The organism is Streptomyces sp. A3M-1-3, assembly GCF_024213665.1.
GTDB lineage: Bacteria > Actinomycetota > Actinomycetes > Streptomycetales > Streptomycetaceae > Streptomyces.
Genome location: NZ_JANAVP010000012.1, coordinates 54,246 through 111,194, shown reverse-complemented (window position 1 = coordinate 111,194; position 56,949 = coordinate 54,246). Strand labels below are relative to the sequence as shown.

The 56,949-nt window shown below is 71.0% G+C and carries 48 protein-coding genes, 3 tRNA genes and 3 pseudogenes (1 of these 54 cut by a window edge); 25 read left to right on the top strand and 29 right to left on the bottom strand.

The window, feature by feature from the left end; translation table 11 throughout:
* Positions 1–207, bottom strand: the beginning of a protein-coding gene (locus tag NLX86_RS16015) for a multicopper oxidase family protein (protein ID WP_254372372.1). 1,353 nt of this gene lie to the left of the window's left edge; 207 of the gene's 1,560 nt are visible here — the first part of the coding sequence; its start codon is at positions 205–207; its stop codon lies beyond the left edge, outside the window.
* Between the two features lie 1,030 nt (positions 208–1,237).
* On the opposite strand from NLX86_RS16015, the gene NLX86_RS16010 reads away from it, so the two are divergent.
* The gene (locus NLX86_RS16010; protein ID WP_254372371.1) at positions 1,238–1,702 is read left to right on the top strand and encodes an RICIN domain-containing protein; all 465 of its coding nucleotides are present in this window, start codon (positions 1,238–1,240) and stop codon (positions 1,700–1,702) included.
* Positions 1,703–2,073: 371 nt separating this feature from the next.
* A complete protein-coding gene (gene murJ / locus NLX86_RS16005; protein WP_302061403.1) occupies positions 2,074–3,972 on the top strand; it encodes a murein biosynthesis integral membrane protein MurJ in 1,899 nt (632 codons plus the stop codon).
* Between the two features lie 141 nt (positions 3,973–4,113).
* Here murJ and NLX86_RS16000 read toward each other — a convergent pair whose 3' ends face one another.
* From NLX86_RS16000 to NLX86_RS15990, 3 genes are all read right to left on the bottom strand, one after another.
* The gene (locus NLX86_RS16000; protein ID WP_254372369.1) at positions 4,114–5,601 is read right to left on the bottom strand and encodes a cellulose binding domain-containing protein; all 1,488 of its coding nucleotides are present in this window, start codon (positions 5,599–5,601) and stop codon (positions 4,114–4,116) included.
* A 166-nt stretch (positions 5,602–5,767) separates the two neighbouring features.
* A complete protein-coding gene (locus NLX86_RS15995; RefSeq protein ID WP_254372368.1) occupies positions 5,768–7,168 on the bottom strand; it encodes a HAMP domain-containing sensor histidine kinase in 1,401 nt (466 codons plus the stop codon).
* Positions 7,165–7,866, bottom strand: a complete 702-nt coding sequence (locus NLX86_RS15990) for a response regulator transcription factor (protein WP_254372367.1) — start codon at positions 7,864–7,866, stop codon at positions 7,165–7,167. The genes NLX86_RS15995 and NLX86_RS15990 overlap by 4 nt, the downstream gene beginning before the upstream one ends.
* Before the next feature lie 140 nt (positions 7,867–8,006).
* On the opposite strand from NLX86_RS15990, the gene NLX86_RS15985 reads away from it, so the two are divergent.
* Positions 8,007–8,585 carry a hypothetical protein gene (locus NLX86_RS15985; RefSeq protein ID WP_254372366.1) on the top strand — a complete coding sequence of 193 codons (579 nt, stop codon included), beginning with the start codon at positions 8,007–8,009 and terminating at the stop codon, positions 8,583–8,585.
* Between the two features lie 14 nt (positions 8,586–8,599).
* On the opposite strand, the gene NLX86_RS15980 is transcribed toward NLX86_RS15985, so the two are convergent.
* Positions 8,600–9,469 carry a fused MFS/spermidine synthase gene (locus NLX86_RS15980; RefSeq protein WP_254372365.1) on the bottom strand — a complete coding sequence of 290 codons (870 nt, stop codon included), beginning with the start codon at positions 9,467–9,469 and terminating at the stop codon, positions 8,600–8,602.
* Positions 9,470–9,527: 58 nt separating this feature from the next.
* On the bottom strand, positions 9,528–10,013 hold the full coding sequence (locus NLX86_RS15975; protein WP_254372364.1) for a hypothetical protein: 486 nt from the start codon (positions 10,011–10,013) through the stop codon (positions 9,528–9,530).
* Positions 10,014–10,282: 269 nt separating this feature from the next.
* Here NLX86_RS15975 and NLX86_RS15970 point away from each other — a divergent pair, with 269 nt between their 5' ends.
* On the top strand, positions 10,283–11,632 hold the full coding sequence (locus tag NLX86_RS15970) for a tetratricopeptide repeat protein (RefSeq protein ID WP_254372363.1): 1,350 nt from the start codon (positions 10,283–10,285) through the stop codon (positions 11,630–11,632).
* Between the two features lie 71 nt (positions 11,633–11,703).
* Here the strand turns inward: NLX86_RS15970 and NLX86_RS15965 are convergent, their stop codons facing one another.
* Positions 11,704–12,303 (bottom strand): histidine phosphatase family protein, encoded by a 600-nt coding sequence (locus tag NLX86_RS15965; RefSeq protein WP_254372362.1) that lies wholly within the window; start codon positions 12,301–12,303, stop codon positions 11,704–11,706.
* A 152-nt stretch (positions 12,304–12,455) separates the two neighbouring features.
* On the opposite strand from NLX86_RS15965, the gene NLX86_RS15960 reads away from it, so the two are divergent.
* The 7 genes from NLX86_RS15960 (at position 12,456) to NLX86_RS15930 (ending at position 18,650) form a co-directional block, all read left to right on the top strand.
* Complete coding sequence (locus NLX86_RS15960; protein ID WP_254372447.1) at positions 12,456–13,325, top strand: phosphatase PAP2 family protein; 870 nt, start codon at positions 12,456–12,458, stop codon at positions 13,323–13,325.
* Positions 13,249–14,433: a hypothetical protein gene (locus NLX86_RS15955; protein WP_254372361.1), complete on the top strand. Its 1,185-nt coding sequence runs from the start codon at positions 13,249–13,251 to the stop codon at positions 14,431–14,433. Before NLX86_RS15960 ends, NLX86_RS15955 begins: the two co-directional genes overlap by 77 nt.
* On the top strand, positions 14,424–16,037 hold the full coding sequence (locus NLX86_RS15950; RefSeq protein WP_254372360.1) for a hypothetical protein: 1,614 nt from the start codon (positions 14,424–14,426) through the stop codon (positions 16,035–16,037). The genes NLX86_RS15955 and NLX86_RS15950 overlap by 10 nt, the downstream gene beginning before the upstream one ends.
* A complete protein-coding gene (locus NLX86_RS15945) occupies positions 16,034–17,389 on the top strand; it encodes an AAA domain-containing protein (protein WP_254372359.1) in 1,356 nt (451 codons plus the stop codon). Before NLX86_RS15950 ends, NLX86_RS15945 begins: the two co-directional genes overlap by 4 nt.
* Before the next feature lie 72 nt (positions 17,390–17,461).
* Entirely contained in the window at positions 17,462–17,800 is a 339-nt protein-coding gene (locus NLX86_RS15940) for a hypothetical protein (RefSeq protein WP_254372358.1), read from the top strand.
* Positions 17,801–17,932: 132 nt separating this feature from the next.
* Complete coding sequence (locus NLX86_RS15935) at positions 17,933–18,586, top strand: bifunctional DNA primase/polymerase (RefSeq protein ID WP_254372357.1); 654 nt, start codon at positions 17,933–17,935, stop codon at positions 18,584–18,586.
* Positions 18,577–18,650 (top strand) — tRNA-Lys (locus NLX86_RS15930). Before NLX86_RS15935 ends, NLX86_RS15930 begins: the two co-directional genes overlap by 10 nt.
* Positions 18,651–18,745: 95 nt before the next feature.
* Here NLX86_RS15930 and NLX86_RS15925 read toward each other — a convergent pair.
* A complete protein-coding gene (locus NLX86_RS15925; RefSeq protein WP_254372356.1) occupies positions 18,746–19,984 on the bottom strand; it encodes a M6 family metalloprotease domain-containing protein in 1,239 nt (412 codons plus the stop codon).
* Between the two features lie 358 nt (positions 19,985–20,342).
* Here NLX86_RS15925 and NLX86_RS15920 point away from each other — a divergent pair, with 358 nt between their 5' ends.
* Positions 20,343–22,160 carry an EAL domain-containing protein gene (locus NLX86_RS15920; protein WP_254372355.1) on the top strand — a complete coding sequence of 606 codons (1,818 nt, stop codon included), beginning with the start codon at positions 20,343–20,345 and terminating at the stop codon, positions 22,158–22,160.
* A 74-nt stretch (positions 22,161–22,234) separates the two neighbouring features.
* Here the strand turns inward: NLX86_RS15920 and NLX86_RS15915 are convergent.
* A pseudogene (locus NLX86_RS15915) lies at positions 22,235–22,487 on the bottom strand (carbohydrate-binding protein); the annotation flags it as partial.
* Between the two features lie 418 nt (positions 22,488–22,905).
* Here NLX86_RS15915 and NLX86_RS15910 point away from each other — a divergent pair.
* Positions 22,906–24,186, top strand: a complete 1,281-nt coding sequence (locus NLX86_RS15910; RefSeq protein ID WP_254372354.1) for an ATP-binding protein — start codon at positions 22,906–22,908, stop codon at positions 24,184–24,186.
* 37 nt (positions 24,187–24,223) lie between these two features.
* Here the strand turns inward: NLX86_RS15910 and NLX86_RS15905 are convergent.
* The 3 genes and pseudogenes from NLX86_RS15905 to NLX86_RS15895 all read right to left on the bottom strand — a co-directional run.
* Positions 24,224–24,861: pseudogene (locus NLX86_RS15905) on the bottom strand (MsnO8 family LLM class oxidoreductase); the annotation flags it as partial.
* A gap of 430 nt (positions 24,862–25,291) precedes the next feature.
* Positions 25,292–26,014 (bottom strand): decarboxylase, encoded by a 723-nt coding sequence (locus NLX86_RS15900; protein ID WP_254372353.1) that lies wholly within the window; start codon positions 26,012–26,014, stop codon positions 25,292–25,294.
* The gene (locus NLX86_RS15895) at positions 26,011–26,811 is read right to left on the bottom strand and encodes an aspartate/glutamate racemase family protein (protein ID WP_254372352.1); all 801 of its coding nucleotides are present in this window, start codon (positions 26,809–26,811) and stop codon (positions 26,011–26,013) included. Before NLX86_RS15895 ends, NLX86_RS15900 begins: the two co-directional genes overlap by 4 nt.
* Before the next feature lie 189 nt (positions 26,812–27,000).
* On the opposite strand from NLX86_RS15895, the gene NLX86_RS15890 reads away from it, so the two are divergent.
* Together NLX86_RS15890 and NLX86_RS15885 are read left to right on the top strand one after the other, a co-directional pair.
* Entirely contained in the window at positions 27,001–27,951 is a 951-nt protein-coding gene (locus tag NLX86_RS15890; protein WP_254372351.1) for a D-2-hydroxyacid dehydrogenase, read from the top strand.
* Complete coding sequence (locus tag NLX86_RS15885) at positions 27,944–29,344, top strand: amidase (RefSeq protein WP_254372350.1); 1,401 nt, start codon at positions 27,944–27,946, stop codon at positions 29,342–29,344. Before NLX86_RS15890 ends, NLX86_RS15885 begins: the two co-directional genes overlap by 8 nt.
* Here the strand turns inward: NLX86_RS15885 and NLX86_RS15880 are convergent.
* The gene (locus NLX86_RS15880; RefSeq protein ID WP_254372349.1) at positions 29,325–29,825 is read right to left on the bottom strand and encodes a DUF3830 family protein; all 501 of its coding nucleotides are present in this window, start codon (positions 29,823–29,825) and stop codon (positions 29,325–29,327) included. The genes NLX86_RS15885 and NLX86_RS15880 overlap by 20 nt on opposite strands.
* Positions 29,826–29,867: 42 nt before the next feature.
* Here NLX86_RS15880 and ehuB point away from each other — a divergent pair, with 42 nt between their 5' ends.
* The 6 genes from ehuB to NLX86_RS15850 all read left to right on the top strand — a co-directional run bounded on the left by ehuB (position 29,868) and on the right by NLX86_RS15850 (position 33,921).
* Positions 29,868–30,752 (top strand): ectoine/hydroxyectoine ABC transporter substrate-binding protein EhuB, encoded by an 885-nt coding sequence (ehuB, locus tag NLX86_RS15875; protein WP_254372348.1) that lies wholly within the window; start codon positions 29,868–29,870, stop codon positions 30,750–30,752.
* The gene (gene ehuC / locus NLX86_RS15870) at positions 30,749–31,417 is read left to right on the top strand and encodes an ectoine/hydroxyectoine ABC transporter permease subunit EhuC (protein ID WP_254372347.1); all 669 of its coding nucleotides are present in this window, start codon (positions 30,749–30,751) and stop codon (positions 31,415–31,417) included. The genes ehuB and ehuC overlap by 4 nt, the downstream gene beginning before the upstream one ends.
* Positions 31,414–32,064 (top strand): ectoine/hydroxyectoine ABC transporter permease subunit EhuD, encoded by a 651-nt coding sequence (ehuD, locus tag NLX86_RS15865; RefSeq protein ID WP_254372346.1) that lies wholly within the window; start codon positions 31,414–31,416, stop codon positions 32,062–32,064. Before ehuC ends, ehuD begins: the two co-directional genes overlap by 4 nt.
* Positions 32,054–32,794 carry an ectoine/hydroxyectoine ABC transporter ATP-binding protein EhuA gene (gene ehuA / locus NLX86_RS15860; RefSeq protein WP_254372345.1) on the top strand — a complete coding sequence of 247 codons (741 nt, stop codon included), beginning with the start codon at positions 32,054–32,056 and terminating at the stop codon, positions 32,792–32,794. The genes ehuD and ehuA overlap by 11 nt, the downstream gene beginning before the upstream one ends.
* Before the next feature lie 227 nt (positions 32,795–33,021).
* Positions 33,022–33,780 carry an IclR family transcriptional regulator C-terminal domain-containing protein gene (locus tag NLX86_RS15855; protein WP_254372344.1) on the top strand — a complete coding sequence of 253 codons (759 nt, stop codon included), beginning with the start codon at positions 33,022–33,024 and terminating at the stop codon, positions 33,778–33,780.
* 67 nt (positions 33,781–33,847) lie between these two features.
* Positions 33,848–33,921 (top strand) — tRNA-Lys (locus NLX86_RS15850).
* Positions 33,922–34,139: 218 nt separating this feature from the next.
* Here the strand turns inward: NLX86_RS15850 and NLX86_RS15845 are convergent.
* From NLX86_RS15845 to NLX86_RS15835, 3 genes and pseudogenes are all read right to left on the bottom strand, one after another.
* On the bottom strand, positions 34,140–34,730 hold the full coding sequence (locus NLX86_RS15845) for a lytic polysaccharide monooxygenase (protein ID WP_254372343.1): 591 nt from the start codon (positions 34,728–34,730) through the stop codon (positions 34,140–34,142).
* A 69-nt stretch (positions 34,731–34,799) separates the two neighbouring features.
* Positions 34,800–35,462 carry a nucleoside/nucleotide kinase family protein gene (locus NLX86_RS15840; protein ID WP_254372342.1) on the bottom strand — a complete coding sequence of 221 codons (663 nt, stop codon included), beginning with the start codon at positions 35,460–35,462 and terminating at the stop codon, positions 34,800–34,802.
* Between the two features lie 256 nt (positions 35,463–35,718).
* Positions 35,719–36,723 (bottom strand): annotated as a pseudogene (locus NLX86_RS15835) (SPFH domain-containing protein); the annotation flags it as partial.
* Between NLX86_RS15835 and NLX86_RS15830 the strand changes: the two are divergent.
* Complete coding sequence (locus tag NLX86_RS15830) at positions 36,685–37,395, top strand: hypothetical protein (protein ID WP_254372453.1); 711 nt, start codon at positions 36,685–36,687, stop codon at positions 37,393–37,395. The pseudogene NLX86_RS15835 and the gene NLX86_RS15830 sit on opposite strands and share 39 nt — an antisense overlap.
* A 1,136-nt stretch (positions 37,396–38,531) precedes the next feature.
* Here the strand turns inward: NLX86_RS15830 and NLX86_RS15825 are convergent.
* On the bottom strand, positions 38,532–39,929 hold the full coding sequence (locus tag NLX86_RS15825) for a peptidoglycan-binding protein (protein WP_254372446.1): 1,398 nt from the start codon (positions 39,927–39,929) through the stop codon (positions 38,532–38,534).
* A 148-nt stretch (positions 39,930–40,077) separates the two neighbouring features.
* Here NLX86_RS15825 and NLX86_RS15820 point away from each other — a divergent pair.
* The 3 genes from NLX86_RS15820 to NLX86_RS15810 all read left to right on the top strand — a co-directional run bounded on the left by NLX86_RS15820 (position 40,078) and on the right by NLX86_RS15810 (position 44,371).
* Positions 40,078–40,151: transfer RNA gene (locus NLX86_RS15820), tRNA-Lys, on the top strand.
* A 381-nt stretch (positions 40,152–40,532) separates the two neighbouring features.
* The gene (locus NLX86_RS15815; protein ID WP_254372341.1) at positions 40,533–42,437 is read left to right on the top strand and encodes a glycosyltransferase family 2 protein; all 1,905 of its coding nucleotides are present in this window, start codon (positions 40,533–40,535) and stop codon (positions 42,435–42,437) included.
* Positions 42,434–44,371 carry a kelch motif-containing protein gene (locus NLX86_RS15810; protein ID WP_254372340.1) on the top strand — a complete coding sequence of 646 codons (1,938 nt, stop codon included), beginning with the start codon at positions 42,434–42,436 and terminating at the stop codon, positions 44,369–44,371. Before NLX86_RS15815 ends, NLX86_RS15810 begins: the two co-directional genes overlap by 4 nt.
* A 70-nt stretch (positions 44,372–44,441) precedes the next feature.
* Here NLX86_RS15810 and NLX86_RS15805 read toward each other — a convergent pair whose 3' ends face one another.
* From NLX86_RS15805 to NLX86_RS15750, 12 genes are all read right to left on the bottom strand, one after another.
* Positions 44,442–45,446 (bottom strand): glycoside hydrolase family 6 protein, encoded by a 1,005-nt coding sequence (locus NLX86_RS15805; protein WP_254372339.1) that lies wholly within the window; start codon positions 45,444–45,446, stop codon positions 44,442–44,444.
* A 132-nt stretch (positions 45,447–45,578) separates the two neighbouring features.
* Positions 45,579–46,253: a class F sortase gene (locus NLX86_RS15800; protein WP_254372338.1), complete on the bottom strand. Its 675-nt coding sequence runs from the start codon at positions 46,251–46,253 to the stop codon at positions 45,579–45,581.
* Between the two features lies 1 nt (position 46,254).
* The gene (locus tag NLX86_RS15795) at positions 46,255–46,935 is read right to left on the bottom strand and encodes a hypothetical protein (RefSeq protein ID WP_254372337.1); all 681 of its coding nucleotides are present in this window, start codon (positions 46,933–46,935) and stop codon (positions 46,255–46,257) included.
* Between the two features lie 97 nt (positions 46,936–47,032).
* The gene (locus NLX86_RS15790) at positions 47,033–47,812 is read right to left on the bottom strand and encodes an HAD-IIA family hydrolase (RefSeq protein ID WP_254372336.1); all 780 of its coding nucleotides are present in this window, start codon (positions 47,810–47,812) and stop codon (positions 47,033–47,035) included.
* A 165-nt stretch (positions 47,813–47,977) separates the two neighbouring features.
* A complete protein-coding gene (locus NLX86_RS15785) occupies positions 47,978–49,516 on the bottom strand; it encodes an alkaline phosphatase family protein (protein ID WP_254372335.1) in 1,539 nt (512 codons plus the stop codon).
* Positions 49,517–49,686: 170 nt separating this feature from the next.
* Positions 49,687–50,757, bottom strand: coding sequence for a 2-aminoethylphosphonate ABC transporter substrate-binding protein (locus tag NLX86_RS15780; RefSeq protein ID WP_254372334.1), 1,071 nt, complete (start codon positions 50,755–50,757; stop codon positions 49,687–49,689).
* Positions 50,758–50,771: 14 nt separating this feature from the next.
* Entirely contained in the window at positions 50,772–51,569 is a 798-nt protein-coding gene (locus NLX86_RS15775) for an ABC transporter permease subunit (RefSeq protein ID WP_254372333.1), read from the bottom strand.
* The gene (locus NLX86_RS15770) at positions 51,556–52,389 is read right to left on the bottom strand and encodes a 2-aminoethylphosphonate ABC transporter permease subunit (RefSeq protein ID WP_254372445.1); all 834 of its coding nucleotides are present in this window, start codon (positions 52,387–52,389) and stop codon (positions 51,556–51,558) included. The genes NLX86_RS15775 and NLX86_RS15770 overlap by 14 nt, the downstream gene beginning before the upstream one ends.
* A 430-nt stretch (positions 52,390–52,819) precedes the next feature.
* Complete coding sequence (locus tag NLX86_RS15765) at positions 52,820–53,881, bottom strand: ABC transporter ATP-binding protein (RefSeq protein ID WP_254372332.1); 1,062 nt, start codon at positions 53,879–53,881, stop codon at positions 52,820–52,822.
* The gene (locus NLX86_RS15760) at positions 53,878–54,606 is read right to left on the bottom strand and encodes a phosphonatase-like hydrolase (RefSeq protein ID WP_254372444.1); all 729 of its coding nucleotides are present in this window, start codon (positions 54,604–54,606) and stop codon (positions 53,878–53,880) included. Before NLX86_RS15760 ends, NLX86_RS15765 begins: the two co-directional genes overlap by 4 nt.
* Before the next feature lie 41 nt (positions 54,607–54,647).
* The gene (locus NLX86_RS15755; protein WP_254372331.1) at positions 54,648–55,784 is read right to left on the bottom strand and encodes a TIGR03364 family FAD-dependent oxidoreductase; all 1,137 of its coding nucleotides are present in this window, start codon (positions 55,782–55,784) and stop codon (positions 54,648–54,650) included.
* 364 nt (positions 55,785–56,148) lie between these two features.
* Entirely contained in the window at positions 56,149–56,913 is a 765-nt protein-coding gene (locus NLX86_RS15750) for a GntR family transcriptional regulator (RefSeq protein WP_254372330.1), read from the bottom strand.
* Positions 56,914–56,949: the final 36 nt, after the last annotated feature.

The following is a 56,949-nucleotide window of genomic DNA, read 5'->3' as shown; positions in this document are numbered from 1 at the left end:
CAGCTCGACAGAGCCGGGGGTGGCGGTGAATTTCACGGCGCGGACCGGGCCGTCGACGGGCTTCGCCTCGACGCCGAGCACGGCGGGTCCGGCGCCGTGAGCGCCGTGCTCCGTGGCGCGCGAGCAGGCGGACAGGAGCGCCGAACCAGCCGCGGCGATTCCGGCGCCGAGGACGGCCCGACGCGTGGTGTGGCTGTGCGTGTGCATGACTGAGTGCACCTCGTAGGGATCTCGGTGTTACGTGCGGGATGGGCGCGTCCGCTGCATGGGATGCACGAGGAATGGGCACAACCCGAACGGCGCGTCAGCCATCCGCCTGTGGCCACGAGCAGGGCAACCCCCACGCCCCGAGAACGGCAAGGCATATGACCCCGGGATGCTGCGCGCCGCGCGGGGTCCGGTACGTGGCCATGCCCGGCACCTTACCCCCCGCTCCGTATCCACCGATATACGGACACACCTGGCCCCGGCGATCTCCACTCGCGCTGTCCGGGTCGCTGGTCAGCCAGTCGGTTGCGCGCCACCCACCGGCCTGGCGGCCAACAGGGAGCACCGGCTTCGAGCCGGAGGATGCGTGCACAACAACGCACCCCGGCGGGGCAGGCCCGTCCGACGATCCACCCGGCCGGGTCGGTCACCTGCACCTCGCCGCCCTGGTCCCTGAGCCGGCAGGCAAGCCATCGGTCTCGAACCCGTGGCCCGCCCTCGTCCGAGTTCCTGCCCTGACGCGGTGACGACAGCGCCAATGAAACCGCCGATAGGACACTCTCCCGGATGCCTCATGGATCTTTTTCAGCCGAGGAGCGTGCCGCATCACTAGTGAATTTCAGTCAGCAGTTTCGCCTTAAATCAAGACGCGTGAGCGGAATGCCAAGTTCAAGCAAAGCGGACCGAGGTGCTCCCGTGATTGGAATTCCAGCCTCCGCAAATCGAACCTTCACCCCAGCCCCCAAACCCATCATTTGGTGATCTTGCACACTCCGACGCGACGACGCAGTGGACATATCAGAGTTTTTCATAGCATTTGAGAGATCCAAATAAATATGCTCGAATATTCTAAAAAGTATGATTAAACCTCCCGGCCGATTTTAGGCAGAACCAGCCAGAATGGGACTCCTTAAGAACTGTCCGTAATGCGGTGTTGCACTTCCCTCGTGCGGTTGACTCGCAATTCGTGCAGCTTTCCGATTCACGGAAAAGCCGCGCCTGTCACAGAACCGCAAGAAAAGGTGAACCAGTGTTCAAGGGTGTTTCAATAGCACGCTCCAGCATCGTGCTTGCCGCGTCTTCGGCCCTCCTCCTTGGGGCCTTTTCCAGCAATGCATCAGCTGCTGGTAATCAACGCAAGAATGCGAAGACCGGGGCCTGCCTGGCCGCTAGCCTCCACATGGGCTCGTGGGAGACAAACGCTCGTAAGTGTGGACAGGCCAACGGCACCACGACATGGAAGATAACCGGTTCACAGGGCGGCACGAGGACCTTCCAGAAGGAGGGTTACTGCCTCGACTCGAACGCCGGCGGCAAGGTCTACATGAAAAAGTGCAACGGCGGTAACTATCAGAAGTGGCAGGAGCAATATGTGGCCGCTGGGTGGAAGTACAAGAACGTCGCCACGGGACGCTACTTGGACGCCAACAGCGGCGGAAACGTTTACACGGAGCCCGGGAATGGTGGCCTGTATCAGGTGTGGAAGGTCTCCTAGCCCACGCTCGTGATCCTCATGAAGCCCGTGCCCTCGTGATCAGCTGAGCCTGACGATTCCAGCCGGAATCTGCACAGCGGACACGAGCGTCTCACGCGTGTGGGGCCGCAAGCTCTGGAGCTCGCGGCCCCACACGCGCAGGGGTGGAGACGGCCACTCCCTCCACCCCATCGGTTTGACACCTAGGATCACGGCTATCGTGACCACCTACACCCGTGTGCAGGTGTGTCGAGAGAGAAGCAGATCCTCCTCATTGCTGCGGTTTCGTGGAGGACGCTGGTGAGGCCGATCGAGGCCAGCGAGGGGGAACGGCCGTGAACGCCGACAACCAGAATCACGACCTACCCGAAGGCCACTCGCGGCGCGGTGCAATGGGGCCCCCCAATACGCCTGAACGCGAACACCGGTCACCTCGCTTCGGTGACGCGTCCGCTGGTGCGTGGACAGAGCCACCCGCTCGGGCGGCCCCGCCGTCATTCATGCCATCTACCGCGTTACCGTCACCTCACGGCGACACCGACACCGTGCAGCTCCACGCCGTGCCCGGTCCTGCGCGCCGTTCGCATGCGCCGGACATGCTCGCAGGTCTGCAGACGGATCAGCGGGGACAGACACCTCCCACCCCATCGCCCCCGAAGAGAAGCGGGAAGGCGCATAGCCTGCTCAAGTCGAGCGCGCTCATGGCTGCAGGCACCATCGTCTCCCGGTTGACCGGCTTCCTGCGCACCCTCGTGATGGCGGCCGCGATCGGTATCGGCACGCTCAACGACTCGTACCAGGTTGCCAACACCCTACCCACGATGATCTACGTCCTGGTGGGCGGAGGTGCACTCAACGCGGTCTTCATCCCCCAGCTGGTCCGGGCCATGAAGGAGGGGGATGGTGAGGCATATGCCAACCGACTCCTGACCCTTGTCGTCGTCTTGCTTGGCGGCGTCACCAGCATCTGTGTTCTGGCCGCTCCGCTCCTCATCCCCATGATGTCGGCGAAGTTTGCCTCCGACCCCCACACGATCGACGTGGCAGTCGCATTCGCCCGCTACTGCCTGCCCACCATGTTCTTCATGGGCATCCACGTAGTCCTCGGCCAGATTCTCAATGCGCACGGCAGGTTCGGGGCGATGATGTGGACCCCGGTGCTCAACAACCTTGTTGTCATCGCTACCTTCGGCGGCTTCATCTGGGCTTTCGGCAGCTTCACAGCGTCCGGGGTGAGCCCGGCCAACATCACGCCTGAAGGCGTTCGGCTGCTGGGCATCGGCACGCTTCTCGGCCTTGCCGTCCAGGCTCTGGCCATGCTGCCCTACCTTCGCGAAGCAGGGTTCAAGCTCCGACTGCGATTCGATTGGAAGGGGCAAGGTCTTGGCAAAGCCGCCGGTCTCGCCAAGTGGACCTTCCTTTTCGTCCTCGCCAACCAATTCGGCATGATCGTTGTGACGCAGCTCGCCACCTGGGCCGGCGCAATCGCCGAGAAGCAGGGCTATTCGGGCACGGGCATCACGGCCTACAACTACGCCCTACTTCTGTGGCAGATGCCGCAGGCGATCATCACTGTCTCCGTAATGACCGCAGTCCTGCCACGCATCTCCCGCTCAGCCCACGACGGTGACACTGCCGCCATCCGAGACGACATCTCCTACGGGCTGCGCACCTCTGCCGTGGCGATCGTTCCCAGCGCCTTCGCATTCCTCGCTCTGGGAGTCCCGATCGCCTCTCTTCTTTACGCCGGCTCCGGCGCAGGCGCACGAGGCGTCGGCTACGTCCTTATGGCTTTCGGGCTGGGCCTGATCCCTTACTCCGTCCAATACGTAGTGCTCCGCGGCTTCTACGCCTACGAGGACACCCGCACGCCCTTCTACAACACTGTCATCGTCGCCCTGGTCAATGCCACCGCCTCGGCGATGTGCTTCGCAGTGTTGCCGCCACGCTGGGCCGTCGTCGGCATGGGCGCCTCGTACGGGATGGCATACGCCGTCGGTGTGGGGGTGGCTTGGCGCCGATTGCGCAAGCGCCTGGGCGGGGACCTGGACGGCCAGCGCATCCGACGCACCTACGCGCGCCTCATCAGCGCATCCATACCAGCAGCATTGGCAGGCGGCGCCGTCGCCCTCCTTCTCAGCTCCAACTTGGGAGGCGGGGCTCTCGCGTCTCTGGCCTCGCTCACGGGCGGCAGTATCGTGCTTGGCGGGCTGTTCTTCCTCGCAGCAAAGCGGATGCGAGTGGAGGAACTGAACACGCTGGTCGCCATGATTCGCGGTCGCATGCACTGAAACTGCCTCACCGAGCCGCCCCCGGACACGTCCGGCCTGCATGCAGGCACGCCCCGGCCGGGTGTGGGGGTGTCCGGCCGGGGCGCGCCCTTGGGGGGTGGCTCAGGGGGCTGATCAGAGCTGATCAGCTGTGATCTGGGGCTACTCGTACGCCGCGAACGCCTTCGTGAAGGCCAGCGGCTGCTGGACGATCGAGGAGCACGTGGCGTCCGCGTAGTTCTTCGCGCCGCCCGGGCACTCCTTGTCGCGGGTCGACGACCACATCGACAGCCACCCCAGCCCCTTGGACTTGGCGAAGTTCACCAGCTGAGTCGCGTCGTCGACCTTGAAGATCTCCGTGGTGACGTCATTGACGCCGATCATCGGGGTCACCGCGACGGCCTTCCAGGCGGCCGCGTCGGACAGGCCGAGGACTCCCCTGATCTGCGCCTGCGTCGCGGTCGCGGCCTGGATGGCGTACTCGCCCATGTCACCGCTGTATGCCGGCCCGTAGTCCATCGCCATGATGTTGACGGCGTTGATCTTCACGCCGTTCTTCTTCGCATCGGCCAGCAGGTCGATCCCGCGCTGGGTCAGCCCCTCCGGCATCACCGGCAACGTAAAGGAGACGTCCAGGCCCGGGTGCGACTTCTGCAGCTGCGTGATGGCCTGCGCCCGCCGGGTGTTGGCCGCCGTGTCCGGCAGGGCCGCGCCCTCGATGTCGAAGTCCGCCTTGGTGAGCTTGTACGTGTCGATGACCTTGCCGTACGCCGCCGCCAGGGCCGACGCGGAGGAGCAGTTGAGCGCCAGCTCGTGGCCGGCCGCCCCGCCGAAGGAGACCCGGACGTCGCCGCCCTTGGCCCGCAGCGCGCCGATCTGCGACGCGACCTTGTCGCTCGCCAGGTCGGTGACACCGCCCCACAGCGGCGCGCAGCTGCCGCCCGAGGTGATGAAGGCGAGGTTGAACTCCTTCACCCCCGTCTTGGTAGCGGTGTCCACCAGGTCGTACGCCGGGTACAGCGAGGTGTCGATGTACGGGGCATAACCCGCGGCGGTCCCGGTGCCGCCGCCCGGGGTGCCGGTCTGCGTCGGCGTGGGGGTGGGCTTCTGCGTAGGCGTAGCCGTACCCGTAGGCACAGCGGTCGGCGTCGGCTTGGCCGTGGGCGTCGGCTTCGGCGGCTCCGTAGGACGGCCGCTCGGCTCAGGCGTGGCCCCTCCGTCGACGGAGCACTTGGCCTGGTTGATGAGGCAGCCGGTGGGGTCGGCGGCGGAGCCGTCGGACGACGTCACGAAGCCGACGGTGACGGACGCACCAGGCGCCAGGTCCTTGTTCCAGCTCGCGGGCTTGACGGTGACGTGGCTGCCCTTGACGGCGTGTTCGCCGTTCCAGAGCGAGCTGATCTTCGTACCGGCCGGCAGGTCGAACTCGAGCGTCCAGTCCGCCTGGGCCTTGTCGGTGGCGTTGGTGACGACGTACTGGCCGGTGTAACCGCCCGTCCAGCCGCTGGTCCTGGTGTACGCCGCGCCGACAGCCGCGGCCTGCGCCGTGCCCGTGAGCGCGAACGCGGCTCCGCCGATCACTGCCGCGGCGACGACGGCGCCGACGGCCTTCGTCTTCCCGCTCGCCCTGCGCCGGTGCGTACTGCTCATTACGTGCCTGCCTCTGCGTTACGAGAGTGGGGGTGGGTGCGGGCAGCACGCTAGCGAGACCGATTCGGACAAATGCCCGGAGCGGGACGGCGGTTGAGGATCTTAGGGCTCGCTTAAGGAAGGCATCGGGAGCCATTAATGGTTAAGGCCAATCGTGGTCAGCCGCTCACAGGCGGCGACGCCGCCTGACGCCGCCCCGGTGCCCCCGCCTGCCGCCCCCGCCGGAGGACTCGCGGCCGTCCAGCGCGATCCAGATCCGTACCTCCGTGCCGCCCAGCACCGAGCGCCCTATGCGTACGTCGCCGCCCGTCGACTCCGCGACCCGGCGGACGATGTCCAGGCCGAGGCCCGTGGAGCCGTCGCGGTCGCCGTCGTTGCCGCGGCGCAGCGCCGCGTCCGGGTCATCGATGCCCGGCCCGGCGTCCGAGACGAGGATGATCACCGAGTTGCTCTCGGCACCGCCGTTGTGGACGTCCACCGAGAAGGCCGTGCCCTCGGGGGTGTGCCGGAAGACGTTGCCGAGCATCGCGTCGAGCGCGGCGGCCAGTTCGGGCCTGGCGACGGGGATACGTACCGGCCGGTCCACGCCCGCGAGACGGACCTTGCGGCCCTCGTCCTCGGCCAGCGCGGACCAGAAGTCCATCCGCTCGCGGACCACTTCGGACGCGTCGCAGCCCGCACCCGGCCCGGGCGGGCCCTGCGTCTGCGGGCGCTGCTCGCGCGCGGTGCGGATGATGGTGTCGACCTCGCGTTCCAGCTGCTCGACCGCCGCGCGGGTCTGGTCGGCGGCGGGTCCCTCGCCCAGCGAGGCGGCGTTGAGCCGCAGCACGGTGAGCGGGGTGCGGAGGCGGTGCGAGAGGTCGGCGGCCAGTTCGCGTTCGTTGGTCAGGAGCTGGACGACCTGGTCGGCCATGGAGTTGAACGCGACGGCGGCGGACCGCAGTTCGGTCGGCCCCTCCTCGGGCACCCGCGCCCCGAGCCGCCCCTCCCCCAGGTCCTGCGCCGCGTCCGCGAGCCGCTTGGCCGGCTGGATCAGCCGTACGCCGAGCCGGTCCGCGACCGCGACCGAGCCGATGATCAGCGCGATCCCGACGCCCGCCAGCACCACCCACGCGGTGGTCACGCCATTGCTGACCTCGCCCTCCGGGACGAAGACCTCGACGATCGCGATCTTGCCGGTGTTGAGCGCGGTGGGCTGCAGCAGCGCCGAGCCGCCGGTCACCTCCGAGATCGAGGCACGGCCCAGCCGGCGGGTGGTGTCCAGGTCCCGCTGGGCGGCCCGGCGCATGCCGATCTCCAGGGCCGGACTGCCCGGTTCACCGGAGGCGGGGATGTGCACGGCCATCCGGTTCGCGGCGCCGGCCTGGGTGGAGGCGACGGCCCTCTCCAGCTGGTCGCGGTCGGTGGTGATGGAGAGCGTCGGGCCGATCGCGGCGGCCTGCCGCTCGGCGTTGGAGAAGGCCCGGTCGCTGGCCATCTCCTTGATGACCATCCCGAGCGGTACGGCGAAGGCCACCACGACCATCGCCGTGACGGCCAGGCACACCTTGACCAGTGCCCATCTCATGAGCGCTCGCCCTGCGGCGGCTCCAGCTTCACACCCACGCCCCGCAGCGTGTGCAGATAGCGCGGCCGGGCCGCCGTCTCGCCCAGCTTCCGGCGCAGCCAGGACAAATGCACATCAATCGTCTGGTCGTCGCCGTACGACTGCTGCCACACCTCGGCGAGCAGCTCCTTGCGCGGTACGACCACTCCCGGCCGCCCGGCGAGGAACGCCAGCAGGTCGAACTCGCGCCGGGTCAGGTCCAGTTCGGTCCCGTCCAGCTCGGCCTGCCTGCGCAGCGGATCGATGGACAGCCCGCCGACCTGGATGACACGCGAGGGCGGTTCGGCGCCGGCGGCGGCGCGCGCCCGGCGCAGTACGGCCGCCATCCGCGCCGACAGGTGCTCCACCGAGAACGGCTTCGTCAGGTAGTCGTCGGCGCCGTCGTTCAGCAGCCGTACGATCTCGGTCTCGTCGTCCCGCGCGGTGGCGATGATCACCGGTACGTCGGTGATGCCGCGCAGCATCTTCAGCGCCTCTGATCCGTCGAGATCGGGCAGCCCAAGGTCCAGAATGACCACGTCGAAGCGGAAATGGGCGACCTCCCGCAGCGCCTCCAGGGCCGTACCGACGCTCCGCACGATGTGGGAGGCCTCGGTCAGGTGCCGGATGAGGGCGGAGCGCACGAACTGGTCGTCCTCGACCACGAGCACACTTGCCATGGGCGGCACCGTACGCCATAGGGGGGATGCCGGGCACAGGGCGGCACACGGCGGCACAGGCCCCGGACCGCCCGCCCCCCTCCGGCCACTCCGGGTCCCCGCGCGACACGGATGGGACGGGTGGGGCAGTATGGCCCGCGATGCAACGAGGACTCGTACACGGCTTGGCTTGGTCGCTCGCCACGGGCGCGGCGGTCACGCTGTCGTGGTGGGGCGTCCACACGGTCATGGCGGGCACGGCGTACGACCGGCCGCGCGCCCTCCCCATCAGCGCCGAAGCCGCCAGGAAGACCCCGGCGCCGCTCTCCTCCGCCACGCAACGCCCGGAAACATCCGCTTCGCCGGACAAGTCCGGTGAGCCGCCGACCACTCCGGACGGCAAACCGTCCGGCAGGCCGAGCCGCGGCGCTTCCAACTCCACGCCGCCGAGCGGCCCCGGCACGTCCGGCTCAGGCTCAGGCTCCGGCTCAGGGCCCGGCTCCGGCTCCGCATCCGCCGGAAATGTGAAGGGCTACACGGTCGACGGCGGCAGGGTCGTCTTCGATCTCGGCGACACCTCGGCCGAACTGGTCTCGGCGACGCCCTCGGCCGGCTGGCAGATGCAGGTCTGGAAGCAGCCCACCTGGATCAGGGTCACGTTCACCCGGGACGGCCGCGAACTCTCGGTCTTCTGCACCTGGCACGACCACCCGCCGCTCGTCGAGACCTACGAGCGCTGACCGCGGATTCGCGCCTACCGGAACACCGAGGGCGGCGGCGCCGGTGACGGCGCCGCGTCCGCGTCGGAGACCACGGCCGCTCCGCCGGTGAAGTCCGCGAGGGCCCGGCCGTGTTCGACCCGGCCGGGGTGCGGGTCGCTCGCGACCCGGCGGGTCAGCTCCGCGACCGGCAGTTCCCGGTCGGCGGCCAGCAGTACGGCGTTGCCGAATCGGCGGCCGCGGAACACCACCGGGTCGGCGGCCAGGGCGAGTTCCGGGAAGCGTGCGGCGGCGGTGGCGATCTGGCCGCGCAGATGGGTGAGCGGCGGGCCGTCGGCGAGATTGGCGGCGTACCAGCCGGTGGGCGCCAGGACCCGGCGCACCTCGTCGAGGAATTCCGTACTGGTGAGATGAGCGGGGGTACGGGCGGCGCTGAACACGTCCGCTATCACCAGGTCCGCCCAGCCGTCCGGCACCTTGGCGAGCCCGGCCCGGGCATCGGTGGAGCGGACCCGTATCCGGGCGTTGGCGTCCAACGGCAGCTCGCGGCGGACCAGTTGGACGAGGGCCGCGTCCAGTTCGACGATCTGCTGGGTGGAGCGGGGGCGGGTGGCCGCGATGTAGCGGGCGAGGGTGAAGGCGCCGCCGCCGAGGTGCACGACGCGCAGCGGCTGCTTCGGCGGGGCGACGAGGTCGGCGATGTGCCCGATCCGGCGCTGGTACGCGAAGTCGAGATACGCGGGATCGTCGAGGTCCACATGCGACTGGGGCGCGCCGTCCACCAGCAGCGTCCAGCCCCGGGACCGCTCAGGGTCCGGTATCAGCTCGGCGAGACCGCCGTCCACCTGCTCGACGACGGCTTCGGGGGTACGCCCGCGCCCACCGCGCCGTCTGTCCTTCGCCACCTGGCCATTATTCAGGCTGCGGACCCTTGCGCGCTCAGCGGGCAGCGGCCGGCGGCAGCTAGCGGCAGCTGTCAGCGGCCTCGATCAGCCGGGCCGCCTCGCCCAGAGCGGCCCGCAGCACGGCAGGGTCGGTGACCGGGTCCGCGCTGCCGGGAGGCAGCAGCCAGCCGGTGCCGGCGACCAGGGGCGCGGGGGCGAGGGGGGTCTCCGGAGCGCCGGTCGCGCCACCGACGTCAAGTCGCAGCCCGCGCCCGGACGTCTGCGTACAGGCGCTGCCCGGCAGGTCCCAGGCGTCGGCGGTGCCGGGGGGCACCAGGAAGCCGAGGGTGTCGCACGTGCCGTCGTGCAGTACAGGACCGACAGCGGCCGGATCCGTCCCGCGCCGCAGGATGTCCACCGCCTCCAGGCCCTGCCGGGCCGGAACGGTCACCAGGTCGCAGGGCTCCGCGCCGCCGTGCGAGATGTCCAGGACGTCCGGCATGGCGCCGGCCTCCTGAGTGGGCCTGTGCGTAGCGGTGACAGTGCTCGAGCCGCTGGTCTCCATGCCGGCCTCCAACAAGGGAACCCCTCCTCGTCCGGGATGGGAGCCGCCTCCCACTCCGCATGGTTCAACGCGGGACGACGTCAACAGGTGTGGTGGGATGCCGCCGCAAAGGATGGCAGTTCATGGCGGATCGTGGGTGAGATATCCGGTTTGTAGCCAAACACCACGTGAGCACTCCGTCACAGGCGGTACGTTTTTGCGCGCCGGCCCCTCGGGCACAGGCAGCGCACCGCAGCACGCTTCGCCAGATTTGCCAGAGAGGCCCGGCCATGGCGTCGACACTCCCGTCACCGAACCTTGCGTTCCGCTTGTTGCGCGGACAGCGCTCACCCGGCGAGTTCGCGGCGGCGGTGCGCAGGGCGGCCCGGGAGATCGGCGAGACGGTCGCGTGCGACGCGCGCTACATCGGGCGGGTGGAGGCCGGCGAGATCCGCTGCCCCAACTACGCGTACGAGCGGGTGTTCCTGCACATGTTCCCCGGCCGGACGCTGACCGACCTGGGCTTCGCGGCCCGCGAGGCGGTACGCGGCCGGGGCCCGCGCCCGGTGCCGCCGGCTCCCTCTGTTCCCCTGTTCGTCAGTTGCACCAAGGAGAGCGACGTGCTGCGTCGCGCGTTCATGACCGGCGGATCCGCCACCGTGGCAGCCGCGTCCCTGGGGCTCGGCCCCGCACTGGCCTCCCTCGGCGGCGACGGCCGCCGCGTCGCCCACCGGGTCGGCGAGGCCGAGGCCACCGCCGTCGAGGAAGCCGTACGGCAGATCCGGCTGCTCGACGACCGGCACGGTGCCGACGGCCTCTACAGACGCGCCGCGCAGCCGCTGCGCACCGCGTACGCGCTGCTCGACGCCGACGCCGTACGCCAGTCCACGACTGACCGGCTGCACGCCGGCGCGGGCGAACTGGCCATCTCCGTCGGCTGGCTGGCGCACGACTCCGGCCGCTTCGACGATGCCCGCTCGCACTACGCGGAGGCGCTCGCCACCGCGCGGGTCTCCGGCGACCCGGCCCTGGAGGCGCATGCCTTCTGCAACACCGCCTTCCTCGCACGGGACGCGGGGCGGCCGCGTGAGGCGGTACGTGCAGCCCAGGCCGGCCAGCGGGCGGCCCGGCACCTGGGCTCCGCCCGGCTGCTCACGCTGCTCACGCTCCGGGAGGCCGGCGGGTGGGCGGGGCTCGGCGACCGCACCGGGTGCGAGGAGGCGCTGGGGCGGGCCCACACCCTGTTCGGGCGCGGGCCCTGTGACGCCGATCCCGAGTGGATGTCCTTCTTCGGCGACGCCGAGCTGGAGGCGTTGGAGGCGCAGTGCTGGTCCGCGCTCGGGGACTGGCCACGGGCCGCGCGCCACGCGCGGCGGGCGGCGGCTTTGCAGGACCCGCATTTCGCCCGCAATGTCGCGCTCTACACGTCGGAACTGGCCGACGACCTTGCCCGTGCGGGCGAGCCGGACGACGCGGCCTCGGCGGGGCAGCGGGTGCTGGATCTGCTGGACGAAGTCCAGTCGTCCCGGGTCCAGACGATGCTGGCGGGCACTGCACGGGTGCTGCTCCCGCACCGCCGGTCGCCGGACGTCGCGGAGTTCCTGACCCGCCACGCGGCATCGGCGCCGACGCCGGCGTGACGGCGGGGCCGGTGGATGCGGCGCCGCGCGCCGCTCGCCGGGCGAGTCACAGCGACTCGGGGACGGGAACGTCAGGATTCCAGGTGGGCCGTGTCGTTCCAGCGTTCCACTGCCGGGTCGCCGTACGCCCAGCCCAGGACCGACAGTGACGTCGGGTCCAGGCGGATGCGGGCCGCGAAGGACGGGGCCAGGCCCAGCCAGCGCGCGCCCAGTACCCGCAGGATGTGGCCGTGCGCGAAGACCAGGACGTCGCGGTCCGCCGAGCGGGCCCAGGCCACGACCTCGTCCGCGCGGGCGCCGACCTCGGCCAGCGTCTCCCCCTCCGGGACCCCGTCGCGCCAGATGAACCAGTCGGGCCGCAGGGCCTTGATCTCGCCCGGGTCCAGGCCCTCGTACGCGCCGTAGTCCCACTCCATCAGGGCGTCCCACTCCTCCGCCCGGTCGCCGAAGCCGGCCAGCTCGCAGGTGTCGCGAGCCCTGAGGAGGGGGCTGGTACGGACTTCGACGCCGGGCAGTCCCGACCACGGCGACGCCCGGTGAAGTCGCTCCCCCAGCAGCTTCGCGCCGCTCCGGCCCTCGTCCAGGAGCGGGATGTCCGTCCGGCCGGTGTGTTTCCCGGCCAGCGACCAGGCGGTCTGTCCGTGCCGGGCCAGCAGGATGCGGGGTGCCATGGCGGTGTCTCCCGGGGTGCGCGGGGTGCGGGGCGTGCTTGATCTCCATCATCGCGCATGTGAACGACAGGCAACCCCACGGTGGATCGCCACGTCTCCCTACCCGTACGGCGGTTCACATACACCGTACAGTTGATCGAGGGGGGTTGACGATGGTGATCCGCACCCGGCCGCGCTGGTGGGCCGAGCTGCTGCTGATCGGTGTCGTGTACGCCGCCTACTCCGGCGGACGGCTGCTCGTCCGAGGCGATGTCTCCACCGCCGTCGACCACGGCCTCGCGATACTGCGGGTCGAGAAGTTCTTCCGGCTCAACGCCGAGCACCCCCTCAACCGCCTCTTCACCGACCACGCCTGGCTGGGCATTCCGGCCGACTTCGCGTACGCCACCCTGCACTACCTGGTGACCCCCGCCCTCCTCGTCTGGCTGTTCCGGCGCCGCCCCGCGCACTACCGCGCCGCCCGGACCTGGCTCATGGTCTCCACCGTCCTCGGCCTGGCCGGCTTCACGCTGCTGCCGACCTGCCCGCCCCGGCTGCTGGCCGCGGGCCACGGCTTCGTCGACACGATGGCGCAGTACAGCTCGTACGGCTGGTGGGGCGGCGAGGCGAGCGCCCCGCGCGGGCTGGGCGGCATGACCAACCAGTACGCGGCGATGCCGAGCCTGCACGTCGGCTGGGCGCTGTGGTGCGGCGTGATGCTCTGGCGGCACGGGCGGACGCCGACTGCGAGGGCGGCCGGTGTCGCGTACCCGCTGCTCACCGTCCTCGTGGTGATGGGGACGGCCAACCACTACTTCCTGGACGCCGTCGCCGGCGCGGCCGTGATGGGGCTGGGCCTGCTGCTGGCCCGGCCCGCGATGCGGCTCGCCGACCGGATCCGGACCCGGTCCCGGATCACAGCTGTCCCATCCCCGATTGTCAGTGGTGGATGCGAGACTTCCGCGGGTGAGCGATTCCCTGGACAGCGGACCTCCTCCGCCGACGCCGACGCCGCCGACGGCACTCCGGCAGCGGCTCGCTGAGCTGCGCGGCCCGGCCGTACCGCCGCATCCGCTCGACGCCCGCGCGCTCGCGGCCCTCGCCGCCAACCCCGGGTGTGAGCGCCGCGCGCTGCTGGACGGGGCCGGGGTGGACAAGGCCGCGCTCGCCGCGGCGCTCGGCTCCCCTTCCGCCTTCGGCCAGTCGCAGTTCGCGTTCGTCCGGGGCAACGCCTTCGAGGCCAAGGTCAAGGCGGACGGCGGCACGGAGCTGCTGCGGCTGTGGTGCGAGCGCACCGGCTTCGAGGCGCCCGCCGCCGATGAGGTGGCCGTCCCCGACCTGTCCGCGGCCGGTCCCGAGGGCCGCGCGGCCCGTACCGCGCTGGCCCTGCGCGAGGCGACGGCCGCCGGCAGGTGGTCGGTGCTCGACCACCCGATGCTGGCCCTGGCGGTGGCGGGCTCGCCCGCGTATCTGGAGCCGGACGCGGTGATCGTGCAGCCGGACGGCCGGTGGACGGTCGTCGAGATCAAGTCGTTCCCGATGATCGACGACTCGGCGGACGCGGCGAAGGTCGGCGCGGCGGCCCGGCAGGCCGCGGTGTACGTACTGGCGCTGGAGCGGGTCGCCGACCGGCTCGACGGGGCCGCCGTGAACCACTCGGTGCTGCTGGTCTGCCCGAAGGACTTCTCCAACCTGCCGACCGCGTCGGTCGTCGACGTACGCAAGCAGCTCTCGGTCACCCGCAGACAGCTGGCCCGGCTGACCCGCGTCGAGGACATCGCCGCCGCGCTGCCCGAGGGCGCCACGTTCGACCTGGAGCGGCCGGCCGAGGAGCTGACGGCCGCGGTCGAATCGGTCGGCGCCGCATACGCACCGGAGTGCCTGGCCGCGTGCGAGCTGGCGTTCCACTGCCGGGAGCGGGCCCGCGCCGCGGGCGCCGTGGAGGCGCTCGGGCGCGGGGTGCGCGGCGAGCTGGGCGGCCTGACCACGATCGGCGCGGTGCTGGCCGCCGCGGAAGGCGAGGCGTACGACGCCACGGACCCCACCGTGGCCGCCCTGCGCCGAGCGGCGGCGCTACGAGCCGGGGCACTGACCACCGCCCCCGACGCCGGCACGCCCCGCCCCGAACGTGAGGCTGCCGGATGTCGCTGATCCATACCCTCGCTCGGCTGGAGGCCGTGCGGAGCGGACGGGCGCAGCCCGCCGCGACCGTGCGCCACCGGCATCTCACCGACCGCCCGCTCGTCCTCGTACCGCTGACCACCGCCGGTGAGACGGGTGCGCCGCTGGGGGCGCTGGTGGGGACCGACCGCGACGCACCGCGGCTGCTGGTCGTGCCGCAGCCGCGCGACCGGGATCTGCGGTTCGCGTTCCTCGCCGAGCTGGCCGAGTCCGTACTGCCGTACATCGACGGGTACGCGGACGTCGTCGAACCCGCCGAGCGCACCGAGGCCGACGCCGAAACCGGCAAGCGCGTGAAGGTGGAGGTCGAGCTGTGCTCGGACGCTCCGCAGCTGATCGTGCCGAGCCGGGCGGGCGTCGAGTTCGTCCGGCTGCTGGGGCGCTCCATGCGGTTCCGGCGGACCGCCGAGCAGGACCCCGACACGCCGTATCCGGCGCCACCGCGCGTCCCGCTGCTCGGCCGCTGGTTCACCCACTTCGGCGAGCGCGCGCGGGTGCCCGGCTCCTCGCTGCTGCTCGCGGCCACCGAACTGCTGGGCCGGCACTGGGCGACCGGGCAGAGCAACCTCGAGGACCAGCACCTCGGGGCGCTGCTCGCCTGGATCGACCCGCCTGACGGAGAGTCCGGCGCCGAGGCGGCACTACGGGCGGAGCTGGACCGGGACCGGGACGGGCAGCTGGTGTGCCCGCCGGCCGGACCGGCGACCGACCCGGCGTTCGACAACCGGCTGCTGGCCCCCGCGATGTCCCGGTACGACCGGGCGCGCGCGGCGGTGCGGGACGGCGGCGGGTCCGCCACACCCGCACAGCTCACGCAGCTCACGGCCGCCGAGCGGGACATCCGGGACCTGGTCGAGAGCCGGATGCGGCCGACCTGGGACGCCGTGTGGCACGGGCTGGATCTGCTGCGCGAGCTTCCCGGCGGCAGCCGTACCGAGGAGCGCTGGACCCGGGACCGGTGGTCGTTCACCGGCCACCGCGACCGCGTGCGCGCCGGCGAGCCGCCGCAGCCCCGCCGCGACGACGCGGTGACCGCCGCGCAGAAGCTGGCCGCGCGGGAGACCGCGCAGGCACAGCTGGAGGCGCAGGAGGCCCTCGACGATCCGCTGGTGATGGCGGCGCGGCGGCTGGCCGGCGAGGCGTTCGCGGGTGAGGTGACCGAGGTCGTCATGGCGTGGAGCGACTCCAAGCGGCCGAGCCCGCGCCCCCTGGTCACTTGCCGTACGGACGACCGGCCGCACCTCGGCGAGCGCACCAAGGTCTTCCGCTCGCTGGACGGACGCCCGCAGACCGCGGAGTTCGTCCGTTACGAGGGCGAGGGCGTCCTGGTCGTTCAGCTCACCGACAAGATGGGGCGCGGCAAGGATCCGGCGCCCGGTTCCGTACCGGAGAAGGGCGAGCGGCTGTGCTGGACGCTCTTCGAGCACGACCGGCGCGGCGGGCCGAAGCTGCCCGACCCCGAGGACACGCCGTGGACCCACGGCGGTCCGCGCACCGCCTCAGTCGAGACAACCGGGACGCCCGCCGATCCCGCAACGATGCCCGACCCCGTGACGGCGGAGGACTACCTGTGACCGGCACACCGCGGCGCCACGCCTCCGGGGACGGGCCCGCCGCGCTGGCCGCCCGCGCGACCGAGGCGATCCTTCACGACACGCTGCACGGCACCCACCGCGGTGTCGTCGTCGACTCGCCGCCCGGCGCGGGCAAGTCGACGCTCGTGGTGCGCGCGGCCCGCGAGCTTGCCGCCGCAGGGCGCCCGCTGATGGTCGTCGCCCAGACCAACGCCCAGGTGGACGACCTCGTACTGCGGCTCGCCGAGAAGGATCCGGCGCTGCCGGTCGGCCGGCTGCACAGCAACGAGCCCGACCCGTACGACAAGGCCCTCGACGACCTGCCCTCGGTGCGCAAGTCCGCCAAGGCCGCGGACCTGACCGGCCTGGACGTCGTCATCTCGACCGCCGCGAAGTGGGCCCACACCCAGGGCGTCGAGCCGTGGGGGCACGCGATCGTCGACGAGGCCTACCAGATGCGCTCGGACGCGCTGCTCGCCGTGGCCGGGCTCTTCGACCGGGCGCTGTTCGTCGGCGACCCCGGCCAGCTCGACCCGTTCAGCGTCGTCGGCGCGGAGCAGTGGGCCGGGCTGTCGTACGACCCGTCGGCCAGCGCGGTGTCGACGCTTCTGGCGCACAATCCGGACCTGCCGCAGCATCGGCTCCCGGTGTCCTGGCGGCTGCCGGCCTCCGCCGCCCCGCTGGTGTCGGGCGCGTTCTATCCGTACACCCCGTTCCGCAGCGGTACGGACCACGGCGACCGGCGGTTGTCCTTCGCCGTCCCCTCGGACGGCTCCGGACCCGACCGGGTGCTGGACGAGGCGGCCGATTCGGGCTGGGGCCTGCTGGAACTGCCCGCCCGGCACACCCCGCGTACGGACCCCGAGGCGGTACGGGCGGTGGCGCTGGTCGTACGGCGCGTGCTGGACCGCGGTGGCGTGGCGACCAGCGAGCGCGCGGCCGGCCCGGAGCCGGTGACGGCCGACCGGATCGCGGTCGGTACGGCCCACCGGGACCAGGCGGCGGCGGTCCGCGCGGCGCTCGCCGAGCTGGGCGTCACGGGGGTCGCGGTCGACACGGCGAACCGCCTCCAGGGCCGGGAGTTCGACATCACGGTCGTCCTGCACCCGCTGTCGGGCCGCCCCGACGCGACGGCCTTCCACCTGGAGACGGGCCGCCTGTGCGTACTGGCCTCGCGCCACCGGCACGCCTGCATCGTGGTGTGCCGCGAGGGAATCGCCGACCTGCTGGACGACCACCCGTCGACGGAGCCGGTGCAGCTGGGCGTCACGATGAAATTCCCGGACGGCTGGGAGGCGAACCACGCGGTCATGGCCCACCTCGCGGAGCACCGGGTGCCCTGGCGGTCGTAGGGCAGCTCGATGCGTACTTGCGCGGAGCTGGACAATAGAGGGTGGCCCGGAGGCAATGAGCAGGAGGAAGAGATGGCAGACCCCGAGCGGACCGAGCGGAGGCTGCGGCCCGCACCGCTGCTTTTCGAGCCCTCGGAGGCCGCCGCGGACCCGGAGCACTTCTTCGATCTGGAGTCGATCGAAGACCCCCGCGAGCTGCTGGCCCGGTCCACGGAACTGACCCTGGCCTTCCGTGCCGCGACGGACCGGGCGATCGAGTTCCAGGCAGTCGCGGCCGCGCAGCTCGCGGACCCCGGGCGCTTCGACCGGCTGTCGCCGGCGGAGATCGGGGAGCGGGCGGAGTGGACCGAGGACTACGCGAGAAAGATGATCGAGTTCGGCGAGGAACTCCTCCGCGGCACGCAGCCGTAACCGACCCGGCTGTACCTTCCTGCGCGCCGCTGGCATATGCCGGGGCGCAAGGTACCCCACCCCGCCCCGTCCTGTCCCGGTTTCCGGCAACTCTTGGAAACCGGTCGGTGACCGAGGGTAGATATAGGGCCCATGAGCGCTTGGCAGCGAGACGAGACGCCCCTCAGTACCGGCGACGACGGGAGCTTCGACATCTTCGGCTTCCTGCGGGACGAAGGCCGGCATCACACGGCTCAGGTCACCTCGGCGGGGGCCGCCTGGCTCGCCTCCGCCGCCGCGTATCCGCGCAGCACGCTCTCGCTCTGGGAGGGCCGTCCCACCGCGCCCGGCGTACTGCCCTGCGGCTCGGTCTTCGACGTGGTGAACGTGCCCGCGATGTTCGGGCGGCGGATGCTGGACCGGCTGTGGGAGGACGGCCCGGGTTCCGGGCCGGTGGCGGCGCACCGGGGGCGGATGCTGCTCTTCGCCGCCCCCGGCACCGCCCAGCGGCTGCCGTCACTGCTCGACTGGGAGGAGTGGGGCGGCGCCATGCCCCCGGTCCTGTGCCATGGCACGGGCGACGCGGTGACCGTCCCGGCGATCAGCGCGCCCGGCCCGGGAGCCGCCCCGGCCGCGCGCTGGCTGGTCGCCCCCGATACCCGGCATCCGTGGCTGCCGGGCCCCGAGGTGCTGCTCTGGGCCTGTGTGCGGGCGGCCCGTGCGGCCTCCGCCTCAGCAGTGCGGATATCGATTTTTCCTCCCGCCGATCAGGATGCTAAGGTCTACGACGTCAGCAGGCGCCGCTAGCTCAGTTGGTTAGAGCAGCTGACTCTTAATCAGCGGGTCCGGGGTTCGAGTCCCTGGCGGCGCACAGACGACAGGAAGCTCCCCGCGGAAGCGGGGGGCTTCCTGGTTTCCCCATGCGCTGCCCCATGTGCAGCCCCACGCGCTGCCCCACGCGCTGCCCTATGTGGTGATCTTGACCGTGTACGCGCCCGACCGCGTCCGGTCCGCCACCTCGATTCGGGTCCGCTCCCCCGGCACCGTGTACGACTCCCCGACCCCGAGGGGTGCGTCCGCCAGCGGTGGGAACACCGACTCCTTCCAGCACGCCTCCGTGTCCGGATGCGTGTCCACCACCTCGACCGGGCCGCCGCCCGATTCGGTCCGGCTGCGCACCCGGTAGATGAGCACACCCTCGGTGCAGGTCGACTCGTCGTTGCCGACCGCGCCGCGCGCCTCGATGGCGATCGCGCTGTCCTCTCCGGTGCGTACGACCGCGAGCCTGGTCCCGCCCGTCCCGCCCCGGACCGGCGCGGCACCCAGTGGCTCCAGCGTGTGCATGCTGGCGCCGCCGCCCCGTACGCAGGCGACCTGGCGATGGTCCAGCCAGCCGAGCTTCCACTTGTGCCAGGCGAACAGGTCGGGGGCCATGCCGAACTGGCTGCCCATCACGTCCCAGTCGCCGACGTACGTGTCCCAGTCGCCCTTGCCGTCCTCGGGGCGGTGGTACAGGTCGGCGAGGTCGAAGACGTGCCCCGTCTCGTGGGCGAGGACGTTGCGGTCGGGCGGGTGCTGCTCGAAGACGGTGACGATGCGCCTGAGGTCCGTACCGTCCGCGCGCAGCGGTCTGTCGAGGTTGACGACCTTCGTGGCGTCGGAGTCGACGCCCGGGGCGTCCGGGTCGGCGACGAAGTAGACGATGTCGTACCGGCTGAAGTCCACGCTCCGGTCGGCCGTGGCCAGCGCGTCGCGCAGGTAGGCGGCGCGCTTCTCCGGCGCCCAGTCGCGCTTTATCCCGTACGTCGTGGACGGCTTCGGCATCGTGGTCCAGGTCTGCCGCGGGTGCGCCTTCAGCCGGAACTTCCCGTACGAGGCCTGGTGGAAGAACCGGCTGGTGGCGGGGAAGTGGTCGGCCGCGAGGTCCCGGGGCTCGAGGGTCGGGCGGGAGTCGGGGAAGGACAGGAAGATCATGACGGCGTCGAGTGTGCGTTCGGGCCGCGGGTAGGCGGCGTTCCAGGTGTCGAGGCCCACCGAGTGGTGTGCGGAGCTGCGTGACAGCGCACAGGGTCCGGCGGCCGGTTCCGCCACGGCGGGGCCCGCGAAGAGGGACATGGCGGCGAGTGCCGTGAGGGAGGTGAGCGCCGCGCCGGTGCTCCGCACGGGGAAGCGCTCCACTCCCTCGGGTGTCTTCTGACGCGGCACGTCGACCTCCGGAGGGTGAATCGGGACATCTCACCCACCTTGTGATGTTTTTGTATGACATGCCTTGTCAAGGTGGCCCGGCCGGGTGATCGGTCCGACACTCCGGCGCGTCACGGAAAGTCACAAGCGGTCTCGCACCAACCCGCCCCGCACACAGCCGTGCAGAAACGATCGGCCGGAAGGGGCAGGCGCCCATGATCACGCCACCGAAGCTGGATCGGCCCTCTCGCCAGCCTCTATGATCGGCACACTTTCCTGCGTGGACCCCGCCCCCGGGCGGTCCGACCCACCCGGCCGACGACCCCCCGACGACGCCCGACCAGACCTGTTCGAGACAACTGCACTGCGGGAGCGAGCGGTGAGCGGAACCTCCGAAGGACCCGGTCCGGCACCCGACAGCGTCCGATCACCGGTTACGGAACGTGATTCCGGCAGCAGGACAGCGTCGGAGCTGCGCGATTACCGGGCCGCGTTCAACGCCGCCCACCTGGCCATGGCCGTCGTCGACCGGGAGGGCCTGGTGGTCGCCGCCAACCACGCCTTCGCCACCCTGCTCGGCGCCGAGCCCGCCGCCCTCGTCGAACAAGCCGCGGCCGACCTCGTCGACCTAGCCGCGGAGGCCCGCACCTGGCACGCGTACCTCGAGGTCCTGCGCGGCCGGCAGGCCCGGCTGCGCTGTACCCGCCGGCTCAAGCACCCCGACGGCCACTCCATGTGGACCGAGGTCACCCTCGCGCCCGTCCCCGACAGCCGCAATGTGCTGATGTCCGTCGCCGATGTCAGCGACCGGCGCGATCTCCAGGCGCGGCTGCGCCACCTGCAGATGCACGATCCGGTGACCCGCCTGCCCAACCGCGCGCTGTTTTTCGAGCGGCTCTCCGCCGCGCTGGAGTCCTCCTCGTACGGCAGCGGCGGCACAGGCCGTATCGGGCTGTGCTACCTCGACCTCGACGGCTTCAAGGCGGTCAACGACACGCTCGGCCACCGGGTCGGCGACCGGCTGCTGGCCGCCGTGGCCGCCCGGCTCACCCAGTGCGCCGACCAGTCCGGCTACGGCAGGAGCGGCGGCCATCTCGTGGCCCGGCTCGGCGGCGACGAATTCGCGCTGCTGGTCGAGGACTCCACCGGTACGGAACAGCTCGCCGACCTCGCCAAGTCCGTACTCGCCGCGCTCCAGAAGCCGTTCGACCTGGCCGGGCAGCGGCTGTCCGTCTCGGCGAGCATCGGCGTGGTGGAGCGTGCCACCGCCGGGACCTCGGCGACCGGCCTGATGCAGGCCGCGGACACCACGCTGTACTGGGCCAAGGCCGACGGCAAAGCCCGCTGGACGCTCTTCGACCCGGAGCGCAACGCCCACCGGATGACCCGGCAGGCACTCTCCAGCACCCTGCGGCCCGCCGTCGAGCGCGGCGAATTCGCCCTGGAGTACCAGCCGTTGGTGGATCTGGAGAGCGGGGCGGTACGCGGAGTGGAGGCCCTGGTCCGCTGGAACCACCCGCAGTTCGGCACGCTCGCGCCGAATCGGTTCATCGGAATTGCTGAAGAGGACGGCTCGATCGTCCAGCTCGGGCGGTGGGTGCTGCGCACGGCGTGCCGGCAGGCACGGCAGTGGCAGCTCGACCATCCCGCGGCCGCGCCGGTGTTCGTCAGCGTCAATGTCGCCGTTCGCCAGGTCTGGGACTCCGACCTGGTCGGCGACGTCGCCGGCATCCTCGCCGAGACCGGACTCGCGCCGCAGCTGCTGCAGTTGGAGCTCACCGAGTCCGCCGTGATGGGCTCGGCGGGCCGTCCGCTCCAGGCCCTCCAGGCGCTCAGCGACATGGGCGTGCGGATCGCCATCGACGACTTCGGCACCGGGTACTCGAATCTCGCGTACCTGAGCCGGCTGCCGGTATCCGTACTGAAACTCGACGGATCGTTTGTTCGCGGCTTCCGGTACGACGACGGGGCGCACCCCAACCCCGCCGACGAGACGATCGTCGAGGCTCTGGTGCAGCTCGCGCACCGGCTGGGGCTGACGGTCACGGCGGAGTGCGTGGAGACTGCGGGGCAGGCGGCGCGGCTGCGCCGGGTCGGCTGTGACACCGGTCAGGGCTGGCTGTACTCGCGGGCGGTGGCGCCGGACCGTATCGCCGCCATGATCGGGGTCTGCCCGCTGCGGGACCTGCCCGCCTGACGGCCCCCGACTTGCGCACGGCCCGCACGGCCCTCTTCGGACCGTGCGGGCCTCTGTGCTACCGGGCTGTGGTGTCAGCAGGCGCCGAGATCCTGCCAGACGCCCCACTCACCGGTGGGGCCGGGCGTTTCGTTCTGCGTCCACCACTTGGCCTTCCAGGTATGGCCCTGGTGGGAGACCTGGTTGCCGGCCGTGTAGACCCGCGCCGGCGACGTAGGCGGCGGCCGAGCAGCCACCTGTCGGCGGGGTGGTCGTCGGCGGGGTCGTCGGGGTGCCGCCGACGGCCGTCACGATGTCGTTGAACAGCGTGGTGTTGGTGTCCAGTCCGCTCGCCACCCTGGATGACGAGCGGCTTAAGGCCCCCTTATGGATCTTCCTCGGGAGTGCTTCACCGATGAACCACTCCGGCACCGGAATCCCAGGTGTTACCCGAAGCGCTCATTCGGATCCTGGCTCCGGACGGTCGCTCAGGCACCGCTCGAGCACGCCGGGCTGCCGCGCGCCGGGGCATCCTCCCCCGGCGTCCTGCTGCGTCAGGTCACCTGCACCGTAGGCTCGGTGACGCTGGAGACCAGCTATGCGCCGCGCCCGGAATTCGGTCTCATCCATCCCGTGATCGGGCACCTGCTCGCCCGTTCGACGGGCATCTGATCGGCGCGGAGAATGAGTAGGGCAGGTTGCCGCCTCGGTGGTGCGCGGCCAGGCGCCGGTGAGGCGACGGCTACCTGCCGGCAAGGTGGTGAGGATGCCGACGTGGCGATTGCGGGACTTCCGCGACGACGATCTGGACCGCGCCGTCCAGATATGGGATCAGGACCGGCCTGCGGACGATTCGCCCCCCGTGTTCCCCGTCTCTGAGGTCATGGCCGCGGCCCGGACCGGCGGTCCCGCCGTGGTCGCAGTGGTGGGCGATGACATGGTGGGCATGGCGGTGGCGCAGGCCCGGGGTGAGCGGGCCTGGATCACGCTGGTGGCCCTGGCCGGGAAGTGGCGTAACCGCGGGATCGGCAGCGCCCTGATTGCCGAGCTCGAGCGGCGCCTGCGGGTGCAGGGGGTACGCCGGATCGGTGCGCTGCTCGCCCCGGGGGCCACCGGAACCACGGCCCTGGAAAACTCCGGCTACCGGACTCGCGCCGGACTGATCTTCTACGAGAAGGTCGAGCATCTTGGCGCGAGCGATGCGGGTCTGCTTGCGGAGCTCGGCGGCAGGGTACTACGGCAGGGGCTGTGGGGTGCCCTTGCGGGCATGCAGCGGGAGAAGGAAGCCATCGAGCAGCGGATCGTGCTGCCGCTGGCCGAGCCCGCGCTGGCCGACCGGTACGGGGTGACGCCGCCGAAGGCGGTCATCCTCTTCGGCCCGCCGGGCACCGGCAAGACCACCTTCGCCAAAGCAGTCGCCTCCCGGTTGGAGTGGCCGTTCGTGGAGCTCTTCCCCTCGCGGCTCGCGGCGGGAGCCCCCGGGGGCCTGGCCACCTCGCTACGGGAAACGTTCGCCGATCTGGCCGAGCTGGAGACCGTTCTGCTGTTCATCGACGAGGTCGAGGAAATTGCCGGCGTCCGGTCCGGCCTGGCCGTCGATCCCGGCCACGGAGTCACCAACGAACTGCTCAAGCTGATCCCCGGCTTCCGCGACCACGACGACCGCCTGCTGATCTGCGCCACCAACTCCGTCCGCTCCCTCGATCCCGCGTTCCTGCGCCCCGGCCGGTTCGACTACGTAATCCCGGTCGGTCCCCCCGACCCGGTCGCCCGGGCGGCGATCTGGCAGCGCTACCTCGGCCCCGGCGCCGACGGCGTCGAGCTGCACCGGCTGGTGGCGGCCAGCGAGATGTTCACACCCGCCGATATCGAGTTCGCCGCGCGCAAGGGCGCGCACGCCGCGTTCGAACGCGAAGTCGCCGACCGCCAAGGCGCGCCGGCCAGCACCGAGGACTACCTCGCCGCCATCGCCGACACCCGTCCCACGCTCACCGACCAGGCGCTCACCGAGTTCAGAGAGGACATCGAGCACTACGTGCGCATATGACGTCGGTACTCCTCAGCCCGAACAGCGGGGAGCACCCTCAAGGCGTCGTGGGCAGCCCGTAGGCGTCCGCGATGAGTTCGTACGAGCGCAGCCGCGCGTCCCCGCCGTGCGCGTTGGCCGTGATCATCAGCTCGTCCGCGCCCGACCGCTTCTGCAGATCGTCGAGGCCGGACCGGACCTCGTCCGGCGTGCCGTGGACGACATTGCCCAGCCAGCTGTCCACGAACTCCCGCTCCGGCGCGCTGAAGTCGTACGCCTCCGCCTCCTCCGGGGTCGGTATGAGCCCGGGGCGGCCGGTGCGCAGCCGGACCATCGAGAGAGCGCCGGTCAGCCCTGGCGGCGGGCCTCCCGCTCGTCGTCCGAGGCCGGCGCGGAGACGCCGATCACGGCGTATGGCGCGTCCAGCACCCCGGAGGGCCGGAAGGACTCGCGGCAGAGGTCCAGCGCGGGCAGGGGGTTGGCCGCCGAGAAGTGGTGGGCGAAGGCGAACGGCAGCCCGAGCGCGCCGACCAGCCGCGCACTGAAGCCGGACGAGCCGAGCAGCCAGACGGGCGGCCGGCCCGAGGGCCCCTGGACCGGGCCGGGAACGGCGTGGATACGCGCGTACGGGTGGCCTTCGGGGAAGTCGTCGTCCAGGAACCGGGTCAGTTCGGCGAGCTGCTGCGGGAAGTCCTCCCGAGTGGATGGGGGTACCGTTCCTCTTGACTGAGCAGGAGTGAGTCCGCTCAGCCGCACGCCCCGAACGGTCTTGGGCGCACTGGTCCCCGGCGTACTCAACCCCGGGGCGGCGACACGCATCCTGTGCGTGGTCCGGGCCCGGGAGGTCGGTTCCCTGCGCGATCCGGCCAAATGGGTACGGCCAGAGGCGACGGGGAAGCCCTGAACCATCACTCCGGTGGAGCGGGGGCCCCGCACGCCGGCGCCGTACCCGGCGTCCCAGATCACACGATCACGTTAACCCGGACGGCCCAGGACGCCGCAAGCCCGGAAGCCGACCATCACACGATCGAGCTAAACCGCCCTCGTGCACGCTCCCCGGCAAGCAGCTGACGACCCCCATGCCCGGAGGGCTGTGGGGGACGGTCGGTGCGCCGCAGGGCCGCCGTCACCAGGGCCGGGCGAAGAGCCTGCCCAGCCCGTCGCCCCAGGCTCCCCTGCGCTCCGCCAGCCGCAGCCCCTCCCACACCGTGACCTGGTTCGCGGTGAGGACCGGCTTGCCGAGGGCCTCCTCCAGGTCCGCCAGGTACGCGGCGGTGTGCAGCGCGGTGTCCGGCAGCAGCACCGCCTCCGCGTCCGGGTGGTCGCCCGCCCTGGCCAGCGCGAGCACCTTCTCCCGCCCCCAGGTGCCGACCTCCGCCGCCGTGACGATGCCCTCGGCGCGTTCGGCGACGACCTCGGTCCCGGCCGCCTGCAGGAACGCCGAGAAGTACTCGGCCACGTCCTGCGGGTACGTCGCGGCCACCGCCACCCGCCGGGCACCCACCTCCCGTACCGCGTGGGCGAAGGCGAACGACGTACTGGAGGCGGGCAGGCCGGCCGCGAGGGCCAGGGCTCGGATCTGCTCGTGGGCGCCGTCCCAGCCTCGGACGAAGCTCCCGCTCGTGCACGCCCACACCACCGATTCGGCGCCGGACAGCCGCAGCTCCTCCACCCCCGCCGCCAGCCGCTCGGGCGCGCCCATCTCGCGCAGGGCGTCGACCCGGTGCGCGTCCTCGCCGATGTCGGTGTGCACGACGGGCAGCCGGATATCGGTGTCGAGCAGCATCTCGATGCGGGGGTAGTCATCCTCCGCGGAGTGCCCGGGGTAGAGCAGTCCGACTGTGGTCATGTCCGGCCTCCCTGTTCCTCTTCCTCGGGTTCGGCTGCCCCCATAGCGGCGGGTCCACACCGGGCGGCCTGATCCAGCAGTGCCTGGTAGGGGCCGACCGCCGCGGCGCCGATGTGTCGCAGCGCGGACCACATCGTCACCTGGTTGGCGGAGAGGACGGGCATCCGCAGTTCGGCCTCCAGCTGCGGGATCACGTCGTACGTCGGGAGATTGGTGCAGCTGATGAACAGCGCGTCGGCGGCGCCCACCGCCGCCTGTCGGGCCATCTCGACCACATCGCGGTAGGGCACCCGCCAGATTTGCCGGGTCAGACCCAGGTACGCGCGGCCGGTGACCTCGGTGCCCGCCGCGGCGAGGTACTCCTCCAGGGCCCGGGTCACCGACGCCGTGTACGGCGTGACCAGGGCGATCCGCCGCGCTCCCAGCTCGGCCAGCGCCTGGAGCAGCGCGCCGGAGGTGGTCAGCGCGGGCACCTCGCCGGCCCTGGTCATGGCCGCGCACATCGCGCGCTCGCCGGCCGGCCCGTCGACAAAACTGCCGGAGGTGCAGGCGTACGCGATGACCTGCGGCTCGACGGCGCTCAGCGCCCGTACCGCGTTGTGCAGGGTCTCGTGCTCGCTGACCAGGCGGGCCAGATCGAGGCTGACCTCGACGGGCACGAAGGGCGTACGGGTGAGATGGAGCGAGACGTGGGCAGGCACCCAGCGCCACAGTTCGCGGTCCAGTGCGAAGTCGAAGGGGGCGACGACGCCGATGCCGCGCTGCGGCTGCGGGCCCCCGAGGAAGGAGATGTCCATCGGTCCCCCACTGCAGGCGTGTTGACGACGGTAGGGCGCGGTGCGAGCGTGGTCAATCCGTACATCTCAGGCACAGCTCAAGGTGCTGCTCAGGCACAGCTCAAAGTGCTGCTCAGGCACAGCTCAGGTGCATGATCCAGTCGTAGCGCGCAGCCGTTGCGGACCGCTTTGACGGAAGGTTTCTCCCGTATGCCGGAGCCCACTCTCCTCGTTCTGGACGCCGATCCGCCGCCCCGGCTCGGCCGGCTCACCGGACGGGCCCGCGTCCTGCACGCCGACGCGCACACGCTCGCGGACCGGCTGCCGCTCGCCGACGCGCTGCTGGTGTGGGACTTCACCTCCGACGCGGTACGCCGCGCCTGGCCGGGCGGCGGTCCACGGCCCCGCTGGGTGCACACCGCGAGCGCGGGCGTGGACCATCTGCTCTGCCCCGAGCTGGCCGCGTCCGAGACGGTGGTCACCAACGCGCGCGGGATCTTCGACCAGCCGATCGCGGAGTACGTCGCCGGGCTCGTCCTCGCCTTCGCCAAGGACCTCCCCGGCACCCTGGAACACCAGCGGCGGCGCCACTGGCACCACCGCGAGACGGTCCGGGTGGCGGGCACCCGCGCGACCGTGGTCGGCTCCGGCCCGATCGGGCGGGCGGTCGCGCGGACGCTGGAGGCGCTGGGCGTGACCGTGGCGCTGGTGGGCCGGACCGAGCGCGCCGGGGTGCACGGGCCCGGGGAGCTGGACCGGCTGCTGTCGCGCGCGGACTGGGTGGTGTGCGCCGCGCCGCTGACCGGCGAGACGCGCGGGATGTTCGACGCGGCGCGGTTCGGGGTGATGCAGCCCTCGGCCCGGTTCATCAATGTGGGGCGCGGGCCGCTCGTGGTCGAGGAGGATCTCGTCGCGGCGCTCACCAAGCGGTGGATCGGCGGGGCGGCGCTCGATGTCTTCGCGCAGGAGCCGCTGACGGCGCTGAGCCCGCTGTGGGACGTGCCCGGCCTCATCGTCTCGCCGCACATGAGCGGGGACACGGTCGGCTGGCGCGACGAACTCGCCGCCCAGTTCGTGGATATGTATGAACTATGGGCGGACGGAAAGCCGCTGCCGAACGTGGTCGACAAGAAACGTGGGTACGTCACCCAGCATGACTGAACTCACCGGCCTGACCGCCCGACAGCTCCTGTCCGGCTACGAGAACGGCGACTTCTCCCCCGTCGAGGTGACCCGCGCGGCGCTGGACCGGGCCGAGGCGGTGCAGCCGCGCGTCAACGCCTTCGTCCGGATCGACGCGCGGGATGCGCTCGCGCAGGCGGAGGCGGCCACCGGGCGATGGCGCCGGGGGGAGCCGCTCGGGCTGCTGGACGGCGTGCCGGTGTCGGTGAAGGACATCCTGCTGGTGCGTGGCGGGCCGACGCTGCGGGGCTCGAAGACCATACGTGCGGACGGTAGGTGGGACGAGGACGCGCCGTCGGTGGCCCGGCTGCGCGAGCACGGCGCGGTGTTCCTCGGCAAGACGACCACCCCCGAGTTCGGCTGGAAGGGCGTCACCGACTCAGCCCTGACCGGGGTCACCCGTAATCCGTACGACCTTCTCCGCACGGCGGGCGGGTCCAGCGGCGGCAGCGCGGCGGCCGTCGCGCTCGGCGCGGGCCCGATGTCGCTGGGCACGGACGGCGGGGGCTCGGTGCGGATTCCGGCCGCGTTCTGCGGGATCTTCGGGCTGAAGCCGACGTACGGGCGCATCCCGCTGTATCCGGCGAGCGCCTTCGGCACGCTGTCGCATGCCGGGCCGATGACCCGCGACGCGGCGGACGCGGCCCTGCTGATGGATGTCGTCAGCGGGCCCGACTGGCGGGACTGGTCCCAGCTCGGCCCGGTGGAGGGCAGTTTCCGCGCGGCGCTGACAGGCGGGGTCAAGGGGCTGCGGATCGCGTACTCCCCGTCCCTGGGCGGGCAGGTCGCGGTCCGGCCCGAGGTCGCCTCGGCCGTACGCGGGGCGGTCGCGCGCCTCGCGGAGCTGGGCGCGTACGTCGAGGAGGCGGACCCGGACCTGGCCGATCCGGTGGAGGCCTTCCACACCCTGTGGTTCAGCGGGGCGGCCCGCGTCGTCCAGCACTTCGGGCGTGAGCAGCGGGAGTTGCTGGATCCGGGGCTGCGGGAGATCTGTGCGCGCGGCGCCCAGTACAGCGCGCTCGACTATCTCGCGGCCGTGGACGTACGTATGGACCTGGGCCGGCGTATGGGCCGCTTCCACGACACGTACGACCTGCTGGTCACCCCGACCCTGCCGATCCCCGCGTTCGAGGCGGGCGTGGAGGTGCCGAAGGGGTCGGGCCACCACCGCTGGACGGGCTGGACGCCGTTCTCGTACCCCTTCAACCTGACCCAGCAGCCGGCCGCGACGGTGCCGTGCGGCCTGGCGGCCGGCCTGCCGGTGGGTCTGCAGATCGTGGGCCCCCGCCACGCGGACGCCCTCGTCCTGCGGGCGGCGCACGCGCTGTACGAATCCGGCGCGGCGGGAATCCCTAGGGCCGGCGGAAGCTGAGGGTCTCGCCCAGGGCGCCCGCCCGCCAGAGGTTCTGGCAGGCATCGGCCATCCCATCGAGGCCGTCGACGACCGTGCCCCAGACGATGCCGGGGACCCAGCCCGTATCGCCGTTCAGCAGCAGGTTGTTTCGCTCGTAGAAGAGGGCGAGGTCGACGACCGCGCCGTGTTCCCGGTGGGCGGCCTGGGGCGCGTACCCGTGCGACGAGGTGCCCAGCTGGGCGGCGGAGAAGGAGAAATAGCACAGATCGCCCGGAATGGGGGTGACGGTCGGATTCTCCAGCGGCGGTTCGTCGGCCGCGAAGGCGGGCACCAGGGCGTAGATCTCGTTGCGCGCGTACTTGGCGTGGTAGACGTCACCGCCGAGCGGCAGCGCCTCCCACACGGCCGCGCAGGTCACCGGCGCCCGGTCGTCGAGGAGTTTCGCGGTGCAGCGCACACCGCGCTTGTCGAGCATCACTTCTACGTATCTGTCTGCCATCCCACCCGCATACCCCGGCACGGCCCGGGTAGCCGCGCGCCCATGGCTCCACCCACCAGACACCGAATCCATCGCATACACCGACGATCGTTCCTCGCCGGCGCCGCCGCGCTCGGTGCGGCGGGCGCGCTGGGCGCCGCGGGCTGTGCCCGGGTGCCCTCCGGCGACGCCCTCGCCCGGCTCAAGACGCAGGGCACGGTACTGCTCGGCATCGCCGGCGAGGTCCCCTACGGATACATCGACGAGCAGGGCGTATTCACCGGCGAGGCGCCCGAGCTGGCCGAAGTGGTCTTCAAGCGGCTCGGTATCGGCCGGGTCCAGCCCGTCGCCACCGACTTCTCCTCCCTCATACCCGGGCTCAACTCCCAGCAGTTCGATGTCGTCTCGGCCGGGATGTACATCAACAAGGAGCGCTGCGCGCAGGTGGTGTTCTCCGACCCCGAGTACCAGATGCTCGACTCGTTCATCGTGCGCAAGGGCAATCCCAAGCAGCTGCACACGTACGAGGACGTCGTGAGGGCCAAGGCGAACGCCACCGGCACCGGTTACGCGGAGTTCGGCTACGCGGTCGCCGCGGGCTTTCCGGAGAAGGACATCGTGATCCTCCAGGACCAGGTCGCCGGGCTGAACGCGGTCGAGTCCGGCCGGGTCGACGTCTTCGCCGGCACCGCGCTGACCGTCCGCGAGGTGGTGAAGAAGAGCGCCAGGGCCGAGGCCACAAGGCCCTTCGCCGCGGTCGTGGACGGCAAGAAGAAGATCGACGGCGGCGGCTTCGCCTTCCGCCCCACCGACACCGAGCTGCGTGACGCCTTCAACACCGAGATCCACAAGATGAAGAAGAGCGGCGAGCTGTTCCGGATCCTGCGGCCGTTCGGCTTCACCAAGGCCGAGATGACCGAACTGACGGCCGAGGAGCTGTGCCGATGACAGCCGGACTCTGGCAGAACTGGGTGCTCCCGGGCATCTGGATCACCGTGCAGCTCACCCTGTACAGCGCGGCGCTCGCCACCGCCGTCGCCTTCACCGCGGGCATGGCGCGCACGAGCCGCTCGCGCTTCGTCGGCTTCCTGGCCGGTTTCTACACCGAGGTCTTCCGGGGCACCTCCGCCCTGGTGCTGATGTTCTGGCTGTTCTTCGTGCTGCCGCCGCTGGTCGGCTGGCAGCTCGTCCCGATGTGGGCCGCGGTGCTGGCGCTCGGCCTCTCCTACGGTGCGTACGGCGCCGAGGTCGTCCGGGGCGCCCTGAACGCGGTGGCACCGGCGCAGCGCGAGGCGGGCGTCGCGCTCAGCTTCACGCCCTGGCAGCGGATGCGGCTGATCCTGCTGCCGCAGGCGGTGCCGGAGATGATGCCGTCGTTCTGCAATCTGCTGGTCGAGCTGCTCAAGGGCACGGCCCTGGTGTCGCTGCTGGGCGTCGGTGACGTGTCGTTCGCCGCGTATCTGGTCCGGCTCGCGACCCAGGACAGCGCGCAGATCTACACCGTCACACTGGTGATCTACTTCGTGATCGCGTTCGCCCTGACCCGTGGGATGAAGGCCCTCGAGCGCAGGACCAAGGCCAATATCGGCATCACGGCCGGAGGTGCGAAGTGACCTGGGACTGGTCCGCGGTGGCGGACTTCATGCCGCAGTTCTGGGACGGCGTGCTTGTCACGCTGCAGATCCTGGTGCTCGGCTCACTGCTCTCGTTCGCGCTCGGCCTGGTCTGGGCGATCGGCTTCCGCGTCCCGACCCGTTTCGTCCGCTGGCCGGTGCACGCGATCACCGAGTTCATCCGGCTCACTCCGCTGCTGGTGCAGCTGTTCTTCCTCTTCTTCGTGCTGCCCGAGTGGGGCGTGCAGTTCTCCGCCCTGACCACCGGCACGATCGCGATCGGCGTGCACTACTCGACGTACACCGCGCAGGTCTACCGGGCCGGCATCGAGGCGGTGCCCGCCGGGCAGTGGGAGGCGGCCACCGCGCTCAGCCTGCCCGTGCGCCGCACCTGGACGGCGGTGATCCTGCCGCAGGCGGTCCGCCGGGTGGTGCCCTCGCTGGGCAACTACGTCATCTCGATGCTGAAGGACACTCCGCTGCTCGCCGGGATCAGCGTGCTGGAGATGCTCCAGCAGGCGCGGCTGGAGGGTGCGTCCACCTTCCAGTACACCGAGCCGCTGACCGTCGTCGGCGTCGCCTTCATCCTCATCGCCTACCCGGCTTCTCTGCTCGTACGAACCCTGGAGCGCCGCCTTGTCCACTGACCTGATCCGTTTCGAGAACGTCACCAAGCGCTTCGGAGACAACACCGTCCTCGACAACCTCTGTTTCTCGGTCCGGCCGGGGAAGCACGTCACCCTCATCGGACCCTCCGGTTCCGGTAAGACGACGATCCTGCGGCTGCTGATGACGCTGATGAAGCCCGACGCCGGCACGATCAGCGTGAACGGCGGCCGCCTCTTTCCGGCCGGGGAGAAGGAGATCCGCGAGGTGCGGAAGAACATCGGAATGGTCTTCCAGCAGTTCAACCTCTTCCCCAACATGTCCGTGCTGCGCAACGTCACCGAGGCGCCGGTCCGGGTATTGGGGCTGAGCAAGGACGAGGCAGAGGAGCGCGCCCGCGACCTGCTCGACCTGGTGGGGCTCGGCGACAAATGTGGCTCGAAGCCGAGCCAGCTCTCCGGCGGCCAGCAGCAGCGGGTCGCGATCGCCCGGGCGCTCGCGATGCGGCCACAGGTGCTGCTGCTCGACGAGGTGACGTCGGCGCTCGATCCCGAGCTGGTGGCTGGGGTGCTTGACGTGCTGCGGGACATCGCCCGTACCACGGACATCACCATGCTCTGTGTGACGCACGAGATGAATTTCGCCCGGGACATCTCCGACGAGGTGCTGATGTTCGATTCGGGGCGTGTCATCGAGTCCGGTTCGCCGGAGAAAATCTTCAGCGATCCCGGGCACGAACGTACGCGCGAGTTCCTCGGCGCGGTCCTCTGACCTCTTCGATCGGTCGATGACCGTGACGCTGGCATATGCCAGAGTGGCGCGCCCCTGCTGAGAGGCATGGTGCGCGCCATCAATCTCAACAACAGCCGCTCCAGATCCGGCCCTTGGCCGCTATCGTGGTATCAAGCCAAGCTCTGGGGCCGGTACGCATCACAGGCGGACCGTAACCAGCTGCGACGCCGCCAACGCAAGCGGTCACAACCTGCTAGGGGGAAACCGTGGCGCTGAAGCCCGAGCCGACCGCGCCGTTCCACTCGGTGCAGTACGCCCTGCGCGTCCTCGAGACGATCTCCAGGCATGGTGGCGGTGTGACCGATGTGCAGATCGCGCGTGAGACCGGTCTGCCTTCCGCCCATCTCGCCCCCATGCTGCTGATGCTGCGCCGCGAGGGGTATGTCGTACAGGTCTCGGACGGGGCCTATGCGATCGGCGACTCCCTGGTGCTGCTCGGCTCCGGCGTGAACCGGCAGCAGGCCCTCCAGGCCAAGCTGCAGGAAACCCTGGACCAGCTGCGCGACTCGGTCGGCGCCGCCGTCTACATCAGCCGGTACGTCGACGGCGAGGTGCGGATCACCCAGTTCGCCGACGGTCCGCGGACGCCCAAGGTCAACGAGTGGGTGGACTTCCGGTCGGCGGCACACGCCAGCGCAGTCGGCAAGTGCCTGCTCACCCAGCTCGACCAGAACGGCCGCCGCGACCACCTCTCCCGGCACAAGACCGCCCGGCTCACCTCGCGGACGATCACCAACGAGAAGATCCTCTTCTCGAAGCTGGACAGCCAGCCGGCCACCGTGCCGGTGCTCGACCTCCAGGAGTACGCGCTGGGTACGGTCTGCGCGGCCGTCCCGATCACCGCCGGCGCCGCGGTGGGCTGCCTGGCCCTCTCGATGCCGATCGAGCACGCCCACCGGCTGCGCTCGGCCGCCCAGACGCTGAACCGCAGAGCCGCCCCGGTGCTGCTGTCGCTGGCGATCTAGTTCTCGCCAGTTCTCGCACCTGGTCCGGTGCACCCCCGCGGACCAGGTACTATTACCGGGTCAGCAGGCGCCGCTAGCTCAGTTGGTTAGAGCAGCTGACTCTTAATCAGCGGGTCCGGGGTTCGAGTCCCTGGCGGCGCACAGACGGAATGAAGCCCCTCGCGGAAGCGGGGGGCTTCTTCGTGCACCTCAGGATCTGAGGTACGCGAGGACGGCGGGCACCCGGCGGTGGGTGTCCTCCGCGGGCGGCAGGTGGAGCTTGCGCTCAACCACTGGGGGAATTCCGGGGTGTTGTCGAAAAGCACCCCGGCATGTGGCTCACTGCCGCGCGGCGGCGCCGCACCATAACTGACTGGACGTCAGAACTGTACGTCCGAGCACGCGTAGAACGCGTTCGTCGTGTCATGCACGGTCCACACCGACAGGATGATGTGCTTGCCGGTCTTCCCGGTGGGGATCGAGCCCTGGTGGACGGCCGTGGATCCGGGCCTGGCGCCGTTGTACTTGACCGTCAGGAAGGGCTGCGGGTCGAGCGCGGCCCGGGTCAGCGGCTGGTTCCGGTTCCACCCGTTCTTGGTGATGTAGTACTTGAAGTCGGTCGTCGCGTGCATGGCGGTGAACTGCCAGCGGAAGCTGTAGCCCTGGCCGCCGGTCACGTTGGTCGCGGGCCAGTTGCCGCCACGCGGATCGTCGAGCTGAGCGAAGCGGCTGTTGCCGCCCGCGCAGATCTTGCCGTCGGCGGGCCCGGCGGACGGGAAGCCCTTGGGGCCCTCGACACTTTGCGGTTCATAGATGATCTCGCCGCAGCCGGTCACCGTGCGGTTGGCGCAGAGCTTCTGCCGGCTGATGGGCTGGTCGGTGTATCCGTGACTGGTTGCGCTGCCGGTGGCGACTACGGAGATTCCGGCGACGGCGAGGCTGATCGCAGCCACGCCAATCCTTTTACGCATGACGCTCCTTGAGAACGTGGGGGGAGTTCTGCGAGCCGTGCGCACTTCAGGTCTAGACCAAGTTTCAGATTATTGACGGCGCCTGAGCATGTCCATACCAATCGACGACACGATGCGGTCGCACCGGCCCCGCGAGGTCTCGACCAGCTCGCCGTTGGGCATGTCGTTGCCCGCCACCCACGCCTCGGCCGCGGCGGCACTGCGCCCGCCCGCCAACTGCCGCTCCACCAGCCGCGAACGGCGCACCCCGGCGGGCGCCTCCACGTACCAGACCTCCCCCATCAGCGCCCGCCCCTCGCGCCACCCCGGCAGATCGCAGGCCAGGTAGTTCCCCTCGGTGACCACCAGCCGCGCCGCCGGGGCGATGAGGTGCCGGGCGGCGACGGGCTCGTGCAGCGTGCGGTCGTAGTCCGGTACGTAGATCCCCTGGGCGGGCAACTCCCGTACCCGCCGCAGCAGCGCCTCGTACCCCCACACGTCGAAGCTCGGCGCGGAGCCCTTGCGGGAGGCCAGCCCGAGCCGCTCCAGCTGGACGTTCGACAGATGAAAGCCGTCCAGCGGCAGGTACGCGGCCGAGTCGGCCCCGTGCACCCGCTCCACCTCGGCGACGAGCCCGCGCGCGAGGGTGGACTTCCCGGCCCCGGGCGGACCGGCGATCCCCAGCACCGAGCGCGCCCCGCCCCGCTCGGCGGCCACCACCCAGGCATCCGCACCCAGCCGCACCAGATCCATGCGCGAGAGGGTAGCCGTCGCCGACAGGGCCCAGCTCTGATCTGGCGCTCGGTCAACGCCGCCGATCCGGCCGTCCGAGCTGCCCATGTACGGAGGGACGTTCCAGCCGACGCCACGGAGCTGAGCCGGGACGCGGACCGGAACCGGGCGGCGCCGGCCACGTGCCGGTGTCCGCGCCGGTGCCCGCGCCGGTGCCCGAACCTGCTCAGGCAGCCGTGGACACCGGCAGCGGCTCCGATCGCGCCCACCGGACGGCTCAGCCGACCCTCCCCGTGTAGAAGGCCACCGTCAGGTCCCTCACCAGCCCCTTGCGCTCGTAGTCATCGAGATCGACGAGACCGCGCGCGGTCAGCCGGTTCACCGTGTCGTCCACCGCGTCCACCACCGAGGTCAGCACGCTGTCCCGGTGCTTGGCGTCGAGCGCCTCCACCCGGCGCCGCCGCATCGCGGCCGCCACCTCCGGCGCGTACTCGATCCGGGTCGGCTGGGCCGAGAACACCTCGATGCCGATGGGCTCGGCCTCCGCCGACAGCATCCGGGTGAGCGCGTCGCCCACCGCCTCCGCGTTGCGCAGCGTCGGCGCGTCGTCGTGGAAGGCATCGGTCGGCAGCTGCGAGAGCACGCGCGCCATCGCCGCCTCGACCTGGTCCCGCAGATACGACTCGTGGTCCGCGACGGCGAGCGCCGCCCGTACGGTGTCCTTGATCTTCCACACGACGAGCACGACGACCCGCAGCGCGACCCCGTTCGCGTCGACGGCGGGCATCGGTTCGCTCCGCCAGTGCCGAAGCCGTACGTCGACCCGGCGGTGCCGCAGCAGCGGACTCATCCACACCAGCCCGGTGCGCCGGACGCTGCCGCGGTACTGCCCGAAAAGCGTCAGCACCCACGCGTGGCCGACCCGGCCGCGGCCGAGCCCGCCGAGGGCGAGGAGGGCGAGGAAGCCACAGAACGCGAGCACCGCCAGGTGGGCTGGGCCGAGACCGTCGTACGGGTACGAGGGGAGCCCGGCGGCGCGGGCCGCCCAGCCGGGCATGAGCCCGGCCCGCCACAGCACCGCCGAGCACCCGGCCAGCGCGACGGTCCCGGCGAGCAGCGCGGCCCAGCCGGGCAGGACGGGGCCGGGGTGCTCGACGAGATCGGGGTCGGCGGGTGGCGCGGTCCGCGGCCGCACGGCGGACCGAGGGGCCATCCCGCGCGGCGTCAGTTCGCGGAACAGCAGATGCACCGGGATCTCGGTGGATGCCTCGTTCCGGATGACCAGACCGGGCAGTTGCCCGGCCGCGCGGGCATCGTCGGCGACCCGGAAGTGGTCCGCGACGCGCCCAACCCCGGCTGCCGTTCCACCACCTCCGCCAAGCCCCCCGGCGGACACAACCCCGCCGCCCACATCTCCCACGACGCCCGCATCGCCCCCGTGGCCGGCGGAATCCCCGTCGTCAGCGGGATCCCCGTCTCCCGCGAGACCCCCGTCGTCGGCCGTATCCGCGCCAGCGGCCGGCCCCGCGGCACTGGCCGGATCGGCGGCTTGCCACGGACTTACGAACTGAGCCGGATCACCGGCACAGGCCGGATCACCGGCGCGGGCGGGACCCGCGTCATGGGCTGGATCCGCGGCTTGCGCGGGGCTGACGGCCGGGGCCGGACCCCAGGCATGCGCGGGATCAACGTCGTGGGCCGGCCCCTCGGCGTAGGCCGAAGTTACGGCCTCGGCCGGACCCGCGTCATAGACCGGACCGCCGGCTTGCGCGGGGCCCGCGTCATAAGCCAGACCGCCGGCATGCGCAGGGCCGGCCTGGGCCAGATCCCCGGCTCTCGCCGGACCTACGGCATGGGCCGGACCGCCACCATGCGCGAGACCTCCGGCATGGGAGGGGTCCGCGACTTGCCCGGGATCATCCAGGTCCACGGCGGGCGCGGCGCCCACGTGTAGCCCGGAACCCGTGGGATATGACCGGTCCACCGAACCGACGGGACCAACCGGTCCCGTCGGGACCAGGTGATCCACCGGCTCCCCCGGACCCGCATGACCCCCGAGGTCAGCACGGCCCACCGAGTGGGCGGGGCCTACCCGATCCAGCCCCCCGACCGGCTCGCCCGGAACCGCATGGTGCACCGGGCCACTTGGGCCCGGCCCGCCCAGCCGCTCGACCGGCTCGGCCGCGTGCGCGAGGTCACCGGCGGTCGCCGGCACAGGCCACCCACGATCCGCAGGCTCCGCCGGGGCCAACCCGCCCAAGGAACTCGCGACCGCGCGGCCCACCGGCCTCACCGGATCCGCAGGGCCCACCCGATCCAGCCCCCCGACCGGCTCACCCGAAACCGCCTGGTGCACCGGGCCACTTGGGCCCGGCCCACCCACCGGACCCGCATGGCCCGTCGGGCCACCAAGGTCCGGCCGGCCTACTCGCTCGACCGGCTCCGCCGGATCCACGCGGTTACCGGGGCCCGCCTGGGCCAGTCGATCCACCTGGGCCACAGGCCATCCACTGTCTCCAGACCCCACGCGATCCGTGGGATGCACACCGTTCAAGGGACGACCGGGAGCCTCCGGGGCCCGCATCTCCGTATGGTGCGCCTCGGCCACCGTGCCCACGGGGTCCACCGGACGTGCCCCGTTCAAGGGAACACCGAGAGCCTCCGGAGCCCACACCTCCGTGCGCTGTGGCTCGGCCGCCGGAGTCGCTGGGCAGCCGTCGTTCACCAGCGCCTCCGGGGCCCGTGCGTCCGGGCCGTGTGCGTCGGCCACCGGCCAGCCGCGGTCCCCGAGCTGCACCGCAGCGTCGTTCACGGCCCCTGGGTCGGCCGGCCGGCCGCGGTCCGTCGTGGGTTCGGGGGGCCGTGCCCGGCCCGCCGGGGCTGGGCGGGGCGACAGGCCCAGGGGTTCCGGCGGTGGTACGTGGTCCGCCGGGTTCACCAGGACCACGTGGGCCGTCGGCTCCGCCAGAACCACCGGGGCCGTGGGCGCGGACGCGCGCGGGTCCTCGGGGGCGGGCTCGGGCCAGGGACCGGCCGGCTCCGCCGGCGTGCCCTCCGGGTGCGAATACGTCGTACTCATCTCTGCCTCCGTCATGCGAAGAGCCGCCGCCAGGTCTCAGGCCCCGGGTAGCCGTCCGCGGCAGCGCCGCGCCAGCCCTGGGCCCGCTGGAACGCCTCGACATTGCGTCTGTCCGCCTCGTCCCAGCGCGGTCCCGGCCCCGACGCGTAGTACTTGCCGAAGCCTTTCTTCACCAACTGCCTGCCGAGCCTCTCGATCTCCGGTCCGGACTGCCCCGGCCGGAAGACCCCCTTGCCCGGATAGGCCGGCACAGCGCTCGTGCCGATGCCGCCGCCCTGCCCCGAGCGCGGGATGTCCTTTCCCTTCTTCTGGACCAGCAGCCGCCAAGTGCCCACGCCCGGCAGCCCGTCGGCGTCCGCGCCCTTCCAGCCCTGTGCCTCCTGGAACGCTTTGGTCGCGAGCCGGTCCGCCTCGCCCCAGCGCGGTCCCGGCCCACGCCCGTAGAAGCGGGCGGCGCCGCGGCCGGCGAGCATCTCGCCGAGCCGGGTGACATGTGCGTTGTTCGCGCCGGGTCCGAACGACCCGGCGCCCGGGTACCCGGCGCTGCTGCTCGGGCCGCCGGCCGGGCCGACGGGCTCACTCGGCGTCGCGGGCGCGGTCGGTGTCGCGGGTGGCGTAGTCGGCGTGGGCGGGGTGTCCGGGGCCAGGGCCTTGTACCTGTACGGCACATAGTGGTCGGCGTTGTTCCAGTACGCGTACGGCGTGATCTGCCGGCGGGTGTACGGGCGCGCCTGCTCGTACGCGGTGTAGTACGTGTGCGAGTAGTCGGCCCAGCCGCCGAAGATCGTGACGTGCGAGCCGTTCGTCGGGTTGTCGGGATTATGGAAGAGCAGCATGTCCCCCGGCCGCAACTGCTCCTTGGTGATCCGGGTGGCGAACGTGTCGAGGCTGCCTGTCCATTCGTTGGTGCCGAGGTTCCAGGCCATCGACACGTAGCCCGAACAGTCCTGCCGGTACCCGTCCCTCCAGTACATCGACATGCTGTACGGAACCTGCTCCCTCACCCACCGCTTGGCCCGATTGATGATCGTCGTGCGGTCGATGGGCTTCATCGCCGGCGCCCCGGGCTTCCCGACGGGCGGCTTGCCCGCCGGCCCGTGCAGCGGGCCCTTGCCGCCCTGCGGGCTGCCCTGGCCGGCGTCCGGGTCCGGGTCGTCCGCGCGGACCAGGTCGTCCGCGCGGACCGCCGCGTGCCCGGGAGCGGTGACCGCTGCCGCCACTCCGCCGCCGCCACCGAGGACCACACCGGCCGCGGTGGCCAGTACGAGCGCCCGGCGCGCCCCGTGCGCGGCCGGGTGGCCGCCGTTCTTCAGCGGCAGGGTGTGGGTCCTGGCCCGCCGCTGCCGTACACATCCCCCGCAAGCACAGTCGCTCGCGGGCTCGAACTCCTCAAACACCGGTGCCGCCATCGTCATGCGTTTTCCGTCCGCTCCCCTTGACGCTTCTCCTCTGGACATATTGCATGTTGACGTACCAAAAGATTATCAATGGGGCAATCGGCGGCGTGGCCGGTCTGTATCACCCTTCTGCTTCAGGTAGAGTTCTCCAGGTCAGCAGGCGCCGCTAGCTCAGTTGGTTAGAGCAGCTGACTCTTAATCAGCGGGTCCGGGGTTCGAGTCCCTGGCGGCGCACAGACAGCCGAAACCCCCTCACCGAAGTGAGGGGGTTTCGTCGTCCCAACCGTCGTTCCAACCCGCTCCCGACCCGCTGTCAGAGCCGCATGCCACCCTTGCGATCAAGGCGAGCGGTCGTGGACCCTATCCTGGAGCCAATGGCTCCAATGGGGCAGGCGTTCCGAGCGCTTGGAGTCTCGGCCGGTTGCGGCGCAAACGGGGTGGGGCCCGTAAACGAACTGATGTCGGTGCGGGCATCATGCAACCGGAAAGCTCCCGTCCCGTGTCTGTAGGGACGGTGGCTCGCCACCAGTGTGCCCGAGGCGGTCGAGGGGGACCGGCACCTCAGGCAGAGGACCGACAACCACGCAGCCCAGCATGCGTGCGGGGGGATGACTCATGACGTCGACGCCGACCGGCGCCCGGCACAATTTCGACCCGTCCCAGACAACGCAACTGCGGGTACCACCGCACCGCGCCGGAGGGTCGCGCAGACGCCAGAAAAAGGCGCTGCCGCGTTACGACTACGAGCACTACAGCCGGCTGGCCGGTCCCCTGACCCAGCCCGACCCCACCAGGCCGTACAAGGTCCAGTACCGCTCGCTGCTCTCGCAGGAGCCGCACCGGATCCGTGCCGCGCTGCTGCTGGGCGCGGCGCCGCTGGTCTCCCTCGGCCTGCTCGTCTGGCTGCTGCAGCCCGCCCACTGGACCGAGCGTGATCCGAACCTGAAGAACGACACCCTGCTGATCCTCGACGTGATCATGCTCGTGTCGATCGGTCTGATCGAGCTGTTCCGTACCTTGAACGTCACCTCGAACGCGCACGCGACGCTGGTGGCACGCGACCCCGTCCCGGTCGTGCCCGAGACCGGCACCCGCGTGGCCTTCCTCACCTCCTTCGTTCCGGGCAAGGAACCGCTGGAGATGGTGACGAAGACGCTCGAGGCCGCCGTGAAGATCCGGCACCGCGGGCTGATGCACGTCTGGCTGCTGGACGAGGGCGACGACCCCGCCGTCAAGGAGGTCTGTGCGCGGCTCGGCGTCCACCACTTCTCCCGCAAGGGCGTGGCGAAGTGGAACCAGCCCAAGGGCGCGCACCGCGCGAAGACCAAGCACGGCAACTACAACGCCTGGCTCGATGCGCACGGCGGTGACTACGACTACTTCGCCTCCGTGGACACCGACCACATCCCGCTGCCCAACTACCTGGAGCGGATGCTCGGCTACTTCCGCGACCCGGACGTCGGGTTCGTCATCGGCCCGCAGGTCTACGGCAACTACGACACGTTCGTCACCAAGGCCGCCGAGTCGCAGCAGTTCCTCTTCCACGCGCTGATCCAGCGGGCCGGAAACGCCTACGGCGCCCCGATGTTCGTCGGCACCTCCAACGCGGTACGCATCAAGGCGATCAAGCAGATCGGCGGCCTGTACGACTCGATCACCGAGGACATGGCGACGGGCTTCGAGATGCACCGCGCCAAGAACCCGGCGACGGGCAGGAAGTGGCGCTCGGTCTACACCCCGGACGTGCTGGCCGTCGGTGAGGGCCCGACCGCCTGGACGGACTTCTTCACGCAGCAGCTGCGCTGGTCGCGCGGTACGTACGAGACGATCCTCAAGCAGTACTGGCGGGGCTACGGCTCGATGCCGGCCGGCAAGCTCTTCAACTACACGATGATGATCATCTTCTACCCGATGTCCGCCCTGAACTGGATCCTCGCGGCGCTCAGTTGCGCGCTGTTCCTGGGTATGGGCGCCTCGGGTGTGCAGATCGACCCGGCCATGTGGATGATGCTGTACGGCAACGCCTCCGCGCTCCAGATCGGCCTCTACATCTGGAACCGCCGCCACAACGTCTCGCCGCACGAGCCCGAGGGCTCCGGCGGCCTCGCCGGCATGGTGATGTCCGCGCTCTCCGCACCGATTTACGCGCGTTCCCTGATGGACGCGGTGCTGCGCCGCAAGAGCTCGTTCGTGGTCACACCCAAGGGCGACTCCTCCAGCCCGGACACCCTCTTCGGCACCTTCCGTATCCACCTCTTCTTCATCCTGGTCTTCGGCGGGTCGCTCGCCTCCTCGTTCTGGTTCGGGCACGACCACCCCGCGATGATCACCTGGGCCTCGCTGGCCCTGCTGATCACGGCCGCGCCCATCTTCGCCTGGCGGTACGGCGTCCGGCAGGAGAAGAAGAAGCGGAAGGCCCGCCCACCCGTTCAGCCCGGACGGCACGTCTCGCCCGAGATGCCGACCCCTGCCGCCGCAGACCAGACCATGCAGATAGCCCTTGGGGGACGTAAGAAATGAAATACCGTCCAAGCCGCCGCACCCGCCGCGTAGCGATAGGTGCGGCAGTGGTGGTCGCGCTGGCGGGGTTCAACGGGCCTGCGCTCTACCGCTTCGGCTCGGAGCAGTACCACGAGTACAAGATCAACCGTCCCGAGTACAAGGCCGACAACGGCCATTGGGACATGCTCGACGTACCGGCCGAGTACAAGATCAATACGATTCACGCGGCCCTGCTGCACACCGGAAAGGTGCTGCTGGTCGCGGGGTCGGGCAACAACCAGAAGAACTTCGACGCCAAGAGCTTCCGCTCGGTGCTCTGGGACCCGGAGACCGACACGTACAAGAACATCCCGACGCCCAAGGACATGTTCTGCGCCGGGCACACCCAGCTGCCCGACGGCAAGCTGCTGATCGCCGGCGGCACCAAGCGGTACGAGAAGCTCAAGGGCGACGTCACCAAGGCCGGCGGCCTGATGATCGTCCACAACGAGGACCCGGACGCACCCAAGACGCTGCCCGCGGGCACGGTCTTCACCGGCAAGAAGAACGGCAAGACGTTCGTCTCGAAGGACCCGGTGGTCGTCGAGCGCGCGAAGAAGGTCTTCGACCCGGCGACCGGCAGGTTCCTGCGGACGGAGGCGGGCCTCGGCCGGATCTACGTCGAGGCGCAGGAGAGCGGCAAGGAGTACGAGACCGGCACCGAGGACAACTACCGGGTGCACGGCCTCAAGGGGGACGACGCCCGCAACCTCTACGGCATCGCGCAGAAGCTGGCTCTCGACAAGAAGGACTTCCAGGGCATCAAGGAGACCTTCGAGTTCGACCCGGTGGCGGAGAAGTACATCACGGTCGACCCGATGAACGAGGCCCGCTGGTACCCGACGCTGACCACCCTGGAGGACGGCAAGGTCCTGTCCACCTCGGGGCTCGACGAGATCGGCCAGATCGTCCCCGGCAAGAACGAGGTCTACGACCCGGAGACCAAGAAGTGGGAGTACCTGCCGAAGGAACTGAAGCTGCCGACCTACCCGGCGCTGTTCCTGATGGACAACGGCAAGCTCTTCTACTCCGGCTCCAACGCGGGCTACGGACCTGCCGACGTGGGCCGCGAGCCCGGCATCTGGGACGTGGACAGCAACAAGTTCACCAAGATCCCCGGCCTCAGCGACCCGGACCGGATGGAGACCTCCCTCACCGTCATGCTGCCGCCCGCCCAGGACCAGAAGTTCATGGTCGTCGGCGGCGGCGGGGTCGGCGAGTCGGAGAAGGCCAGTGAGAAGACCCGCCTGGTGGACCTCAAGGAGGACAACCCCCGCTTCAAGGACGGCGCGTCGCTCACCCAGGGCACCCGCTATCCGAGCGGCTCGCTGCTGCCCGACGACACCGTCTTCGTCACCGGTGGCTCCAGCGACTACCGCGGCCGCGGCGGGTCGAACGTCCTCGAGGCCCGGATGTACGACGCCAAGTCGGGCGAGTACCGCAGGGTCGCCGACCCGGCGGTCGGCCGGAACTACCACTCCGGTTCGGTGCTGCTGCCGGACGGACGCGTCATGATCTTCGGTTCCGACTCGCTGTACGCCGACAAGGAGAACACCAAGCCGGGCGTCTTCGACCAGCGCATCGAGATCTACACCCCGCCGTATCTGTACGGCGGCGGCGCGCGGCCGGCGCTCGGTGAAGGCCCGAAGACCATCGAGCGGGGTGACACGGCGGAGTTCAAGACCAAGGACGCCGCGGCCATCACGTCCGCGCGGCTGATGCGGCCGAGCGCCGTCACCCATGTCACGGACGTCGACCAGCGCTCCATCGCGCTGGAGCTGACGAAGACCGCGGACGGCATCTCGGTCACCGTCCCGGAGAACCGCGCCCTGGTCCCGTCCGGCTGGTACATGCTCTTCGTCGCGGATGCCAAGGGCACGCCGTCGGAGGCGGTCTGGGTCGAGGTGCCGTAACCACGGCCGTATGTACGTGAGGAGGGGGCGCCCCGGGCTCGGGGCGCCCCCTCCTCACGTACAGCGTGGGCTACTTCGTGTTGCGGGCCAGATCCAGCGCGTACTGCGGCCACCAGTCGCCCGCCTTCGGGCCGCCCTTGCAGTCGCCGTCCGACTCACCCGGGCGCTTGACCCACAGGTACGCCTTCACCAGCGGGTCGCCCGTCTTCGTCGTCGGGGTCTCACCGAGCGCCCTGCCCGGCGGGTTGCACCAGTTCTCCTTCGGATCGCCGCCGGTGTACGGGCCGTTGCCGTTGCGGCTGGTGTCGATGACGAAGGGCTTGTTCCCCACCTTGGCCGAGAGCTTCTTGCCGAAGTCCGTGCTGGCCTGCGTGGTCTGGAAGTTGGAGACGTTCACCGCGAAGCCGTCGGCCCTGTCGATACCCGCCCTCTTCAGGGGCTCGAAGAGCGCGTCCGGCGACTGCCAGCCGGCGTTGCCCGCATCCAGGTACACCTGCGTCTTCGGCAGCGTCTTCAGCTTCTCGACGGCGCCCTTGAGCAGGTCGTAGCGCTCCTCGTGGAACTCGCCCGGCGTACAGCCGTCGGCCAGGTGCAGGATGGCGTCGGGCTCCAGGATGACCGTGGCTGCACGGTCGCCGATGCCCTTGGCCACGCTGTCGATCCACGCGCGGTACGCGTTCCCGTCCGCGGCGCCGCCCTTGGAGAACTGGCCGCAGTCCCGGTGCGGGATGTTGTAGAGCACCAGGAGCGCGTCGCGGTCGGCCTTGACGGCCGCGTCCGTGAAGCCCTTGGCGTCGCCCTCCGGATTGTCCGGGCCGATCCACTCACCCACCGGCTGCTCGGCGATCTTCCTGATCAGCTCGGCGTTCTTGTCGTCCCCGTCGTCGAGGTACGAGGCGACCTGCTTGGCCGCGTTGCCGTCGGGGTTGACCCAGAACGGGTCCGTGTCCTTGGGCTGCTGGGAGACGACCGGCTTCCCCGACCCGCCCTTGCCGTCGCCGTCGCCGGAGGAACACCCCGCCAGCAGCAGCACCGCCCCGACCACGGCCATACCCGTCTTCACACTGCCGTACATCCACTCCCCCTCGGGTGCACCACCACAGGACTTCCCCGGGCTCCCCTGCCCGGACAAGACCGGTCGAATCCATCCTGGCACAGCGCTCCGGCGGCCCACGAGCAGTGCCCCGATCGTCGGACAGCTGTTACGTCAGGAGCGGGAGGCTGAGTCCCAGCCTGTCAGGTACGCCGAGACCACCACGTTCGCCGTGTACGCCTTCGCCACCCGGTCGTACGTCCCGCCGCAGGTGATCAGGCGCAGTTCCGCGCGGCCCTGTTCGCGCGGCCCGTACGCCTGATGGGCGTCGAAGCGGTCGCGGCTGACCGCCTGGACGTCCTCGATGGTGAACTCCGCGACCGTGTGGTCGGCTCGGACCACCCGGATCTTCTCGCCGGGGCGCGCCGAGCTCAGGCCGTAGAACACGGCCGGCTTGGAGTCGGTGTCGACATGAGCGACGAACAGTGCCGCGCCCGCGACTCCCGGCTGCGCGCCGCTGCCGTACCAGCCGACCGCGCCGGGCTGGTCGTACGGCGGCGGAGCGACCGCGCCGTCCCGGTCGAGGCCGCGCGGGACGACCGGCGCCTGGACGCCTATCGAGGGGATGTCCACCCGCCGGGGCCGTGCGGCGGGCAGCGGTTCGCGGGCCGGGGGCAGCGGGATGAGCGGCCGGCCGGCCGCGGGCACGTCGCCGCCGGGCGGCTCCGGACCGGACCGCGGCACGTCGGTGATCGCGCGGCCCCAGATCCAGAGGCCGGCCAGCAGCACCGCCCACGCCAGGCCGGTGATCAGCCTTCCGGTGCCGGCCGGGCGGCCTTCGTCGGACACGTCAGTCGCTGCGGCGCCGCCGCCGCAGGGCCCGGCCCGCGACCGCGACGGTCGCCGCTGCCGCGAGGAGGACGCCGATGACGGTGTGCCGGGTGCTGGGCCCTTCGTCCTCGGCCGCGTGGGCGGCGGTGCCGCCGCCACCGGCCCGTACCGGGGAGACCGGCGATGAGTGGTGCGTGGGCTCGTCGGCCGGCGGCTCGTGGGTGGGCGGCTCGTGGGTCGGCCGGTACGGCTGGTACGGCTGCTTGTGCGTCGGCTCGTCCGTCGGCCGGTGCGTCGGCTTGTGGCTCGGCTCATGGCTCGGCTTGTGGGTCGGATCGACGTGCTTGACGACCTGCACGCCGGCCGTCGCCTGGCCGTCCTTGCCGTCGCAGACGACGCGGATCGTGTGCCACCCCGCCTGCGCGTTCGACCTGATCATCGCCTCGCCGTACAGCACGCTCCCCTGCCCGTCCCGGGCCGCGAGATAGCCGTCGGCGACGAACACCGGGGACGTGGCGGAGCCGGTCCTGCTCTTGCACCCGGTGACGCGGAACTCGATCTCACCGCCCGGCTCGACGGTGGACGGGGTGACGGTGAGCGTGCCGCGGTTCTCCTCACCGGCGTACGCGCTGCCTGCGGGGACGGCCACCAGTACGGCGGCCGCACCAGCGGCACGGAGTGTGAGCAGAGCTGAGCGCATCGTAAACCTCCTGATACACAGAAGACTTACGTGTGGCTCACGTCTTCGCATCCGGACGGGCCGGTGACTGGTCCGGACGGGGGTACGACGGGGTCACTCAGACTCGGTCGAGCAGGTCCGCGATCGAGTCGACCGTCCTCGACGGGCGGTAGGGGAACTTGTCGACGTCGGCGGGCTGGGTGAGGCCGGTGAGCACCAGGAAGGTCTGCATGCCGGCCTCCAGCCCGGCCAGCACGTCGGTGTCCATCCGGTCCCCGATCATCGCGCTGGTCTCGGAGTGCGCGCCGATGGCGTTCAGGCCGGTCCGCATCATCAGCGGGTTGGGCTTGCCGGCGAAGTACGGCTCCTTGCCGGTCGCCTTGGTGATCAGCGCGGCGACGGACCCGGTGGCGGGCAGCGGGCCCTCCGGGCTCGGGCCGGTCTCGTCGGGGTTGGTGCAGATGAAGCGGGCACCCGCGTTGATCAGCCGGATGGCCTTGGTGAGGGCCTCGAAGCTGTACGTACGGGTCTCGCCCAGCACCACATAGTCCGGCTCGTGGTCGGTCAGGACATAGCCGATGTCGTGCAGGGCCGTGGTCAGGCCGGCCTCGCCGATGACGTACGCGGTGCCGCCGGGCCGCTGGTCGTCGAGGAACTTCGCCGTGGCCAGCGCGGAGGTCCAGATGTTCTCGACGGGCACGTCGAGCCCCATCCGGGACAGCCGGGCGTGCAGGTCGCGCGGGGTGTAGATGGAGTTGTTGGTGAGCACCAGGAACGGCTTGCCGGACTCGCGCAACGCCTTGATGAAGGCGTCGGCCCCCGGGATCGGGATGCCCTCGTGGATGAGGACACCGTCCATGTCGGTGAGCCAGGATTCGATCGGCTTGCGCTCTGCCACTGGACTGTTCTCCGCTCTGCGGTGGCCACTACTCGACTACTCGACTACTCGACTACTCGACTACTCCACTGCTCCACTGTCCGACGCGCCCAGGGTAACCGGGGCGGGCCGTGGACGGCCCTGCCGTCCACGGCCCGGACAGTCACCCGGCGCTCACCTGCCGGATCAGGCGAGCCACACGTTGTCGAGGGTCCAGTACCAGTTGTTGCTGCCGCTGTAGCGGAAGCGGACCTGGACGTCGGTCGCACCGGCCGGCACCTGGAGCGGGATCGACTCCCACTTCGCGACGGCGTCGGCCGTGTAGCTCTTCACCACGGCCGGGGTTCCGCCGTTGTACGAGACGAGTACCTCGGCCTTCTGGCCGGCCTCCTGCCGGTAGTGCGTCTGGAAGCGCAGCGACTTCGAAGTACCGCCGGTGACCGCCCACTTCGGGCTGACCAGCGTGGAGTCGTACGTACCGGTGAAGCTCTTGTCGGCCCACTCGTCGGAGTCGGCGACGGCGAAGACGTCACGGGAGCGGACGTTCAGTTCGCGCCGCTGGTCGCGCTGCGACTGGCTCCAGAACTCGTCGGTCGCGAAGGCCCAGCCGCGCCACTCGGTGACGCCGCCCGTGCCCATCTTCGAGTTGTCGACGGACCAGCCGGTGGGCGCGGTGTGCGTGAAGCCCTTCACCCCGGATCCGATGCCGGTCTCGTCGACGCGCGCCTGGAGGTTCGGCCGGACCGTGTCGAAGGCGTCGTTGTCCGGGCTGCGCAGCGGGACCCCGTCGAGTCCGGCGGCCGAGACGCCGACCTGGTCGAGGGCGGTGGCGGCGACGTCGACGAGCCGTACGTCGTGACGGACCGAGCCGGCCGGGATGCCGGCGCCCTTGGCGAGGACGAAGGTGCCGCGCTCCTTGATGGAGGAGCCGCCGTGGCCGCCCGCGTCGGTGTGGCCGTGGTCGGTGGTGACCAGGATCTTCCAGTTCTCCTGGGCGTACGTCGGGCGCGAGGTGACCGCGTTCAGGACGGTACCGACGTGCTTGTCGCTGCGGGCGATCGCGTCGAGGTACTGCTGGCCGGCGGCCCCGTGGTTGTGCCCGGCGATGTCGATCTCACCGAAGTAGACGTAGGCGGCGTCGGGGTTCTGGTTCCGCAGCTCGTCGGCGGCAGCGGCGGCGATCTTGGGGTCCTCGACGTCGTAGCCGTTGGCGTCGCCCTTGAGACTCAGCCGCTTGTCGATCGCGGCGGAGAAGATCGGGCCGCCCTTGTCCGAGGAGGTGATGGGCTCCCAGTCGGCGGCGGCGTAGGTGTTCAGCGACGGGTTGGCGTTCTCGATCCGGGTCAGGAAGTCGGGGTACGTGCCGAACTGCTTGCCCGCGAAGGAGTTGTCCTTCACCCCGTGCTTGTCGGGCCAGACGCCGGTGGCGATCGTGGACCAGCCGGGCCCGGACGAGGTGGCGGCCATCGGCTGCGCGTACAGGGTGCTCTGGGCGGTGAGGCCCTGTGCCATCAGGCCCTTGAGATTCGGGGCGTTGGCGGCCTTGATCCGGTCCAGGTTGGCCCCGTCGAGCCCGATCACCAGGACCTTGTCGGTGCTCGCGGCGGTGGCTGCCGCCGGGGCGGTGGGCGCGGCCTGGGCGCTCACCGTCGCGGCGAGCAGGGCGGTGGCGGTGGCGGTGGCGACGGCGGCCACGGTCAGCGTACGACCGGCGCGTCTGGTCATAGCTCGTCTGGGCATGGCTGACTGCACGTATTCCTCCATGGGCATCGTGGGGGCAGAGCGGAGGGCCCGGTCCGGAGCCGAGTTTCGCTCTGGACCAGACCCGTTACCTTCGCGTCACTGTCCGACGCTGTCCAGAGCCTGAACCGCTCTGGTTGCCGCAGGGTGTCCGGTCAGCTGCCGGTGGCCGACTTCCACGCGTCGACGTACGCGGGAAGGTTCTTCTCGATGTCGGCCCAGTCCGGCTCGAAGACCTCAACACCGCTCATCAGCTTGGTGAGTTCGCCGGCGTTGGCGTCGGTGGGCTTGACGTCCGTACGGGCCGGGAAGCCGCCGCCGATCTCGCTGACCTGCTTCTGCGCGTCCTCGCTGAGCATGAAGTCGAGGAGCTTCTTGCCGTTCTCACTGTGCGGAGCCTTGCTGACCAGGCCCGCCGCGTACGGGAGCGCGAAGGTGGTGGGCTTGCCGCCGTCCTTCGCCGGGAACCATATGCCCAGGTTCGGCATGGACTTGGACTGGGCGAAGTTCATCTGGACATCGCCGTTGGCGACCAGGATCTCGCCCTTGTCGACCTTGGGCGCGAGCTTGCTGGTGGAGGAGGACGGGCCGACGTTGTTGGCCTGGAGCTTCTTCAGGTACTCCATCGCCGGCTCCTTGCCGCCGAAGTCGTGCATCGCCTTGATGACGACCGCGGTGCCGTCGCCCGCGACACCGGGCGTGGAGTACTGGAGCTTGTCCTTGAAGCGGCCGTCGAGGAGCTCCTCCCAGGTCCGGGGGGCCTCCTTCAGCTCCTTCTTGTTGTGGACGAACGCGAAGTAGTTGTTCACGACCGAGGTCCACTTGCCGTCGCCGGCCTTGTCGCCGCCGTTGACCTGGTCGGAGCCCTTCGGCCGGTACGCCTGGAGCAGCCCCTTGCTGTTGGCCTGCTGGATGAACGGCGGGAGGGTGACGAGGACATCGGCCTGGGTGTTGGACTTCTCGCGGACGGCGCGCTGCACCATCTCTCCGGAGCCGCCCTCCACGTACTTCACCTTGATGCCGGTCTTCTTCTCGAAGTCCTTGAAGACCTGGTCGTACCAGCCGTCGCCGTTCTCGCCCTTGAGGCCGTCGGCGCTGTAGACGGTGACGACCTTCTCGTCGGAAGCGGCGGACGTACCGCCGCAGGCGGTGAGGGTGGCCGTGAGGGCGGCGGTGAGGGCGAGGCTGCCGGCGACGGCGGCGATCGGCTTGAGGTTCTTGGACATGACGTTTCGTTCTCCTAGCGGAAGGAAGCTCTGGTACGGATACGGGAGACGGCGAGCAGGACCAGCAGTGTCGTGCCCATCAGCACGACGGCGACGGCGGAGCCGGTGAAGAGCGAACCGCGGTCGGTGGCCGTGAAGATCTGGACCGGCAGGGGCATCCAGTCCGGCGGATAGAGCATCATCGTGGCGCTCAGCTCGCCCATGGAGAGGGCGAAGCAGAGCCCGGCGGCCGCGTTGAGGGACGGCAGCAGGAGCGGGAGTCTCACTCGCCACAGGACGTACGAGGGGCGGGCGCCCAGGCCGGCCGCGGCCTGCTCGTACGCCGGGTCGAGACGGACGATCGCGGCCGAGACCGACTGGTGGGCGAACGCGGTGACCAGCACGGTGTGCGCCAGGATCACGATCCAGCGGGTGCCGTTGAGCAGCATCGGCGGCCGGCTGAAGGCGACGAGGATCGCCAGGCCGACGACGACGGACGGGACGGCGACCGGCAGCATGAACAGCGCGTCCAGGACTCGCTTCCCGCGCTCTTTCAGGGCTGCTCCGGCGAGGGCCGCCCAGGTGCCGACGGTCAGTGCGAGCAGGCTCGCGGTCACGGCGGTGACGAGGCTGGTGATCAGGGCCTGGAGGGAGTCCCCGCGTACGGCCGATCCGTAGTGCTCGGCGGTCGGGCCGGACGGGAAGGCGCCGGACCAGTGGGTCGAGAAGGACGCGGCCACGATGACGAGGAGGGGCAGCGCGAAGAGCGGCAGGAAGAGGGCGAAGAAGAGGGCCCATGTTGCCCACTTGCCCTTGCGGCTATGCACCAGCACGACGGCTCACCACCCGGTAGAGGCTGTAGAGGCCCACGGAGATCGCGATGTTGACGACGGCGACCACGCAGGCGGCGGGGTAGTCGGATTCGAGGATCGCCTTGCTGTACACGAGCATCGGCAGGGTCGTGACGCCCTTGGCACCGGTGAAGAGGACGATGCCGAACTCGTTGAGGCACATCACGAGGACGAGGCTGCCGCCGGCCGCGAGGGCGGGCAGCGCCTCGGGGAGGATCACCTGCCGGACGATCCGGGCGGGCTTGGCGCCCAGCGACGAGGCCACTTCGAGCTGCGCGGTGTCGATCTGGGAGAACGCGGCGAGCAGCGGCCGCACCACGAACGGCGTGAAGTAGGTGATCTCGGCGAGGAGTACGCCCCAGGGTGTGGTCAGGAAGTGGAACGGCCCGTCGGCGGCACCGGTGAGATCGGTCCACACGCCGTTCGCCATCCCGACGGTGCCGTAGACGAACAGCAGCGCGAGCGTGATGAGGAAGGAGGGGAAGGAGAGGAAGACGTCGATGAACTTCGAGACGGCCTTCCCGCCGGGGAACGGTACGAAGGCGATGACCAGGGCCAGCGCGAACCCGAGGACGAGACACCCGATCGTCGATCCGGCAGCGAGCCACACGGTGGTACTGAGCGCCTCCCGGAACGCCTCGGACGCGAAGACCTCGGCGTAGGGGGCGAAGGAGGTGCCGCCCTCGTCGGGCGAGACGGACTGCTGGACGACAAGGCCGAGGGGATAGAGAAAGACCAACGAGAGAACAGCAACGGGCGGCACCGCCCAAACCCAACGCGGCACCGAGCGCGGACCCTTGATGCCGCCGGGCCCCTCGGGCGGGGGCCGCGTCGGGCCGCCGACGGTGGTCGGGGCGGGCGAGGCCGCGGAGCGGGAGTCGGTCGCCGGGGCGGGCGCCGACGGCGAGTGACCCCCCGCGAGGGGACCCGCACCGGACCCACGGTCCGCACAGGTGGTGCGGGTGGGAACCCCAGCCCGGCCGTAGGCCGGGCGCACCCCAGTTCCGGCCTCAGGCCGGTCCGGCGGGGGCGCCGACGGCGAGGTGCCCCCCGCCAGGGGACCCGCACCCGGCCCACGGTCCGCACGCGCGGGCGCCGCTGGCGAGGCGTCACCCACCCGGGGACCCGCACCACCCGACCCACGGTCCGCACGCGCGGGCGCCGACGGCGATGTGCCCCCCGCCAGGGGACCCGCGCCGGACCCCCCACCGCCCGCCGCAGGCGACATCGCGCTAGCCATGGGACACCCCCGCTCCCGCAGGCAGCAGCACCGCGTCCTCCGGTGCGAAGTGCAGGGTTACCTCGTCACCGAGCGCCGGGGTCCGGCGCAGCTCGCGGAGGTCCGCCTTGACGCGGTGGCCGGCCACATCGACGTACAACCGGTGGGTGGAGCCGCGCCACTGCACCTCGGCGACCGTGCCGCGCAGCGGGTTGGGGCCCGCGCCGAGCCCGACCAGGTGGGGGCGTACGCACAGCGTGGCCGCCGCACCGGCCGCCGCGGAATCGGGGGTGGCGACCGCCAGGTCCTGGCCGGCGAAGCGGACACCGCCGTCGGCGACCTCCACCGGCAACAGGTTCGCGTTGCCGACGAACGACGCGGTGAACTCGGTGCGCGGGCGCCGGTAGAGGTCCTGCGGGGTGCCGCAGTCCTGGAGGCGCGCCTTGTCCATGACCGCGATGCGGTCGGCGAGGGTGAGCGCCTCGACCTGGTCGTGGGTGACGTACAGGATCGAGACGTCGGGCAGCTCCCGGTGCAGCCGCGCGAGTTCGGCCAGCATCCCGGACCGCAACCGCGCGTCGAGCGCGGAGAGCGGCTCGTCGAGGAGCAGCACGCCGGGCCGGATCGCCAGCGCCCGCGCGATGGCGACGCGCTGCTGCTGGCCGCCGGAGAGCTCGCGCGGATAGCGCTTGGCGTAGGCGGCCATGCCGGTCATCTCCAGGGCCTCGGCGACCCGCCCCGGGATCTCGCCCTTGGGTGCCTTCTGCGCCTTGAGGCCGAAGGCCACGTTGTCCTCGACCCGCATGTGCGGGAAGAGCGCGTACTGCTGGACGACCATCCCGATGCCCCGCCGGTGCGGCGGCAGCCCGGTGACGTCCCGGCCGCCGATGAGGACGCGCCCGGAGCGGGGCTGTACGAAACCGGCGACGGCCCGCAGCGCGGTGGTCTTGCCCGAGCCGGAGGGCCCGAGGAGGGCCATGACCTCGCCGGGCTCGACGGTGAGGTCGAGCGCATCCAGCACGACGTTCCCGCCGTACGCGACGGTGACCTGCTCGAAGCGGATCCCGCTGGTCATCGGTCCGCCTGGGGCTCGGCCTCGCGCGTCAGCCGCGCGAGCAGATCGGGGAGTCCGGCGACCGAGCCGAGGATGTGGGTGGCGCCGTTGTCGCGGAGCGTGGGCTCGTCGTGTGCCCCGGTGAGGACTCCGGCGACGACGCGCGCGCCGGAACGGGCGCCGCTCAGCATGTCGTAGGCCGTGTCGCCGGCGACGGCGATCTCTCTTACGGAATCGGCGGCTCCGGTGCGCAGCAGCGCCGCCAGCACCATGTCCGGGTAGGGCCGGCCGCGGCCGGCGTCGGCCGGGCAGAGGGTGAGGTCCGCCAGGTCCTGCCAGCCGAGGGCGTCGAGGATGGCGTCCTGGGTGGTCCGGGCGAAGCCGGTCGTCAGGACGACGGTGCGGCCTGCGGCGCGCAGGGACGCGATGGCTTCGGCCGCGCCCGGGAGGGGCGCGCACTGCCCGCCGTCGACCAGCTCGGCGTACGCCTGCTCGAATGCCTTGTTGGCGGCCTGGGCCTTCTCCTCCTCGCCGAAGAGCGCCCGGAAGACGGTGATCTTCGATTCGCCCATGGTGGCGCGGACGTACGCGAGCTGCTCGGCGTGGTCCGGCGAGCCGGGTTCGACGCCCAGCCCCTCGGCGGCGCGGGAGAAGGCCTGCTCGACGAGGCCGCCGTCGGCGACGGTCGTGCCGGCCATGTCCAGCACAACAAGGTTGATCTTCGCTTCGGTCATCTCATTCGTCATGTCACTGCTCATGTCGCTGCTCATGTCACTGCTCATGTCACTCACCAGCCCAGCTCGTCGGCGGTCTTCTCGGCGATCGCGGGCGAGCAGGTCATGCCGCGCCCGCCGGGCCCGGTGACCAGCCACACGCCCTCGCGCACCTGCTGCCGGTGCACGACGCGGCTCTTGTCGGTGCACTGCGCGTACACCCCCGCCCAGCGGCGGCGGATCTTCGGCAGCGGCCGGCCCAGGAAGGACTCGACCACTCCGGCCAGGTGCTCGTACGGGTCCTCGAGTACGTCGAAGGCGAAGGGGTGGTCGTACTCGTGGGTGTCGCCGATGGTCAGCCCGCCGTCCTTCCTCTGCACCATGAGCAGCTGCATCTTGTGCTGGGCGGCGGTCGGCGCCTGCGGCTGCCCGTCGTTCAGCGCGTCGAGCGCCTCGCTCGCGTACGCCGGGTAGTACCGGAAGCTGTCGGCGTCGGCGACGGATGTCGTCAGCGGCTCCCCGAGCGGATCGGTCTGCATCATCTGCAGCCGGACGCGGCGTACCGGCAGGTCGGGGACGAGCTCGCGGACGAGGCCGCCGAGCGACGCGCCCGTACAGAGGACGACGGCGTCACCGCTGTGTACGTCGCCGTGGTCGTCCCGGACCGCGCGCTCGCCGATCACCTCGCGGACCTCGCGCCCCCCGAGGAAGGTGTAGCGGCCGGACGCGAGGAGCTTCGCCCTGAGGGCGAGCTGCGCGGTGCGCGGCTCGACGGCGGCGTCGCGTTCGCACCACAGTGCGCCGCCGCCGTGTCCATTCAAAGCGAGGCCCCGCAGGGCGGGGTTGATCTGGCGTGCCTCGTCCGCGGTGACGAGCCTGTAGCCGCGGGCGGCGGCGTCGGGACGGTTCAGCGCGGCCTCGGCGACGGCCAGTTCGGGGGCGTTGCGTACGACGGTCAGCGAGCCGTTGGCCCGGAAGCCGAGCTCCGGGACCTCGGCCCCGATGGCCTCCCACAGCTCGCGGGCGCGCAGTGCGGTCTCCAACTCCTCCCCGCCCGCGCGGCCGCTGATCCACACCTGGCCGAAGTTGCGGAGTGAGGCGCCGCGCGCCTCGCTCTCGCGCTCGATCTGGACGACCTCGTGGCCGCGTTCCACTGCGTGCCAGGCGTGCATGGTTCCCACTACGCCGGCTCCGACGACAATGACTCTCACGGCGGCAACGCTCGTGGGGACGAGTGACCCGGATAAATCCACCTGGCAACGGCACGGTGAACAGGCCCCCAAGGATGGACTAGACCCGTTATATTCTCGTGATCAAAAGCTGTCTTCTGAGCGCAGCGTGAGGGGCGATTTACCCCTGGTTGCCCAGATGTGCAGTGCCGCATCCCCCGGGGGCAACCCCCGGACCCCCAGCCCGGACCCGCCCAGCCCCGCCCGCGGTCAGCCGCGCAGCCTGCCCAGGGTCAGCCACGCGGCCCCAGATGCGCCGTGCCGCATCCCCCGGGGGGCGACCCCCGGACCCCCAGCCCGGACCCGCCCAGCCCCGCCCGCGGTCAGCCGCGCAGCCTGCCCAGGGTCAGCCACGCGGCCCCAGATGCGCCGTAAAGCTGAAGCGGTCACCCCGGTACAGCGAGCGCACCCGCTCCAGCGGCCGGCCCGCCGTGTCCCGCGACAGCCGGTGGATGAGCAGCATCGGGAGGGCCGGCGGGGTGCCGATCAGCAGCGCCTCGCGCGGTGTCGCGAGTACGGTCTCCAGCCGCTCGTCGGCATCGCCGAAGCCGATGCCGAGCCGGTCGCGGAGGTAGACGTAGAAGGAGGAGTCCGGCTCGAACTCGCTGTCCAGCCGCGGCACCCGGGTCACCGAGACGTACGTGCTCTCCAGCCCGACCCGCTCGTCGTCCGCGAGCAGCACCCGCTCCAGGTGCCAGACCGGCTCGCCCGGCCGGGCCCCGATGTCGGGCGCGAGCGCCTCGGGGCACGGGAAGCGTTCGAGGCTGATGAGGTTACGTCCGGGGCGACGGCCCTGACGGCGTACCCCCTCGGTGTAGCTGGCCAGCGACAGCGGCTGCTCCAGCTTGGGGCCCGCGACGACCGTGCCGCGCCCGTGGCGGCGCAGCCGCCCCTCCAGCAGGAGTTCGCGCAGGGCCTGCCGGACGGTCTCGCGCGCGACCTCGTACCGCTCGGCGAGATCGCGCTCGGTCGGCAGCAGCCCGCCCTCGCCCAACTCGTCGAGCAGTACGGCGATCCGGGCCTTCACCGCGTAGTACTTGGGGATGCGCCCGTGCTCCGGGATGCCGGATCGGATGGGTGCGCCAGGGACCTGGTCGTTCGGGTAGTCCACGGTGGGACTGTACGGCCAGTCCAGGGTGGGACTGTA

Coding starts and splice junctions, on each gene's coding strand:
- murJ (WP_302061403.1), top strand. CDS start 2,074: ATGGGGCCCCCCAATACGCCTGAACGCGAACACCGGTCACCTCGCTTC.
- NLX86_RS16000 (WP_254372369.1), bottom strand. CDS start 5,601: ATGAGCAGTACGCACCGGCGCAGGGCGAGCGGGAAGACGAAGGCCGTC.
- NLX86_RS15995 (WP_254372368.1), bottom strand. CDS start 7,168: ATGAGATGGGCACTGGTCAAGGTGTGCCTGGCCGTCACGGCGATGGTC.
- NLX86_RS15990 (WP_254372367.1), bottom strand. CDS start 7,866: ATGGCAAGTGTGCTCGTGGTCGAGGACGACCAGTTCGTGCGCTCCGCC.
- NLX86_RS15985 (WP_254372366.1), top strand. CDS start 8,007: ATGCAACGAGGACTCGTACACGGCTTGGCTTGGTCGCTCGCCACGGGC.
- NLX86_RS15975 (WP_254372364.1), bottom strand. CDS start 10,013: ATGGAGACCAGCGGCTCGAGCACTGTCACCGCTACGCACAGGCCCACT.
- NLX86_RS15970 (WP_254372363.1), top strand. CDS start 10,283: ATGGCGTCGACACTCCCGTCACCGAACCTTGCGTTCCGCTTGTTGCGC.
- NLX86_RS15965 (WP_254372362.1), bottom strand. CDS start 12,303: ATGGCACCCCGCATCCTGCTGGCCCGGCACGGACAGACCGCCTGGTCG.
- NLX86_RS15960 (WP_254372447.1), top strand. CDS start 12,456: ATGGTGATCCGCACCCGGCCGCGCTGGTGGGCCGAGCTGCTGCTGATC.
- NLX86_RS15950 (WP_254372360.1), top strand. CDS start 14,424: ATGTCGCTGATCCATACCCTCGCTCGGCTGGAGGCCGTGCGGAGCGGA.
- NLX86_RS15940 (WP_254372358.1), top strand. CDS start 17,462: ATGGCAGACCCCGAGCGGACCGAGCGGAGGCTGCGGCCCGCACCGCTG.
- NLX86_RS15935 (WP_254372357.1), top strand. CDS start 17,933: ATGAGCGCTTGGCAGCGAGACGAGACGCCCCTCAGTACCGGCGACGAC.
- NLX86_RS15910 (WP_254372354.1), top strand. CDS start 22,906: ATGCCGACGTGGCGATTGCGGGACTTCCGCGACGACGATCTGGACCGC.
- NLX86_RS15900 (WP_254372353.1), bottom strand. CDS start 26,014: ATGACCACAGTCGGACTGCTCTACCCCGGGCACTCCGCGGAGGATGAC.
- NLX86_RS15895 (WP_254372352.1), bottom strand. CDS start 26,811: ATGGACATCTCCTTCCTCGGGGGCCCGCAGCCGCAGCGCGGCATCGGC.
- NLX86_RS15890 (WP_254372351.1), top strand. CDS start 27,001: ATGCCGGAGCCCACTCTCCTCGTTCTGGACGCCGATCCGCCGCCCCGG.
- NLX86_RS15885 (WP_254372350.1), top strand. CDS start 27,944: ATGACTGAACTCACCGGCCTGACCGCCCGACAGCTCCTGTCCGGCTAC.
- NLX86_RS15880 (WP_254372349.1), bottom strand. CDS start 29,825: ATGGCAGACAGATACGTAGAAGTGATGCTCGACAAGCGCGGTGTGCGC.
- ehuB (WP_254372348.1), top strand. CDS start 29,868: ATGGCTCCACCCACCAGACACCGAATCCATCGCATACACCGACGATCG.
- ehuC (WP_254372347.1), top strand. CDS start 30,749: ATGACAGCCGGACTCTGGCAGAACTGGGTGCTCCCGGGCATCTGGATC.
- NLX86_RS15845 (WP_254372343.1), bottom strand. CDS start 34,730: ATGCGTAAAAGGATTGGCGTGGCTGCGATCAGCCTCGCCGTCGCCGGA.
- NLX86_RS15840 (WP_254372342.1), bottom strand. CDS start 35,462: ATGGATCTGGTGCGGCTGGGTGCGGATGCCTGGGTGGTGGCCGCCGAG.
- NLX86_RS15830 (WP_254372453.1), top strand. CDS start 36,685: ATGCACCGGGATCTCGGTGGATGCCTCGTTCCGGATGACCAGACCGGG.
- NLX86_RS15825 (WP_254372446.1), bottom strand. CDS start 39,929: ATGGCGGCACCGGTGTTTGAGGAGTTCGAGCCCGCGAGCGACTGTGCT.
- NLX86_RS15815 (WP_254372341.1), top strand. CDS start 40,533: ATGACGTCGACGCCGACCGGCGCCCGGCACAATTTCGACCCGTCCCAG.
- NLX86_RS15810 (WP_254372340.1), top strand. CDS start 42,434: ATGAAATACCGTCCAAGCCGCCGCACCCGCCGCGTAGCGATAGGTGCG.
- NLX86_RS15805 (WP_254372339.1), bottom strand. CDS start 45,446: ATGTACGGCAGTGTGAAGACGGGTATGGCCGTGGTCGGGGCGGTGCTG.
- NLX86_RS15795 (WP_254372337.1), bottom strand. CDS start 46,935: ATGCGCTCAGCTCTGCTCACACTCCGTGCCGCTGGTGCGGCCGCCGTA.
- NLX86_RS15785 (WP_254372335.1), bottom strand. CDS start 49,516: ATGACCAGACGCGCCGGTCGTACGCTGACCGTGGCCGCCGTCGCCACC.
- NLX86_RS15780 (WP_254372334.1), bottom strand. CDS start 50,757: ATGTCCAAGAACCTCAAGCCGATCGCCGCCGTCGCCGGCAGCCTCGCC.
- NLX86_RS15765 (WP_254372332.1), bottom strand. CDS start 53,881: ATGACCAGCGGGATCCGCTTCGAGCAGGTCACCGTCGCGTACGGCGGG.
- NLX86_RS15760 (WP_254372444.1), bottom strand. CDS start 54,606: ATGACGAATGAGATGACCGAAGCGAAGATCAACCTTGTTGTGCTGGAC.